Source organism: Vibrio sp. AK197, from assembly GCF_053903115.1.
The window spans coordinates 57,672-115,342 of the sequence record NZ_CP096429.1 but is presented as its reverse complement, the minus strand read 5'-3'; the positions used below and the strand labels follow the sequence as shown (position 1 = coordinate 115,342).

Genomic DNA, 57,671 nt, shown 5'->3' with positions numbered 1-57,671 from the left:
GCACCGCCTGAGCTAAAGAATATCCATCCACTTGGCAAATCCCCAGTGATTGAAGATGGTGAAAAAGTCATTGCGGAATCTGGCACGATTACCGAGTACCTTATCGAACGCTATGGGTCCGGCTCACTGGCGCCAGCGCGCGACAGTGATGCCTATGTTGACTACCTTCAATGGCTTCACTTCGCAGAAAGCTCGGCAATGCTCCCTCTGCTTCTTAAGATGTTTGTCTCCAAAGATGGGGCGAAAACCAATTTCTTAGGAGACTACGCAAACGCAGAATGTGTCAAAGTGCTAGGGTATTTTGATGCTTGCTTGGAAGGCAAAACCTATCTGGTTGAAGAGCGCTTAACCGGCGCAGATATCTTGATGTCTTTTGTCGTCGAGATTGTCGCACGCTTTGGGCTGATTGAACGTTTTCCAAATATTCAGCGCTATGCAAGCACGCTGGAAGGGCATGAAAAGCATCGTGCGGCTGAACAGCTGGAACGCCTTTACGGCTAAATAATAAAACACAGCCACTGAATATTCAGTGGCTTTTTCTTTCACTCATGAGCAATACAAGCGCTATCCATTGCTCTCGCTCGACTCAGCGATTCACCAGCACCACCTTTTGGGCATAGTGGCGCATAATGGGTTGAACACGCTCAAACGCTTCAAGCTGTCCTTGGCAGTCAATGGTAGTGAGCTCACCGTCTTGCTCTCGGCGATGTAAAGCCTCAATAAAAGGATGACCGGTCGTTAAGCAGGCTTGAGTTAGTTCTGCCACCACAGGTTTTGATGTCGCGCTATGGTCGACTAAAATCGCATCGGTTTTTAGCCCCCCTAATACACCATCCTCACCGTAAATGACTTGCTGTATCTCTGCATCACTGGCGGTCCACATAAATACCACATCACACTCTTGAGCAGCTTCTTCAGGAGTCTCAAATACTTGGCCAGGAAACTCACTTCCCCATTTTTTCGCTACCTGAAAGTCTGCGTCATAAACGGACGTATGAAACCCCGCATTCTGTAATTGCCCAGCCACAGCATAACCCATAGCTCCTAATCCGATAAAAGCGAGGCGCGTATGCTCCATGCAAGCTCCTAGACATTGCGATATGAGAAACCAGTTTTGCAATTTATATCCATAAAATCAATTAGTTTGGATTTTATCTAGCGAAAACCAATCACGGTTTTTATCATGCGATGCATTTCACCGCTTATCGACCGTTCCGTGGTGCGTGAACATATTCGCCGTCCAGACTGCAAAGACTTGAGCCATACATGATCTAAACTCAACATCATGAAATATGGCAGTGCCACCTCGCCAAGATGCGTAGGCCAACTGGCAACTGGCGCGGTTTCGAAGCCGGGAAATAAACCGGAAAAACGCAAATTGGTTGCTGAAATGCTCAAGTTCCCGACCACCAGCATTTCATTCTGGTCATCAAGATAAACTTGCGATTCCACGCCACGCAACAATGCGTTTCTTAAACTCCACTGCGCTTGATCAAATGGGTAAGGTAACAGCGCAGAAACCAATGTAATTTGCTTTTGCGGAACCGGATGCCACACCGCTCTCAGCGCATGGTGTCCGTAGCCAATCGAAAATTGTGAAATGTTACTGAGGACAAATCGACTCAATAGCCATTGTCCACGCGAGGTCGATGATGCAGGCATTTTGTATTGATGGGGAAAAACTGCATTTAAACGCTTTGCATTGTCCTTACTTAGTTCACCGTCGATGTTTTGAATCACGAGCATATCAACGCCAGTAGCGATCAATTGCTGCCATTGTTCATCACTAAGTGTCGATTCAGATAAGGTTAGTTGCCCCACTGAAACAGGTGTTGCACAGTGAGCAAGCACTTGCTGCTGTTCTGGCTCGGCCATCATTAAAAACACAACCGAACTGCATACACCCACCACAAAATGCGCCCAGTAACGTAACGCAAAAGTCGCAATCGACAGCAGAGAAAAGTAGCTCAGAAAGATACCGGGAATTGAAATGACATTTTCTACCCACCATATATCGTGGTAGAGATGAAAAATCCCCCATGCAGCGATCGGAACAGCGATCGCTCCCCATAACAGCCAACGCAGCAAAAGCGTCTCCAATACAAAAGTCATCTTTAAGTATTATATAGGCGACCAAAAGCTAACCTAACAGACTATTTTTTGTATCAGGAAGTAATTTCACAATTTATCGGCTCTGTATTTACCCCATTGCCGCGATAGCCCTTATGTTACAACAAGTACCTATAAGTGAAATCTATGATTACATTTTTAATTCTATTAACAATATTGATACAAATGGTAACTTAACTGTGGTCAAGCCGAAAAGAGTTACCTGACTCTGTAACTTTTAAGGCGCAATATGGATTATTTGACCATCTCCAAACATTTTTAGCATTGGTATTAGTGCCCTTTCAGGCCCACGTCCCCACGTGGGCCTTCTTTTATTGCAAACAGTGACACTAAGTTAACTCCAAACAACTCGATAACCTCTCGACCATAAGTTGCCCAACGCCATTTCTTTTACCAGCGTCAACGATAAACACTGACGACCGCTGTTTTGTTTAGTATGTTAACTCGAAGCAAGGGAAGATTAATCACAAGGAGAGGGAATGACATCAAAAAGCACGACGACTTATTTGTTTGATTGGGGTGATACGCTTATGGTCGACTTTAAGCATTTTGAAGGAAAAATGTGTGACTGGCCTGAAGTTCGTCTCGTTGAGCATGCAGAGACCGTATTAAGTACACTCAGCAGAAATCATCAAATTTACCTAGCCACCAATGCGCGAGATTCTAGCCTAACCGATATACAACGCTGCTTTGAGCGCGTAGGACTCGCGCAGTATCTCTCTGGCTACTTTTGCTATGACACGCTTGGCGTTGGCAAAGGTTCCGACCAATTTTTTACACGCATCATTGACCACCTAGACATTCCCCCCAACCAAATCGTGATGGTTGGCGATAACTATCAAACCGACGTAGAATCCGCAATAAAAGCAGGGATTTATGGTATATGGTTTAACCCATTAGGTCATGAAACCCAAGGCACGTTGCCATCAAATGTCCAACAGATACATCATTTAAGTGAACTGCTTAATCCAGTTCTTTGACGCGACTTTGATATGAATATGCAAACGTTTCATCCATATTTTTATGGTGAAGCATAATAATTACATTATAAATCTTAAGTTTATTACATCGACCTTCGGTAGACTCATATACTGAACCAGTTACATAACAATAAAATAATCCCCAACAATGCTAGGAAATCAAGGAAAGATAGGCTTCCTTATCGCGTTAACGGTTTCATTATTGGCCTTACATTTTTGTTCTCAGAGAAACATCAACCTCTTGAACTCTCCAGGCTCGATAACAACGAACAGCGATTATGGTGGCGGGAACTCAAAGGCGATAGCCCTTCCTTTTCAGGAGGGGGTGGGCTTTTTATGTCAGATCGCGGATCAGAGTCCACGCTCATTTTGTGAATACACATTTCAACTGGGAAAAGATGCGACTCATGGCCTCAACTTTTCTCAGTTTGGAAGCTTAGATCTCAACATAAGCATGACTCGCGATGGTTGGCCTCTGCAGGATTATCCGGTTCGAGTCTATCTTCATCAATATGACCCGAACCTGCCTAAGCACTGGCATCATAAAATCCATCAAATTAATTTTGATACCTATGAGCATACCAATGGGTTGTCTCTACCGACCGAGTATATCCAAGTGGCCGATTGGTGGCGTGAAGCAAGCCAAGCGGATATGTTGCGTAGCATGGTAGACCTAACGAATATCGTAAGCCTTTCCATACTCACCCCTGAGGGCGCTCCACAAGGCTTATATCAAATCAAGATCAACCAACTCTCGACACAAGGTAAGTTAATTCCTGATTTCACACTCTACGGTTTGCTCAGTTTTATCTGGTTATGGTTTCTTCTTCACCAACTGATGCGCTACCTAACGCGTATTCATCGCCAACAAAAGCGCCTTAAACGCCGAGTGATCCAACTTTCAGAACGCAGTCATAGCCTGCAAAAGCAAGCGACGGTTGATCCTTTAACCAAAGTGCTCAATCGCGGCGGCGGTCTCGAACTGGTGCATCGACTGAAGGTTCTTCACACTCCGTTTTGTCTGTTATATATCGACTTGGACCATTTTAAACACCTCAATGACCGTTATGGGCACCAAGTGGGCGATGATGTTCTCACTCAATTCGCTGACATTGCACAGAGCATCGTACGCAGCCAAGGAACGTTAATTCGTTGGGGAGGTGAAGAGTTTCTCGGCTTAATACGCTGTGATGATATCGAGTCAGCCTATTTTACTGCGCGCCAAATTCATAAACAGATGGCAGCGCATTCTTGGCCTCATCAACAGCAAGTCACGTGTTCAATTGGCATCGCGCTATGCAGCCTAGAAACGCCATTCCAGCAAGCGACGGAAAAAGCCGACAGCGCATTATATAAAGCAAAACATAATGGCCGTAATCGTATTGAAGTGTCTGCGAGTGACAAAAAACAGTGTGCGGAGCGGATTACTCGGCAAGCCATTTAATTCGATCAAGCGCGATAACAACTAATCGTTGGCGAAGATAGCAGAGTCGCTTATTATGCAAAAAACATAACGATTCTCATGCCATTTATGGAAGTTCTTACCCACTACCTGTCCGAATCCCTGATTCATAAACTGATCTGGCTTATTGCGTTACTCATTGGTTACCGTTTGGTAAAGCGAGGCGGACACGCAACGATTCGTAGCCTTGCGAGCAAAAAGCAAGTTAAGTCATTGCGGCTTAATTTTATTTTGCGCTGCTTTAATGTCATGTTGGCTGCAATCGTTCTATCGCTGTTACTGATCATCAGCGGTGTTGGCTACGGGGATATTGCGCTATTTCTGTCTTCCATTTTTGCGGTACTTGGCGTTGCGCTGGTTGCACAATGGTCAATTTTGAGCAACATTACCGCCAGTTTTCTCATATTCTTTGTCTTTCCTTATCGTATCGGCGATCGCATTAAAGTGATGGATAAAGATGAAGATGTACGTGGAGAAATTATCGATATTACGATGTTTCACGTTCTGATTAAGCACGAAAGCGGCAATATGATTACCTACCCCAATAATTTAATTCTGCAAAAGGGTGTCATCAAGCTCTATCCGGAACACAAAACCCAGAGCAAAATCAAAACTCGCCTTTATACACGTCACACTCGCAAGTAAGCGTAGCCCCCGGAAAAGGGGTTACCCTTTCTAAACCTATTTGGCGAGCCTTAAAACTAGACTGCCAATGCTTAGAAAAATAAACTATTCCCTTATGCGAAACCAGCACTTTAAAAGTTAATAACTTATAAATCAGATAGATAAACGCTTACCCTAATCATTAGCGTGTTCGAGATTCAACATCCTGCTGTTATTATGTCTTTGCATTATAAGAAAAGAGAGTGATATTCTTATAAGTACCAAAAAAAGACCATTCCATTACCAGTGATAAGTCATTTGCCATCGCCTTCGTTAGAATCATGCCCCTCGCGCTGACCACAGCGCTCGATGTGTTTGAAATGAAATAAGGAATTTACGATGAGTGTGATTATTGGTGCCTCCAACGTCGACGGTTCTGGCTCTTCTTTAGGTCTAAATAGCAGCAACGGTATCACCGTTAGCGGTAACTACCAGTTCGATGGTGTAAGAGCGTTTGATTACAACAGCAATGATGGCAGCCAATACTCGAGTCTGTATCTGTATACAGAAAGTTGGGGTGAAACGTATAAAGAGGCTTACGTTAACGGGCATTATGAAGAAGCCACCATTGATAACGTGACAGACGTCAGCTTGATTAATCAATCGGATTTAGGCTATTCAGCATTGGAAGTCCTTGGCGCAAAACGTGGCTATATTGATACCTCTGGTGTTGACTCTGACGACTCACTATTCATTGGCGTCGAAAGTAACAGTGCCAGTTGGAGCAATTTATTTACCATCAACACCGGCGAAGGCGATGATCAACTGGTGATGGGAAATTTTGGTGGCACGCAATGGACCGAGTTTGATATCGATATGGGCACCGGTGAAGACATCGTTGATATCTCAGAATTAAGTGATGCGCTCAGCTCTAGCCAAACACGTCAAATTGACGGTGGCGAAGGGTTTGATGTGCTGATCACCAACGGTGACGATGTGGTTGAATTTAGCGGCTTTGAAGTGATTCATGGTAGCCAAACCGACCAATCTTTAACAGTCGACTCAGCATTAATTGAGAGCAATGCGCAATCTGAAATGGGCTTAGTGATTGTCGACCTTGATGTCGAACTCGCCAGTAATTTGGACTATCACGTTGACGCCGTCGACCGCGCACATCATCAATACCTCGAAGAGCTTAACTACGATGCCGACAGCTTTAGCCAAATCACGGTTCACATCGATGACGATGATTACACGCTGCTCACCAACGATGCCGATTTTGCGCTAGCATAAATCAATCGAATAACAACAAGCCCAATGCTGGGTTTGTTGTTTTCTGGCCGACCCGTTATTGGCCAATTTGTGTCACATCTTTGATCAAGTGCTCAGCAATCAAGCTGACATCTCTTGGCTCGTCTTCTTGATCCCAATTGAAACTGGCGATTTTTAAATTGACCGCCAAGTCTTCAAGATACGAATACTTGGTGGTATAAGGCCCTTGTTCAAAAGACGCGAGTTTAGTGCCATTTTTGCTCAGCACGATAGCGTGCTCAACTTCTGGCTTGTTGAGCGCATGCCCACCATAATTAAACGTGCGCTTGTAATCGATGACGACATCAATTGTCGCATCAGCACTTGCACTGTCTTTTGCCGCGTGTCCACTTTGCTCTAGAAAGTGTTGCAAATACTGGGCAAATTCCTGCTGCAATTCTCGCTGAGAAGCAAATGTGCGATCGCCTTCAATCGCGCCGTGCCCGAGTGTTAGCTGGACATCGACATTACCCAATACATATTTCGATTGCTCCGCGACAAGCGGCGTGGGTTCGACATAATAGGTGTAGCGCTGGGAACCAGCACAGCCAGCCAGCCATACAACGGCTAGCAATAACATCAACTTGTTTTTCATGTTTCGTCCTGATGAATTGAGATTTTTATTGTTGTCAACGTTGTTAGCATGCGCCGTATGGTTGGTTAACTTTTCGTCTTTGAACATGAACACACAAAAAAAATTAACCACCACTGCCAGCAACCATACGGCGCATATATCTACTATGCGGCAACAAATTTGCGTTAAATAAAATACCCAACCGACTAAATTGTGGAGCAACCTCAAATCACCCATCAAAAGATTTGGAGCGTGTTAAAAAAAACCAGAGCACAAGCTCTGGTTTTCAGTGTCATCACGTCCTCATTGAAGGCGTTAAACTTTATCGACAACGGCCCACACTGCCGCCAAAACATCTTGTCCAAACGCCACACTACGTTCAGGCGACCAACCATAAAATTCATCAGGATGCGCAATGTGATCTTTAAACGGCATTTCGACGGTATACGATAGGCAGTGGAATTGGTGGTTCACCCAATTAGAACCTACCGTCAAATTGGCTTTTCCTGGCTTATCTTTTGGATAACCTACCTCATCTTGGAACTCCGGCGAGATGGTCAATAATGCATGCTTGAACGCTTGTTCTGTGCTTTGCATCTGGTCGTCATAGCCTGGAACGCCTTCGCTACCCGCGACAAAGTTATACGGAATCGCTTCATCTCCGTGGATATCAAGGAACATATCAACCCCAGTTTGCAACATACGCTCGCGCACATAGTAAACCTCCGGGCTTTTATCTAAACTTGGCTCTGCCCATTCACGGTTAAGGTTGACGCCAATCGCATTGGTGCGTAAGTGCCCACGAATGCTGCCATCGGGATTCATATTCGGTACGACGTAAAACACCGCTTTATCGAGTAAAGCGCGTCCAACCGTATCGGTGTCGTCCAACAAACGCTGCAACAACCCTTCAATGAACCACTCTGCCATCGTTTCTCCAGGGTGCTGACGGCCGATAACCCAGATGCGTTTTTTACCCTCTTCCGGTTCACCAATGGTGAGTAAGCTCATGTCGTTGTTATCTAGCGTATGACCGAGTGTTTCCAGCGTAACGTTATGATTCATCTGCGCTTGATGCAGTAAATCTTGATGACGATCGTAAGAGTATGGAGCAAAGTATGCGAAATACATCGAGCCATATTCTGGAATCACTTTAAAGGTTAAGGTATCACCATCAAACTGGGCCGGAATACGGAACCACTCTTCGCGATCATAAGACGCCACCACATCGTAATCTTTCCAACCTTCTGGATAGGCGGATTTGGCAAGATTAACTAACTTAAATTGATGAGAGACTTGCGGTTCACTTTCTAGGCGAAAGTGAAACCACTGAGCAAATTCAGACTGGTTATCACAAGGAATCGATAGCTGAATATCCTCCGGCGATTGGGCTTTTTCGACAAGGATATTTCCGCTTTCAAAATTACTGAATATTTTCATTGGGTTCACTCTGGTAAGGAGAATGATCCAAACTTAGCAGGAAGCGCCCTGAGATGAAAGTCAGTCACCAAGCGATTGACCTGATAACAAAGGCTGGCGATCAATTTCGGCCATTTCAGATACCAAGTATTCGACAAACATTTTTACCCGCGGCGCAAGATCTTGGCTGCGTAAATACACCAAGTTGATGGGGGCTTCGATGATGGCAAACTGTGGCAGCACTTGTACTAAACGCCCAGAATTGAGGTCATCGGCAACATCCCAGTACGATTTCATCACCACGCCAACCCCCTGCAGGGCGAGACGATGACACGCTTCACCATCATTACACGCCATGTAACCATGAATATGAACTTTGTGCTCCGCAAAGCGCCACTCGGTTTCAACATGATGCCCCATCACTATGCAGCGATGCTTTGCCAAATCATCAATACTGGTGGGATACCCAAACTGCTGCAAATAATCAGGGGAAGCACAGAGCACACGACGGTTGGTCAGTAACTTACGCGCCACCAGCCGAGAATCAGGCAGTTCGCCATAACGAATGGCAACATCAATCCCCTCTTCAATCAGATCCTTTAATTCATCACTAAAGAGTAGTTGCAGGCGGATTTGCGGGTAACGTTGGCTAAACTCACTTAAAGCGGGTAACAAATGGCGTTGACCAAAACTGGTCGGCACAGTGATTTTCAAGCTACCAGAAAGCTGAGATTTTTGGTTCCTCAACGACTCTTCTGCCTCATCCACTTCATCAAGAATGCGCCGAATATGCTGATAGAGCGATCGTCCCTCATCACTGACCGATAATTTACGCGTACTGCGATGAATGAGTTGAGTGCCAAGACGCTGTTCAAAGTTAGTTAATCGTTTAGATACAGCCCCCAGTGACAGCCCTAAGTCTTCGGCAGCGGCGGTTAAGCTTCCCAAACTCACTACCCGTTCGAAAACCCGCATTCCAAGTAAATCCGTCAGACCCTGCATTCTTTACCTTTTGGAAACAAGCTATTGAAATAGTCTCCATTTAATCAATCAAAACACCTGCTTACAATGGATTACTCCAATATTCATTGAATCATTGGCTGACAAAATTCTTTTTGAGACAAGGTAATAGGAGGCACAATGGAAATACGATTAGATGGAAAAAAAGCACTGGTTACCGCATCAACGGGCGGCATTGGTTATGCCATCGCTAAAGGGCTTGCCGCAAGCGGTGCGCAGGTTATTTTAAATGGTCGTTCAGCACAAAGCATTGAAAAGGCTAAAAACGCCCTCCAAACCGAGCTTCCAAACGCCTCCATCACGGCCGTCGCGGCAGATTTAAGTACCGCCCAAGGCTGCGATGACTTACTGGCCTCCGTGTCCGGTGTCGACATTTTGGTGAACAACGCTGGCATTTATGGCCCCGCCGATTTCTATGAAACCGATGACGATACTTGGCAAAACTATTGGCAGACCAATGTGATGTCCGGTGTACGTCTGGCTAAAGCCTTAACCCCTGATATGCAAGATAATGGCTGGGGTCGCGTCGTCTTTATTTCATCAGAATCAGCACGCAACATTCCTGCAGATATGATTCATTATGGCGTCACCAAAACTGCGCAGCTCTCTCTGGCCCGTGGTCTCGCCAAACGCTTGGCAGGCAGCGGCATTACCGTAAACAGCGTGCTCCCCGGACCGACGATTTCCGATGGTTTCTCTTCAATGGTCGAAGAGGAAGTACAACGCACGGGTAAAAGCGTTGAGCAAGTCGCAAAAGAATTTGTCATGGCGAATCGTCCAAGCTCGGTTATCCAACGAGCGGCGAGTGTCGAGGAAGTGGCCAACATGGTGGTTTATGTCTGCTCACAGCAAGCCTCTGCAACCAGTGGGGCGGCATTGAGAGTCGATGGCGGTGTGGTCGACGATATCGTGTAGTGCCGGAGCCACGACAGTGTGATAGACATAAATTGAGGAGATACCATGAACAAAACTTTACTTGGTAATACTGATATTAATCTCGTTCCCTTAGTGTTTGGCGGTAATGTGTTCGGCTGGACCATTGACGAAAAGACCAGCTTTGAGATCTTAGATGCGTTCGTCGATGCAGGGTTTAATGCCATTGATACCGCCGATGTGTATTCCGCGTGGGCACCAGGGAATCAAGGTGGGGAGTCCGAAACCATATTAGGCAATTGGTTTAAAGCGCGGCCGGGTATGCGCGAAAAAGTCTCGCTGTTTACCAAAGTCGGTTCAGAAATGGGCAGCCCTGATAAAAAAGGCTTATCGAAACGCTGGATCATGCAAGCCGTCGAAGATTCACTGCGACGCTTGCAGACCGATTATATTGACCTCTACTTTTCTCATTGGCCCGATGAGAATACCCCGTATGAGGAAACACTCTCTGCGTATGAAACCTTGATGCAACAAGGTAAAATTCGCGCCATTGGCGCCTCGAATCTTAACGCCACACAGCTTTATGAGTCACTCAAACAAGCCCGGGCTCACAAGCTACCAACCTATCAAGTGTTGCAACCGGAATATAATTTATATGACCGTGACGGCTTTAATCGTGACCTGCAAACTTTGTGTCTGAAAGAGAATATTGGTGTGGTCACATACTTCAGCCTTGCTTCTGGCTTTTTATCCGGTAAATATCGTAGCCATCAAGACTTGGGTCAAAGCCAGCGTGGGCAGGGCATTGAAAAATACCTCAACGCCAAAGGATTTCGAATTTTAAATGCACTTGATGATATTGCGGAAGCGCAAAATGCGCAGCCTGCTCATGTCGCATTGGCATGGTTGATTGCCCAGCAAAGCGTCACCGCGCCAATCGTCAGTGCAACAAAACGCGAGCATGTTGAAGGGTTTGTAAAAGCGATGGAGATTGAACTTAGCGATCAAGAAATTTCGGTGCTCACCGAAGCTGGGCTCTAACTCTTCACTGTCTATCACTGCCCCATCATCGTATTTTTGATGGGGCGTCTCTTCCACGCTTTTGCTTTTAGCTTTAAATACAGTGGCATAAAACCGCCATTCGAAGCAATTCGCTCGATATCCTGTTTCGACAAAAAAACCTGAATTCGCTCAGGTTTACACATTACAACAACGCCAACCCACCGAGATAGCACACGCGAAGCAGTCACAGCAGTTGATACACCCATCGCGCAAGTACACATTCATTTACAATTGTTACGGGATTCTCACTCATATGTTTGACATAAATCACTCATTAAACCACGATTAATAACGTTTAGAGCTACTTATACGGCCTTTCGCATCATTAACTAAGGAGAGCACATGAGACTGTTCGCGGTCATTTTGGCGCTGCTCGGGATTGTATTAACCGCTGGTGGTATTTGGTTAGTCTCCCTGAGTGGTAGCGGGTATTTTGCTTTAGCAGGACTGGCACTGCTGATTACCAGTTACTTTTTATTCACATCAAAACGTATTTTTGCCAATTACCTCTATGCCCTGTTTCTACTCGGCACGTCATTGTGGGCGTTGAGTGAGTCAGGTTTTGATTGGTGGCCTCTGTCATCAAGAATGGGAATCCCGCTCCTATTCGCTATTCCATTACTGCTCGGTTACCGAAAAGCGAACCCTTACTCCACTGGCTTTTTATTTGTCATTTGGGCGCTGAGTGCCGTAGTAACGTTAGGCTCGCTGTTCAATACTACTCACACTATTGAAGGAACGCTCCCTACTGAGCAAGTAAATGCCTCTCCAAACATGGGCGGGATTGGTGATGACGAGTGGACGAGCTATGGACGAAGTAATTACGGACAACGCTACTCACCTTTAAATCAAATCAATACTCAAAATATTAGCCAGTTGACCGAAGCTTGGCGCATGGAAACGGGTGACCAAAAAGGCCCACAAGATGTTACCGAAACCACCTATCAAGCCACGCCAATAAAACTGGGAAATACACTTTACTTGTGTACTCCGCATAACTGGCTGGTGGCACTTGATGCAGATACCGGTAAAAAGCGCTGGGTATACGACGCGAAAGTACCAGAGGAAAGTCAGCGCCAGCACCAAACTTGCCGCGGCGTCTCTTATCTTCCTGCACAAAACGGTGATTTACAGCTCAGCGAAGCGTCAACTCAAAACGCGAATCTGCATACTGAAAACTTGGCGCCTGTCACCTGTGACGCGAGGCTATTTATGCCAACCTCAGATGCCCGTTTACTGGCCATTGACCCAAGTACCGGCGCTTTGTGTCGTAATTTTGCGAAAGATGGTGTTCTCGATTTAATGCAGCATATGCCGTTTAAGCAATCCGGCTATTACTATTCCACTTCACCGCCGGTAGTCACCAATGGTGTGGTCGTGGTCGCAGGCGCGGTCAATGATAACTATGACATTAACTCACCATCAGGAGTCATTCGCGCATTCAATGCACAGACCGGTGAACTGGTTTGGAACTGGGATTCTGCGAACCCTGAAGATACCTCACCACTTCAAGAGGGTGAAACCTATACGGTAAGCTCGCCGAATAGTTGGTCTGTCGCCAGTGCGGATGAAGAGCTAGGGTTAATTTATTTCCCAATGGGCAACCGTACACCGGACCAACTCGGTATGTACCGTAATGAAGCCGAAGAGAAATACTCAAGCTCAGTGGTCGCTCTTGATGCAAAAACGGGGCAAGCGAAGTGGGTTCAGCAGTTTGTTCACCACGATCTGTGGGACATGGACACCCCTGCGCAGCCAGTATTACTCGATTTAACCATTGATGGTGAAACAGTGCCTGCATTGGTCGCACCGACCAAACAAGGGGATGTGTATGTACTGAACCGAGCCACAGGCGAACCTATCTTACCGATCACAGAGCAGCCTGCCCCACAAGGCACCATTGAAGGGGACTTTGCCGCTGAAACGCAACCAAGCTCTGCGCTGAGTTTCAACCCACCGGAACTTGAAGAGAGTGATATGTGGGGGGCTTCTCTGGTGGATCAACTGATCTGCCGAATCCAGTTTAAACAGTTACGCTATGAAGGCCGTTATACCCCTCCTTCTAAGCAGGGATCCATTGTCTACCCCGGTAACTTTGGTGTGTTTAACTGGGGCAGTGTTGCGGTCGATCCTAAACGTCAGGTCATGTTTGGTATGCCGCTGCGCTTTGCGTTTGTATCAACCATTGTTCCCAAAGACGACGAAGGCTATTCATTGGAGGAAGTCAATACTGGCGAACACGGGGTCAACGCCAATGAAGGGGCACCTTATGCTGTTGAATTGAAGCCATTTATGTCGCCACTGGGTGTGCCATGTCAGCAACCGCCTTGGGGCTTTGTCGCTGGTGCTGAACTCACTACCGGTCATATCGCTTGGCAACACAAAAATGGCACCATAGAAGACATGACCCCACTGCCATTACCGATTGAAATGGGCGTACCGGGAATTGGCGGCCCGATCATCACCGATGGTGGACTCGCCTTTATGGGCGCAGCGATGGATAACTACATTCGTGCATACGACTTGACCAGTGGTAAAGAATTGTGGAAATCACGTCTACCTGCGGGTGGTCAAGCGACGCCAATGACTTACTTAAACAGCCAAGGAGAACAAATGGTGGTCATCGTCGCCGGTGGACATGGCTCTATCGGTACCAAAACCGGAGACTCAGTTCTGGCCTACAAACTCAGCCAGTAACCCAAGGTTTTGTATTATGAAAACAGCAGCCAATTGGCTGCTGTTATTTTATCGAGAGCCTGTTTGTCATCGTGATAAAGAAGATTGGCTACGCAAATGGATATCGTCTTGAATCGGCCCCAGTAAACCAAACAATAAACCTAAAATCTTCAGAATGGTCGGCATAAATAGGAATGGCGCCAGTAAGACATCAAAGATGCCAGCAAACAGCGGGAAAAACAGCAGATAGCTGCGTCCGCTGTACCCTGCACGTTTTACCGAGCAAAACACCATTAGCCCATAGACGGCAATCAGTACTAACTCAGGCTTAGAGATAAAATACACACTGGTATAGGCTTGAGTGTAAGTCGACCCAAGCGTATTCACATCAGGGATAAACGCTGCGCGGATAATAAAAGTACCCACAAACAGAGCCAAGTAATAACAGGCAAAACGTTGTGTAGACATAACGCAAATAATCCTTCTCGCGATATTAATCAGTCATTTATTTCAGGCGACATTCAATGGTTATTGGTTTAATTTTTAGGCAAAAAAAACGCTCGGTGTTGAGCGCTTGCCAGTAATCTTACTCGATGAGTATTAATACGAAAGCGTACTTAACGTTTGCTCAACCTCATCAGGGACATCGCGTCCAAACGTCTTCGCAGCCGTTTGCGGGTCATTGGTAAAGAAGCCATCCACGCCGCGCTGACGATAGGTTTTGAGATCCGATACTTGGTCAACCGTATACGCATGCACTAACAGCCCTTTATCGTGGCTCATTTTCACCATCCAAGGTAAGGCTAAATCCATATAGCTAAATTGACTTGAGAACGGACCGGAACGCTCGGTTTGAACCGTTGAAGGGCCCACCCCTGCCGCACCATTTTGCTTAGCAAAATCGAGCCACTCTTCAAAAGCTTGCGGCGAGGCCACTTGCTTACGAGCATAATAATCGGCATAAGATTCATCGTCTGCTTTCGCTGCCGTTGGCTTCTCATCAATGTAGCCATCACCGGTCCACAACAAGAGAATTTTAGGGATGGTCGGCATCACCTTTTGTAGCTCGACTAAGCTTGGCTTTTCAAAAGTTTGCAAAATAACTTGGCCCGCTTTGTCGGCCTCTAACCACCCTTCAGATTGAAGATATTGCTTGAGATCGCGCTCAATGCCAGGGAATAACTTCGGCACCTTAGTTTCTATGTACAACCCCGGCTGAGAAGGACAAGCTTTGGCAATTTCACTCACTTGATCGAGCGTTACAATTTTTAAGCCTTTGTAGGATGGACGGGCTCTTTCAGGGTAACTTTGATTAAACCAACTCCCCGCATCTAGAGCTTGCAACTCTTCTAAGGTAAATGCACTCACGGGCTCAGCAGCACGCTGCGGATAGACATCTTCCACATTGGTCGTGCGCTTAAGATTATTATCATGAAGGGCAATCAATTGACCATCTTTGGTCCGCTGGAGATCGAGCTCTAAGTAATCTGCGCCCATTTTACATGCCAGTAGATAGGCAGGGACTGTTGACTCCGGCGCGTGAAACGAATCGCCACGATGCGCAATGATCGCCGGGTTTGCAATGTGTGTTTGCGCCAAAACCTCGTGCGTACTCATTAATACGCCGATACCACACACCAATGCCTGTTTAAAATAAGTTGAAATGTTCAAAACTGACTCCTGTCTAGTAAAACACTTGTAAACCTCATGCTTACCTATTTACCGTAACAATATTGACACATTTATAAAACAGCTATCGCCTAATAAATTTACTTAAGTGGTTGCTAAGACTAAACATTCGCGAATAAATACACCCGGCGATGTGCTAAAAAATGCCAACGAAAGCAAACCCAGCATTAACGACTACACTTTTCAGTGCCCCATTCGGTGTAGGCGAAATCGTCTCGCAACTCGATCTGTGAACCTGTTTGAAGCTTTATGATGAAATCTCTGCTTAAACAAGCAGTTGATAGTAGAATGGGCACAGTACTGACCACATAGGAAACGTTAATGAACTATCCATTGGATATAATTTTTTCCAACATCGTGCCGATTGTCGCACTTGTTCTGATCCTCGCAATTTTAAAAAGCGGCATTAAGTTCGTTCCGCAAAACCAAGCTTGGCTGGTTGAACGTTTTGGTAAATACCAATCAACTAAGTTAGCCGGTATTAACTTTATTATTCCCTTTATTGACCGTATCGCTGCAGAGCGTAGCCTAAAAGAGCAGGCGCAAGACGTGCCTTCACAATCGGCGATCACCAAAGACAATATCTCCTTGGTGGTTGATGGTGTGCTTTATTTTCGGGTTCTCGACCCGTATAAAGCGACTTACGGGGTTGATGATTATACGTTTGCCGTCACACAGCTAGCCCAAACCACAATGCGTTCTGAACTGGGTAAAATGGAGCTCGACAAAACGTTTGAAGAGCGCGATCTGCTGAATACCAACATTGTTGCCTCAATAAACCAAGCTTCTGAGCCATGGGGAATTCAGGTTCTCCGCTACGAAATTAAAGACATTGTGCCGCCAAATTCGATCATGGAATCCATGGAAGCACAAATGAAAGCCGAGCGAGTCAAACGTGCGCAGATTCTTGAATCAGAAGGGGATCGTCAAGCCGCGATCAACGTAGCTGAAGGAAAGAAGCAAGCCCAAGTATTGGCTGCTGAAGCAGACAAAGCCGAGCAAATCTTACGTGCAGAAGGCGAAGCAAAAGCGATCATCGCAGTCGCCGAAGCTCAAGCCGAAGCGCTAAAAACGGTCGGTGATGCTGCGAATACCGAAGAAGGTCAAAAAGCGATTCAGCTTGACCTGGCAACAAAAGCAATTGAAGCCAAACAGGCGATTGCCAAAGAGTCGTCGGTGGTGCTCTTGCCGGACAACGCGACCGATGCCAGTTCACTGGTGGCTCAGGGCATGTCGATCATTAACGCTCTGAACAAAAAACCAGGAGCGTAAGCGATGACTTCGCTACTGGATTACTTGCCAGAGCTGTTGATGAGCCTTGGGATCATCGCTCTGATCATCGAAGTTGCGGTACTTGGCTTTGCCACCTTCATTCTGTTTTTTGTTGGCTTGTCCTTGTTGGCAACGGGCATCGCGATGCAGATGGGTTGGTTAAGCGTCAACGTCACCACCGCGATTTGGGCGAATTTAGTCGTGACTTTTGTTTTGGCTCTCGTGCTTTGGAAGCCACTCAAAAAACTCCAAAATCGTTCGGGTTCAACGGCAGACAACGAACCCTCTGATTTTGCTCAGCAGACATTTGTGTTAACAGGTGATGTCAACGCGCACAGCGATGATGTGTTCTACGCTTATTCTGGTATTAACTGGAAAGTACGCAGCGACCAACCCCTTACTCAAGGAACAAAAGTAAAGGTGGTCAAAATCGAAGTGAGTGTCATGTGGGTAGAGCCTGTTAATGACTGTTAAGCTCGTTTGCGTATGTTTAACGTAAAAAAGGCGCTGCCTCAGGCAGCGCCTTTTTATATCCCTTCCCAAAACACGATGTATTCAATCGTTAGTTGACGTCTCGCAGATAGAAACGTTGGCAAATATTGTCTAAGTCATCATAGACACCAACACTGACGCCATCGTTAAGATCACAATAAGACAGGTCAAGTAAACGCTGGTTGGCTTTAGAAACGATGCGATAGCCGCCTTCATCGCGAGGATGTAAATACCATTTACTTGTCTCACTATCACAGCGCCCAAACACGGTGGTGTTACCACTGACATTAAGACAGCGGCTTTGGTCGCTATCAGCCACCATCGTCACGCTGCCATCTTGTTGTGGGCGTAACCACCATTTTTGACTGGCTTGGTTTGTCCAAGACTGTTGTACCGTTGAACTCTGTGTCGCCGTAACCACTTTACCGCTTTGCGCGCTGACGATAGCCACCGCTCCAAGTGGAGAAAGCCCCCACAAATTACAATATTCACCTGTGCAGGCCGAATATGGCTGCTGATTAACGCTATTGGTCACGGTCAGTAGCCCAGCTTGCGCCACATCAAATTGCCATGTCTGACACTCTTTATTTTGCCAAGGTAAGAAGGCAAGCTCTCCGCCACAGGCAGCGCCCGATAAAAATTGCCCCGTAAAGTCGGCCAATCGAACTTTGCCATCAGCAATGTGATCGACGATAACCGGTGTACTGCTTTGAATCATCAGCGCACCTTCATTCACTGGAACATATTGATTTAACAACATCATTGGCGCTTCTGGCTGAACCCACAGTGGTCCATTTTCCCCTGACGGTACATTGATTTGTTGGTCGCTTCCCGCAGGCTCGCCAAAGTTAGGCGTCCCATCGGCATTCCACGTAAATGGCTGAGCGCGTAGAGCACGAAGAGTGCTACATCCATCATCTTCACCCGCATTACCATGATAAACCAACCAATCTTCCGTTCCATCCGGAGATTTGAAGAAACCGTTATGACCAGGGCCGTAAACGCCATTCGCTTTGGTAAATACTGGCTCTTCAGATTTAGTCCATGCATTCGGATCAAGTGGGTCATCCCCAGTCAGTTCAAGTAGCGCTAACTTATAATCTGGGGTCGCACAATAGCTTGCTGAATAAACCACAAACACCCGCCCATTGTGAATAAGAGGCTCTGGGCCTTCATTGACATTCAGCCCAGTACGCTCCCAATCTTCACTTGGCCTCGAAAGTAACGTTGGCTGCCCTTCCACTGTCCATGGGTTTTGCATTTTAATGATGAAGTTACGTTGCTCATCACCCTGCCATTGGGAATACATCAAATACAACTGGTTATGAATCGTAATGTAACTACCATCAATATTGTAACTGTCTGCCATTGGTGACCCTTTGTATTCGTAAGGCCCCATTGGATCGTCCCCAACACTTTCCAGTACGGATTGATGTTGGTAATCATACGTACCGTCACGGCCACTGGTATACAGCACATACCACCGCCATCCATTGGGGCCTTTTAATCGATGAAATTCAAAGGCCCAAAAGTTACAGCAGCGATCTTCGTTGGTCTCTGACCAGATATTAACAGGCGTGGCATCAGCCAACCCAGCTAGCGTCGGCGATTTACGCATTTCGAGCTGCGAGCTCCACGTGGTTGTCGTCGAGTAGTAATTGCCTTTATAAAACACCACCCAAGGATCCGCGCCATTTTCAAAAACGGGATTGGTGAAGGTGGTTGTCGCCGCATGAACGGCGCCGGCAGCAAGCGTTATCACGAGCAAACACCAAAGCTTGACTAGCCCTGCATTCACCCATTTTATTTTGTGCAACATAGTTTATTCTCCGCTGGAGTAGGAGGTAAGAATATTATTGTTGCGGGCTAACCAATTCACAGCTCAAAGAGATAAGTGAGGAGGAAGGTCATTCATCGTACAGCATGCTAGCTCAATATCATTTGGCTAAACCGCGGTACAACTATATTTAAAGCTAATATTTGATCTAATATAACTAATATTATTAGTGATCATGATCGAGGTGGAAATTTATTTCTGTGCAGTACAATAAATAAACATGAAATGCTGATAAATAACACTGTTTCATCCCGGTTAATAACATATAGAATAGTTAGAAATAGTGATGAAATAAATATTCATATAAAAAACAAACCGTTGAAAAATTAAGATTAAAATTAATAAAAGAACCTAGTAAAAATCACGTAATAACGTTTATAACCATCATAAAAAAGCATGAACCCATACTGTTCATGCTTTTATTAATGACCACCACCTATTGGAGTTCAATACGCGATTAAGTCACGAGACCAAGTGGCGAGTGCATCCTCAACCACTTGACCCTATTTTACCCCATGACCGACTTTGCTAATCGTTTCGCAGCGCGGCGATGGCGGTCAATCAATGAAGCCAAATCAACACCTTGTACTTCACCGTCGTGAACACGCCACTGGCCAGCGATCATAACTCTATCCGCTTGCTGAGCACCACACAAAAGAAGCGCAGCCAATGGATCATGACTACCAGAGAAGCGAATATCATCGAGTTTGAACATCGCAATATCGGCTTGCTTGTCGACGGCTAACTCTCCGATATCATGCCGCCCCATCGCTAAGGCGGAACCTTTGGTGGCCCAGCGTAAGGCATCTGTGTGGGTTACCGCCGCAGAGCCATACTGTAAGCGCTGTAAATACATTGCCATGCGCACTTCTGCAATCATATTCGAGCCATCATTTGATGCTGAACCGTCAACCCCGAGCCCGACCTTGACCCCGGCTTTCTCCAACTCAAGGTTACGGCATATCCCAGATGCCAACATCATATTCGACGTGGGACAATGGCAAACACCAACCTTTGCGCGCCCCAAACGGGTGATTTCTTCTTGGTTGAAATGAATACCATGAGCCAGCCAGGTACGTTTATTTAGCCAACCAACATCTTCAAGATAGTCGACTGGACGCAGGCCAAAACGCTCGATACAGAACTGCTCTTCATCTTTGGTTTCACACAAATGCGTATGTACCATGACTTGCTCTTGCTCAGCGATGCGAGCCGTCTCTTTCATCAACTCAGTGGTCACTGAGAAAGGTGAGCAAGGTGCCAGAGCGATTTGAATCATCGCGCCATAATGATGCTGATGGTATTCACTAATAAGCCGCTTGCTATCATCGATAATGGTGTGTTCGTTTTGAATGGTTTGCCTTGGCGGTAAACCGCCTTGATCCTCACCCAAACTCATTGAACCACGAGTAAAAATAGCACGTACGCCCAATTGCTGCGCCGCATCGATCTGTAAATCGATGGCATTTTCAAGGCTGTCGGGGAAAAGATAATGATGATCAGAAGCGGTCGTACACCCTGAGCGCATTAACTCAACTAGGGCAAGTTCGCTGGCAACACTCATCATTTCAGCATCAAGGTGTGCCCAAACCGGGTATAAACTTTTCAACCAATGAAAAAGCTCTTTATTGAGCGCATCAGGGTAGGCGCGAGTCAGAGTTTGATAAAAATGATGGTGTGCATTAATCAACCCAGGAGTCATCACATGTTGTGATGCATCCACCACATAATCGACGTGGTTCGTTGGCGTGCCGTCCTTTGCCACCAACTCAATAATCCGATTACCACGCACCAGCAGCCCACCTCGAGCATCGTGCTGATTTGCAGTGTAAATCGCGAGTGGATTCTTAATCCAAACGGTATCCATCCATAATAATCCTTAGCCGTTTCAACCATTTCAGGGGAAGCGGTCTTTATTTCAACCACCCACGATGTCGGTAAGTGGCTGACTGTTTAAATGACTTTATTCGCCAATATAATTTGGCGCAAACCTCAGTGATGGTTAACACCACCTTAGTTACCTTATCATAGATTATTCTGCATGGTTGGCTTACCACTAATGAACCGTAGCTTTAGGACCGAGTGCCGGATCGTGACGCAAAATGTAAAGCATCACTTCAGTAGGTAAGACAAAACGATTTTCAACCATAAAATATTCACCCGATGCTTTTCTCGGAAAAGGCGCCGACTGAGGCCATACTTGAAGTCGAGTTTGATCATCGTGGCGTTCAGAAACCGTGAAATGTAAGTGAGGATATCGTGTCATAAATGCCTCCTATCGAACCTCATAAAAGACAAGCTAAATTACACTGCAAGGCCAACGAGCGACCTTACTAATTTTAAAAATGGGGGCAGACATGTTGAAATCCAAGTCAGTAATAAAAGATGTCTCTAAATCGTTTTTTTATGTTCTTGCCTTAACGGATTATCCTGACGATGTAAACGTAAGTCTGAGGGTTAACTTTACCGGTTCTTATTCCTGAGCCGAAAACAATTCACTTGTAAGTAATTATATTTACTAATGAATGAAGCTACTTTTCAACAAGTTTAGACCTGTACCACTGTTTCTTTACAACAAAATAAAAATAATCCATTAGAGATTCAAAAACCCAACAATGGATTATTTTAGGCTAAACTAAAGTTATCTATTATCCTCCGCTCTCGCTTTATTGCTCTAAGGAAATTCCAAGCTCAGTGCGTAAACTTAAAAATTTAACTCTAAGACAATTAACCCTGTTGATGTCGGTGTTGGTAGTACTGCTGTTCTTGATGTTCTACTTTACATTCAAAGCGTTCTGGAGCTTTGAGCAGCAAGTCACAGCCGTAACCGAAAGACAGAAAAATGAGATTGAACGTGTCGAGATTTTATTGTCGATGGCTGAACGAGAGTTACAAACCTCACTAGAAGATTACGCAGCCTGGGATTCAATGATCGAATTTACCCAAAATCCGACCAAGGAGTTCATTCGCGATAATATCGGGCCCCATGCGTTTGAATCGAAACTCATTGATGGCATTGTGATTTTAGATACTAACATGCGCCCCATATGGAGTGGTCAGTATCAAAATAATCATGTTTATGATGTGAATTTTTTAGACATGCCTAGGCGCTCTGAATCCAATGCGCTTTTGGGTCATTCTCTGTTGAGTAACGCCAAGGCTCTGCCCTCCAATCATATAACTTCTGCCGTAGAATATACGGTGTTTCAAAATCGTCCCTACCTTATCTCCTACGCTAAGCTTTGCAAAAGCACGGGGTATGATTGCCAATACGGCTATTTATTTTTTATCCGTCAGATTGAACCTCAATTTATCAGTAATGTAGAACAAGCCACGGGCGTGGGAATTACCATGCGTACTTTCTTTGATACTGACCTCCAGACTGCACCGCCAAACCATAGCTTTATTTACAAAAAGGATGCCCTCGACCAAGATATTCTGGCGATTGATATTTCTCACCCAGAAAAAATTCCCGAATTTCTAACGATTCCTGAAATCTATGCGCTCTCAAGCTTTGCGATGATTATGTTGATTTTTAACGTAGGTATCGTGACGTTTATGATTCGCCCAATCAACCGAGCGCAGCGAGCACTCACCGCTTTTGAACAGACAGGCGGCAAGCTCCCCAGCGAAAACAGTTTTTATTCCAAAGAGATGCGTAGCTTTGCCCGTTACATCAATAAACTTATTTCCGAACTTGAAGACAAAAGCGAAAAGTTAAAGTGGCAATCTTTTCATGACCCGCTAACAGGACTTGCAAACCGTCGTGGTCTTTACGAATCACTTGAAAACTATATCTCTCAACAACAATATCAATATGTCGCAATTGTGCTGCTCGATATTGACCACTTTAAACAATTCAATGATAACTATGGCCATATGTCGGGCGATGAAGCATTGAAAAAACTGTCGAAGGCGCTGGCTGACGACGACATCGCGATGGAAAAAATTGCATGTCGATACGGTGGTGAAGAGTTCTGCTTGGTCTTTTTCAATGATTTTCCAATCAATATTGAAAAGCAGTTACATATTATTCAAAGAAAAGTGTCTGAATTGAAAATCAGACACGGCTACTCGCCTGTCAGTGAACAACTAACGGTCAGTATCGGGGCGACAACCCAAATTGTGGAAGATTATCGTGATATCGCCCCGATGTTCCAACGCGCGGATGAAGGCCTGTACGAGGCCAAAAATTCAGGGAAGTCTCAATACCGAATTCGCTAATGGAGGACTCGATTCATGCCCTAACGTCTCATTATAGGGCCAGTTATTGAATTCGCTCTAAGCGAAACTTTTGATTCTGCGCATCAGCAAGACAAGTGTACTGCATTAGATTTGCCCCCTCTTCCGACGAACTATTTTCGATGTCTAAACACTTTTGGCTATGGAGGTTAATGATTCGCCATAGCCCTTGCCCAGCGCTCTGAAAACGAAACAGTTGACCAGTGCCTCCCCAATTTTCCCACAGCATGGCGTTTGCGGAGTTATCATTGCTCATACTGTCGATATCGACCGCACGACCAGGTGCCGCCAACGGAGAAATACGATGCCAAACACCGCTGACCGGTGAGATAGTAAATTGCTGACACGTGTTATCCAGCCAACTCCATTGGCGAAGATTGGCACCATCGCTATTGGCGCAGTTTTCGACATCAATCGCCATACCACTGTGTGCAGGTGTTAGGCGATAAACGCCAGAAATAATCGCATTATTACTGTTATCTGGCGTACTTCCTACTGCATCGCAGCCGTTCACATGGAGACTCGAGCTCGTGGTGCGTACTAACTGGCAATTCGGGCTGCTGTTTGCCACTCGTCCGGCTAAAACATGGGTATCTGCGGCATCTTCCAAGAAAATCCCTTGCTGAGTGGCTTGCTCAATATCCACGTAGTCAATGGTCGTTCCATGGCTGCCTGAAACACTAAAAAAACCGCGCCCTGAATGCCTCGAATAAACACTGTTAACGTGAATATTCGGCCCATTGTCGTTGGCAACTCGAAATGTCGCATAACCACCGTCAATATTATTGTACTCGCCCCACACATTGCCCACTTGTGCATTCGTTGAATCGTTCAAAATCAGCCCACATCCGCCATTATTCGTGACTCGAACATCACCAATATTGATGCCATCAATCCCGTAAGTTTCAATACCATGCCCCGTTGCGCCATCGATCACGGTATTTCCGGAGATGGTTAAATTGGTTGCATCTCGGGTCGATGAGTCGACTCGAATCCCCAACCCTACAGGGTTTTGGCCATTAAGACTCATGGTGATATTGTCTAAAGTGACAAATGAACAACCTCGAAACCATACGCCATACCTTGGGCTACCCTCGACATGTAAATTCCGCACCGTAACGTTATCACGCCGATCGCAATAGACTGGGACCACTAAATCACCACCATTCGCGGTCACTGTGTTGTCATGAAAATCGAGAGTTTGTCCCGCTTGCGGGCGTATCGCGTATACATTGCCACCGTCAGGCCCACTTGAGCCCGAATTACGAATATGAATGGTACCCTGACCCATACTATTTGCTGCAGCATTCACCGCATCAAACATCCGCGCACCGCTGTACACGGTTTGTCCATCAACCGCAGAGTGCCATGTGGTACCACTAAGCATCACCTCTGCATCTGCTCGGGCAAAATGGCTCATCAGTAAAACCACCGCGATGAAACCAATATTTATCAGTCGCCTCATTGTTTTATTCTTCACGTTATTCTCCTTATTATATTCCTAGCCAATGATTCCAACTGATTAACGCACATCTTTAAGTTGACAAAATTAATTAAAATATGCCACACACTCTCTTTAAGAAAATATGCATCAATCAGGAAAATCAATATAAATACAATATTTGGAAAAGTATCTAGCGTTATTCAGAACTGCATATTTAATAAGGTTTAATGTTCTACTGTGAAATAATAAAACCATCACTTTAACTAATTCTTTATCTTCGTAAACATGATTTAAAATTCTTTATTCCAGTGTGAAGATACAAAAAAAACCACAGAGTCGCTCTGTGGTCTTTTTGAGACTCGGCTCACGCCTATTGTATTGCGATTGAAGCGGCGATTGCGATGAACACAACACCAAACACCATATTGACATTTTTAATCGTCTGCTCATTACTCAATACCTGTCGAAATGAGCTCGCGCCTAAGCTGTACAGAAACATGACGAGGGTATCCACCAGTACCACAATACCGCCCAGCAACAGATATTGCGTTGCCTGATTAGAATCGATATCAATGAACTGAGGCAAAAACGCCGTAAGGAAAATAATTGATTTTGGGTTCGTCAAATTGACGGTAAAACCTTGGCGCATCAACGTCAGCCAACTTTTTTTATCACCTGCCTTAATAAAGTTGGCTTGGTTTCTTAGGCTGCTGAGTATTTTTTCTATTCCCAAGAAAGCCAAATAGGCAATGCCCAAGTACTTAATTAAGTTGTAAAGAATCGGGGATTGCGAAACAAGAAGACCGATGCCCAAATAGATTAAGACTAAGTGCATCGCTAAGGCCGCTTGCAAACCAAGAATGCCAAAACTCGCCCCTTTAAAGCCATTAACGATGACGTTATTCACCGAGACCGCCGCCCCAGAACCGGGCGATATGCTAAAAAAAATACAGGCAACTACAAATGCCACGATGTCCATTGATTAACCTTCGCTGTTTTAATGTGTTCAAGCTCATCCTGATTGAGCCCAAAACGTCGCTCAATCGCATGTAGCGAGTTGAGATTAGTGAATGACAAATGCAAAATATCGCGATGTCCGCCCTCCAACTGACTGTATAAATCACTGACCCCATGCAGCATTCGTGTATCATCCAATAGCATAATGTCGCCTGGATTTTGCAAAGTGGTGGTACAAGCCAGTTCCATATCTTGATCATAGATGGAGCTTACTCCTCCTTCGACATTGGTTTTCTCCACCAACATCAAAAGAAAATAGGAAGTGCCATCGCTATGCACTCCCTCCGGTGCGGGTTTTCCAACACGGGTGTTATCTGCCACAATTCGATATTGATCTACTTCAACAAACCATTGGGGCTGAGCACTGCCGAGTAAATTTTGGCAATGATTAAACGTCGTCAATGCCAGCGACAGTGCGCGTTTGAAATGAGGATTTTCAAACAAACCTGATTCGGTTTCATCAAAATAGCGAAACACATTTCCGGCAAAACTGTTGTATAAATTCGATTTATACAGTGGCATATAAGGCTTTCTTACCACGGTATTCGCTTGGGCAGCATAGTACATGGTTGAATATCGCCGCTTACGATAGGTCCCGTTGTCTTTCATGTACTCATCGGTCGTAAGCCGATCCCAGTACTGACGAAACTCCGACCAAGAGCGAGATTCAGATGGTGCAGCCGCCAGCATTTGCTGAGCGACATAAAACCCGTCTGATAGTAAAGCGGCAGCAAACTCTTCGGTTTTTGGAAGCCCCTTTGTATCAATGTCGACGTGTTGCCCATCTTGATGTTTATTTACCAGCCAGCCCATTTTTTCTAATTGTATTTTTATATTAGTAATTGGTTCAAAATACATCTTGAACTCCTAGTTGACGTTGTTAGCGGTGGCGTAAACATTTATCTATTAATATCATTATGTTATACAGGTGTTATATTTATAATTTCTTAATCGGCAATAAGGAAAAATTTAATGCTGTCCTCTCAGGATCTTCATTTCTTTTATGTCGTAGCCACCAGCAAAAGCTTATCGGCCGCCGCCAAAAAATTAAATGTCACGGCGCCTACCGTGACGCAGCGGCTTCAAAGCTTGGAAGCCAAGCTATCGCTTAAGTTGGTTGAGCGTGACTCACGACAATCGACATTGACCGCCAGTGGTAAGAAGCTCGCCAGTCGCTGCAAAGCGATTCTCGATGATATCGATTCCTTAACCGATGAACTCAAAGATCAGCAAAACTCCCTGAGTGGTACGCTGACCGTCCTAGCGCCAGTTGGCTTTGGCGAAAAGCACGTTGCGCCGGCTATTGGTGCGTTTTATCAGCGCTATCCTGAACTAAAAATCCGCTTGTTGCTTTCTGATCATCCCGATAAAGACGCGTCGCCCGAATCGGATGTGGTGATCTATATCGGTGAGCTGAAAAATTCTTCGATGCGCCGCATTGTGTTAGCCAAAAACCAGCGCCTGATTTGCGCGTCACCAACGTACCTTGCCAAGCATCCGCCCATCCTCTGTCCCGATGATCTGGCACAGCATCAATGCATTGGGCTGCTTGAGAACAATGAAGACACACTTCAGTGGTCATTTACTCATAAAGGCGATGGTCGCCATAGTAATATTCGAATTCATCCGCAACTGGTCTGCAACGTCGCGGACGCGGTTAAAATATGGGCTTTAGAAGGGCTCGGGATCATCCATCGCTCGGAGTGGGATGTCGCAACTGAACTCAAGCACGGGTTACTGGAGCAAGTGTTGCCGAACTATCAATTGCCTGATGCAGACATTGTTGCCCTGCTCAGTACGACAGAGCGCGATCGCCCGCGCAAAGTTAGTGTCTTTGTGGATTTTCTTAAACAGCGACTGAGCGACCTTAATAACCAAACAAGCTAACCGCGAAAAGACGCCGTATTGATGTTGATATCTCGATATTGCATCGGTGACAGTTTGTTGTTTTTCCTGAAAAATTTAGAAAAAGCGGATTGGGACGAAAAACGACACAACATGCTTATCTCGCTGATGCTTTTCTCTGTCGATACCAACAAGCTGCAGGCTTTTTCAAGACGTACCAGCTTTAGGAGATCGCTAAATGTGGTGTTTTCCTTGTTTAGTTTCCCATTAAGCGTCCAGCGACTAACGCCTAAGCTCTGGCAAACATCATCAAGCAGTGTATCCGTGGCGTCATCCTCTTTTCGCTCAATGGATTGTGCAATGCACTCTTTAACGTAGGCAGAGTAAGAGCTCATCATCAGTAAATCACTGCGCCGCTGCTCAGCAAGCTGCTTTTGCATCGCGTAGAGGTTCGGGTTGTACATCGGATTCTTTTGGTGCAGATTGGCACTGGTGACCACCATTCGATTACGGTTTTCTCCGTAGCGGCAAAAAGTGTTAAATCGCGCATCCACACTTTGCCCATTGAGAGGTATTGCATTATCAAAGCTCACGTTGATAGAAAAACGAGGTAGATAATGACTCAAAATCTCTTTGAAAAATAAGAAATGCCCTATCGAGCTATTAGAGCGCTCATCGCGGTCGTTGTTGGTGTATTCCAGCCACAATCGGTTCTCAGAGACCCGCATCTCGATATCGTCACAATCACCCATAATAAACCGATAACGAATAAAGTTTCTCATCGCCTCCACGGCGGATTCTGCATTCAAACAGAGCCCAAATAACTCGGGAAAAATACCATAAAGCTGATTCAAGCAGCTCATCCCCGTGACGATATGCTCATTATACTGAGTCGTTTCATGAATAAATTGTTTATGTTGACGATAAGGGATACGTCCGTTGGATTTGTTTAACGTAAATTGGCTGATACCTGATTTTCTCAAAACCTGGTTAACATCAACGCCAATGCCGGCAAGCAGATTTAATTTATGATTGGTTAATCTATTAGAAACTGATTTTGTCATCTTATTTTAATTCATGTTTCATACCACTTGCATCAATAGTATTTACTGAGTGATTAATTTCTTATTCGTCGCTCACAAGGCTATTTATAATTATCTCATTTTCATGATGTTTTTATTTTTAAGAATGTGTCGTTTGGTTTTTATTTCGAAGCGCGAAGTTAGTTCATAAATCAATAAAATCAATAATAAGGATGAGTCTGGTTTGATCACAAAAAAGCCCGCTTCATGCTTTTTAATGAACCTTATTACCGTTAATGTAAGGCATTAAACGAAAAGCAACAGTGCATTTTCTGACCGTGACAATGTGTCTGAATGCCTTAATAGGAGAGATCATGAAAATCATCGTAACGGGCGCCACCAGCGGTATTGGTTATGAACTGAGTAAAGCCCTAACCGCGAAAGGGCATCAAGTGTTTGCCACCGGGCGTAACCAGACAAAACTGCAGGCCCTCAAAGAGGAAACCGGGTGTTTGGTGGGTGACGCCGATTTGGCTGACGCGCAACAAACCGTGGATATCTTTCATACTGGCGTCAAAGCACTCGGAGGACTGGATGTTCTGATAAACAACGCAGGAATGAATTCAAGAAAATGTACGATCGAAGCGTTCACCAATGAAGAGTTCGACCTGCAATATGCCATTAACTTGCGAGCGCCTGCGATTCTTTGCCGTGAAGCCGTTAAAGTAATGAAGCCCGCCGGGCACGGACACATTTTCAATGTTGTCAGCACGGTCGCCAAACGCGCCAGTGAGACCATGGGCGTTTACACAGCAATGAAGCAAGGTTTATCGGGACTCAACGATGTGTTGATGAAAGAGGTTCAACCACACGGTATAAAAGTCACAGCCCTCTATCCTGGAGGCACAGACACCAATTTCCGCGAAGCCGAACGTCCACAATATATGCAGCCGCAAAGTGTCGCCGAGACCATCACAACATTATTAGAATTACCAAGCGATGTGATTATTCATGAATTGCTGTTTCGTCCACAGGTTGAATTGGAATGACCATCATTGGCTGATAATCCGATTCAGGCAGAAAAAAGGGGCTGGAAATACCAGCTCCTTTTGATATCAGGAGACTTAACGTAAATACGTACCATCTTGGCCAATTTTCCCAGGGCCGTTGAGTACGTAAATTCCCGCGCTGTAACCTTTCACCGTAAAGCTGAGTGTGCCATCAGCAACGCTCACTTGATGTCCCGTCACCGCATCAATATACAACCCATTACGAACACCGCTCACGCTGATCGTCTGTTGATTCGCATTGGCAAGCCCAACCACGGCGTAGCTTTCTCCTTGGTTATAGTCACGGACATAACTGATGCCTGAGCCCCATTCATTAACTTGTGTCGTCGGCGCTTTCTGCAGCGCAGGGACGGCTTGACGAATCGCGTTTAAACGTTGGATATGAGTAAACAGAGGATGGCTTTCGGTTGTCTGGAGATCATCCAAATAGGCGCCATAATAAGCACGGCCCGTTTGATCAATTGTGTCATTATTACCGGCGATGTCCTGCGGTAATCCAGCTTGGAACATCACTTCTTCCCCATAATACAGGGTGGGAATACCACGGTTGGTCCACATTAAGTTATAGGCCATTGCGGCATTACCCGCTTCACCGCCATAGCGATATTTGAAGTCGTTATCCGGGCCAACATCGTGGTTTTGGAAAAAGGTAACAAGCTTGGTCGCATCACCATACACCCAGTCCCAGCCGAGAACGCCGCCAATACCACCGAAGCTTCCTTTGGTGACGTTATCACGAAAGGTAGAGAACACCGAAAAATCCAACACCGAGAATCCAGAATCGCCACCTGCATTTGGGTTTGATGGGTCTTCGGTTGTTCGGGTGTACCACCAAGGACGAATCACCGCAGAAGCATTATCATTATCCAACTCGGAACCAAATCCTGTGCCTTTCACCAAGTTCTCGCCAAACACGAATAGCCCCGGTTTATAAGCTTTCCAATTGTTGACGTACTCCAGCAACTCATTACGCTCTACATGTTTAACCGTATCAAGACGAATGGCATCCACCCCCATGTCCAAATACTGATGGATCGCGCCGTTAATATAATCCTTAACGTTTTGGTTTTCTGTGGCTAAGTCAATCGTATCTCCTGCCATATGCTTATTTTGCAATGACTCAGGATTTTCCCAATCGCCACCCGACATAAAGCCATCAAGATGATACCAATTCGGATCCAGTGTATTGGCATCGATCCCAAAGAAACGATTAGGGTCATAACCGGCAAGCGGTACACTGACACCCGTTTTTGGATCAACGAGCGGTACGATACCTTCTGGGTCAGCATTGTGTCTTTGTTTAAACCACTCAGGCGCCACACTATTATCGTTATCATCACGATAGGTCGACTGGTAATCCCCTAAATTGCCAAAGTAAGGATCATTGTCCACATCGCCTTGGCTCGCTCCTTCAGGCACGTAATACTTGATAGGTAAATGGTCAATCCATACTTTGCCTCGCAATCCATATTGACTTGAGTGGTTAATCACCACATCTTGAATCACTTTAAGTCCCTTACTGTGGGCAGCGTCGATAAAATCTTGATAACTGGCATCGGGTGATTCTAAACGAGGGTCTACTGTATAAAAGTCATACGCATGGTAGCCGTGATAATCAAGCCCAGATCGATTTTCGACTGGCGGCGTGATCCAAATGGCACTGAATCCAAGGTCTTTAATGTAATCAAGCTTCTCAATCAAACCTTTAAAGTCACCACGCCATTGTGGATCGCCGATTTTTATACGGTCACGGTTGTAGTAGTTGTTACTGCTATCTCCATCGTAAAAACGTGCCGTTAACAAGAAATAGATGGTCTCCTCACGAAAGTCATTACTCGACGTTTGGGTGTCGCCAATGTAGTAACTAAAACTTTGAACCTGTTGATTACCAGATGCGTCAACCGCTAAAGTTTTAACCACCAAATCCGCCCCTTCACCGAGATCATTGGCCGCAAGCTGTTCACCCTGATAGTGAGCTGAGTTGATGCTAGGCTCGCTGCCATCGATGGTGTAATAAATACGAGGAGACGCATCCTGGTTATCCGACACGATAAGACTTATGGTTTGACTGTTTTGATAGCGGCCTGCAACCGGGGAAGCCGCGACTATGGGCGCCTGAGTATCTTCGGCGGAGACAAGCGTCACACTAATCTGTTTGCTGGTCGCATCGATACAAATTTGGTATTCGCTATTCTCTTCCACACGGTAATCCTCACTGGGATACGCTTCCGTCCAATCACCAAAGTGATCGACTTTAAACCGAGGGTCATCACGACCAAAGCTCTGTACCGTGCAGTAATTTACTGTGTCGGCCGTGGTCATTTCGGTCGTTGACCAATCGTTTGGCGTGCCACGGAAATACCACTTTTCATCGCCATTGCCTCCACCATCGCAACTCGCCACATCGGTGACACTGAGACTGTGACTATTGGTATTAAATATAATCTGGTAGCTCTGATTCGCCGCTACCGCATAATCGCTGGCAGGATAATTTTCACTCCAATCCCCGTAGCGATCGATCTTAAATCTCGGCCCACCCGAATCATCGCCTTCAGCGAACGTTTGGCAAGTTTGAAATTCGCTGGCGCTGATGGCTTCTAATTGTGTGGTCGACCATTGGTTCGACGTGCCTCTAAAAAACCACTCGGCCTGGGCCGATGCGGTAATGAGAGTCAGTCCTACCATTGTCAATGGAAGTACTTTCATCATTCATTGTCCTTAATTGTGTGATGACATTGATGCGAGACCACAAAACACGCGTCAAGTCGCGGTCGATGACTTGGTCACGGACACGCTGTGCTCAGAGTTCGACAACATTGAGCGAGGTCGAGCCGCTTAAAGTGCATCCAATATCGTGGGGAGCAATCATGATGGGGTAGTAAGACCAATCTAGATGGGAGAGTTTTATTGCTGTTCATGTTCATGTTCATGTTCATGTTCCGATTAGGAGTTTGTCTTGGCTTAATATTGTTATGACCAACCACATGTCAGTTCCTAAGGTGATTAATCTCAAGCAGGTGGTTGGTATTGCCAATTTCGGTTATGGCATGGCAGCGATAAATCGACAACCTAAGGTGTATAAAATAAATATAGCGCTCACAAAATGTACAAAGGCGGATTTAATTAACAATAAATTGCGCTACTAGCGTCTCGGTTTGTAGGTATTACTTGTCTTATTTTCGGTGCATACAATCTGTGATTGTTCTATATAAAATAGGACGGCTAATTGGAGCAATGACTAAATAAGTCCCTAATGATCATCCACGGCCCAATCAGGTTTCACTGCAAGTCATAAGATGCTTACTGACTGAAACTCTCCGTTTTTTTAGTTAGCTACCCGCATAAATCCTTTGTGCATGTGAATTTACATTCCCATTCATAAGAGTTGGACAAAAGTCCGCATTTTAATCCTGAATAATTATTTTACTCTAGTCATTACCCACCCATAAGATTAAGATACGCTGTCACTTAATTAATTTTATAAAACATAGCGTACGTTAATGCGTACCACGTCTTCCTTAACAAAAATAAAAAGATTGATGTCTTTAAGGTGAGCTCAGTGAAATTTATCTCGCAAAGTATTCGTTTAAAACTGTCTATTTCGATTGGCGTTGTCTTCTTATCATTAATATTAATCTACGCTTCATACAATTCACTGACCAATAAATTGAATGATGGCCTTGGCATATTTGGACGCCAATATCTCCCTTCCACCTCTCTGATTTTAAATGCTGACCGAGACCTGTATCAGGCCTACGTGGCGCAGTTGATGTACTTAGAAAGTAACGACAGCGCCTATCGCAAAGAATTTAATGACAATGCCCAGCAAGCATTGGATAAAGCCAAAGAGTTCGCTGACAACATGAGTGACCATGACGACGTTCTCGCCAAAATGCGTCAATTCGACACCGTATACAACACATGGTTTACGCTATCACAGCGCTTCTTCAGCATGGTCAATCAAGGACAAAAGTCTGAGGCGTTTACCCTGTTAAATGGTGAAGGTCAGCGCGCTTTTCAAAAGTTACGACTGTTTTATGATATCGCGAGTGAAGATTTAGAAAACGAAGCAAATCAGAAACGCGCGACCCTAGCAGAAGACAGTAAAGACTACCAATTTTGGTTACTGTTATTGGTTGGTACAGCCGTCATTATCGCGGGTCTACTGACGTATTACACGCCTAAACTATTGGTCGACAACATTAATCGCCTTAACGAGCGTATTCGTGAAATCAGCGAAGGTGATGGCGATTTAACCCAACGAATTCGCTCAACTCGGGTTGATGAACTGGGTACACTGGCCAGTGAATTTGATCGCTTTCTAGAAAAACTGCAAAGCCTAATCGGGAAAGTTTCCTCGGGCGCCGATTCGATCAACCAAGCATCCACACAACTTGATGAAGTGTATGCACATAGTCAACGTATCAGCAGCGAACAAATTAAAGGCATTGAACTGATAGCAACGGCCGTGCACGAATTTAGTATCTCGATCAGTGATGTCGCAGAGAGTGCCTTGAACACCTCAAATGAGGTGACGAACACCACCAGCCTCACCAAACAAGGCGTTGAAGTGATCGAGCACTCGGTGAGTGAAATCCACACCCTGTCACACTCCATTCAAAGCGCCAGTGATGTTGTCCAACAGTTGGCGGCGGAGTCCGAAAACATCATCTCGGTGGTGGATGTCATCAATAGTATTGCCGAACAAACTAACTTGCTTGCGCTTAATGCCGCCATTGAAGCAGCGCGGGCTGGCGAGCAAGGACGAGGCTTTGCGGTTGTTGCCGATGAAGTGCGAGCACTGGCGAGTAAAACGCAGAAATCAACCGAAGATATTCAACACATGCTTAACCAGCTTCAGGCTGGCGTTAAACAGGCGGTGTTGTCCATCGAAGATGGGACCCAGCGAGTTGAACAGAACGTTGAGCTTGCGGTTCAAACTCAACAGGTATTTGAAAACATTCTTAATTCGACCAGTGTGGTGAGTGATATGGCCACACAAATCGCCACCGCCACCGATCAACAAACCAGTGTTTCAACGGAGCTAAGTCAAAACTTAGAGAGCTTAAACGAGCAAAACGAACAGACCAAGGCGCTGTCAGTTGAAGTCAATACCGTTGCCAAGCGAGTGGGTGCCGCTTCCTGTGAACTGGTGAAAGATGTTGGACGTTTTAAAGTCTAAGGGAGTGCTTTTCCAGATACAAAAACCGGAGCCATATGGCTCCGGTTTTCTTTATACGGTGATTATTTCGCTGATACTTGGCGAGAGTAGCTGATTGAACCAAACATGAGCAGGCCATAACCAAATAACTCTAGCCCTTCTTCGACAACATTCTTGACGATTCGTACGTAATTATCTCCTAACGCACCTTGCCAAAAATCGCCCATCCCCATCAAGCGGCTAAACACCAGTACTACCGCCATGCCGTAACAGAGCGTATTAAACTGAGCGGTGCGCGAGAAGTCGTTGAGCGCGTTTAAGGTCGAGCCTGGCGCTTTCACACGGGCAAAGACAATGGCGCCCAACGCAATCAGCCACGCTGGATATTTCCAGAAACCATGTTGAATTTCGTCGAAAAATGCATCAAGTTCACGAATCAGCATACATAGGAAGAAACTGGCAATCAGTACATACGCACCACGTGATGACGCATGCTTTGCCGCCAATCGGAAGAAGCACAACGAGCTAATCAGCAGGAACAACTCTTGAGAAATTTCCGTCGCCGACTGCTCTGGAATGTCGTTACCTAGGACGAGAATATCGAACATTACAATGCCAGCAATCAGCGAGAATCCAGCGCAGATCAGAAAGAAGCGGGCACCAGCGCCGAAAATGGCTTGCCAAGCGTTAGTATTTTTATTCATATTGATAACTCAAACGAGTGACTTAGATCACATAAATGGATGAGGTAAATGTATCAATACTGAATTTAGTTTCAATCAAAAAAAGATAAAAAGATATCAATCTTAAATTAAGCTTATGATTAATAAATATTTATTTTTTGTACACTGTTCGATACAAACGCTGAGGTCGCCCTCCGGTCTGATAGTTTAGGACTAGCTGTACTTGCCCTTCACCTTCTAAAAACTCCAAATAGCGACGTGCTGTCACGCGGCTAATGTTCATTTTCTGGCCAATATCGTCGGCTGAGAATTCTTGCAAATCTTGCCCTTTGATCAAATTCTTTAAACTTTCCAATGTGGTGGCATCAATCCCTTTAGGCGTTTCTCGTTGTGATTTCTGCGCACGCTTACCCAGCAAAGCATCAATGTCATGCTGATTGACTTCGCTATGAGCCAGTAGCTGCTGCTTATAGTGTTTGTAGTCGTTCAAAGCTTGGTTGACCCGCGATATACGAATCGGTTTGACCAAATAATCAGAGACGCCAAGATGAACCGCTTGTTCGACCGTTGTCGATTCTCGCTCCGCCGTTGTCATAATGAAATCGCACTGCACGCCTTGTTTTCGCAAACGGCGCATAAACTCAATGCCCGAGCCATCCGGCAGCGTAATATCAACAAAAATCAGGTTGGGCTGATAAATCGCGTATTGCAACATCGCATCGGCCACGCTTTCACTTAACGCGACAACTTGAAAATCTGAGTTTTGGGTTATGGTTGATTCAAGCAGATAACTGGCTCGTAGGTCATCTTCGAGAATCATCACGCTGTATTTAGTCATATTGGTTGAGCACTTGTTTATCGATATAAATACTAAACACCGTAGTGTCGTTATCACTGCGGTCCCATTCAAGGCTGGCAGAAAAGTAGGTCACCAATTGATGAACCAGATACAGCCCCACTCCATGCTGCTCCTCACCCTGTTTTGTGGATACGCCAAATTCAAAGATCTGCTCCGCCACGGCGTGGTCAATACCTGCTCCAGAATCTTCGACTTCTATTTTGAGCAGTTGACCCCGATCGCTAATCGATACATTAACTTGAGCAGAACGTTGTTTTCGATTTTGCCACGCGGCTAACAATGCGTTATCAATCAAATTACCAAGCATTGTTAGCAACTTATCAGACACCGGCTTAGGGTATTGTTCAATATGGCTGTGGTCATCAAGTTGAAAATCCACGCCCATATCATTGGCTTTATTGAACTTTCCCAACAGTAGTCCAGCTAATGCGCTGTCGTGTACTGAGTGGACAATGCCATTCACCACCCTCTGATAATCATCGCTTTCTTGCTGAATGAAACTGACCGCTTGCTGATAGTTTTCCATCTGTAAAAAGCCCGATAAGGTATTCAGTTTGTTGGAATACTCATGGGTTTTACTGCGCAGTAACTGTGTATAATGCTTTAGATAGGTCAGCTCTTTTTCTACCTCACTGGCGGACTGATTGGCGAAAAACACCACCACGTGCCCAGTGAGTGTTTTTCCTCGATGAATGGGGTACAAGTGCACTCGGTAATCGGTTTTGCCAAACGCCACCGTAGCTTGGTGATAGCCGCCACTATGTTCAAGGACAAAATGAGCCAACGCCGGAGCAAGATCGCTCAGCTTTGTACCAATGGTGACCGAAGTCCCACTGGGAAGGGCGAGTGATGCACTGCGGTTTAACGTGGTGATTGACAAGTTACTGTCTAAAGCAATGATGCCATCTCGAATGCTATCGAGGATCAATTCATGTTGATGAAATTTCGCGACGATCTCTTCGGGCTGATAATCCAAGAATGTGCGGCGCATTTTGTAGAGAAACAACAGCGTCATGGTGATGGCCATCACGTAAACCAGCACAATCATAAAGCCGATTTGTTGATATTGTGCCATCACAATACGGGTGGTTTTTTCTGACAAATAACCGACGCAAATCGCGCCAATGACTTCCCCACCATGAATGAGCGGCACAAAGTTGCGGATGGCAAGCCCGAGCGATCCTTTCGCTTCACTACTGTGTGTGATGCCTTGATTTAGGGTGGGCAACATGTCATCACCGATAAAATGCTGGCCGATACGCTCACGGTTGGGATGACTTAAGCGATAGCCGTTTTTATCAACAACCACGATATAAGACGCATCCGTTTGAGCGCGAATTCCCTCAATATAATCGTAAAGATCAGCGGGCTGTTGCTGGTTTACGGCCTGCACTGCGTCGACAATCTTGCCATCGTGAGCCAGTACTTTTGCCAATTCAATGCCACGCGCTTGTAGTCCTTGCTGATATTGAGTCTGCAATAGAAAAAAGATCGCCGTCAGCACCGTGGCGACAATCACAGTCGACGTGGTAATCGCGCTGAGCGCCAAATGGTTCTTCAATTTCATGAGTCATCAATCGCAAAGATGAAAAAAGTGGCGGGTATTCTCCGTACTTATTCGCAATGAGTCAAAAGTTATCCAACTTTTGGTCTGAAAATCATCGCCTCAGCATGAACAAAAGTTACAAAAGGTGTTCTTAGTTACATTACACCGAATCTCAATCTTCCTTTTCACAACAATTGTTAAACTTCGCAAAATTTTAAAAACAACCCTACAAGAGAGCGAAATATGTTTAACAATGATGTCATATCTTCACGTGACAAACGCATGATCAACTTTGTGTTTGCCGCTTCCGCTATCGTCATCATGGTTGCCACCATAGGTAACAAAATGCCAACGGGCCTCATTGGCGCATTAGGCGTAATGGCTGTGGTGGGTTACATCCTCAACACACTTGGAAACAAAACCCCCATCATCAACCAATACTTCGGTGGCGGCGCGATTGTGGTGATTTTTGGTTCTTCGTATATTTTTCACTCTGGATTGATTCCAACAGAAGCCGTCAATACCGTGACCACCTTTGTCAAAGGCGGTGGTTTTCTCGCATTTTTTATTGCGAGCCTGGTCACCGGGTCGATTCTCGGCATGGAAACAGAAGTGCTAAAAAAAGCGGCGCTAAAGTACATTCCCGTCATTTTTGGCGGCGTTGCGTGTGCCTTTTTGATGGCAGGCTTCGTCGGCGCCATGCTTGGCGAAGGCTTTTTTGATTCCATCATGTTAATTGCTTTACCGATTATGGGCGGAGGCATGGGAGCTGGCGCAGTGCCACTGGTCGAGATCATGAAAGGCAGCACGGATCTATCAACCGAAGCACTAATGTCAAAAATGGTCCCTGCATTAGCGATTGGTAATGCGGTTGCGATCGTAATGGCGGGCCTGCTCGACAAACTGGGCAACCTGTTCCCATCTTTAACCGGCAATGGCAAGTTAATGCATGGTCAACAAGAGACCGCAGCGCCAGAGGAGCAAGAATCCTCGCTAAGCGTGCAAGCACTTGGTGTGGGCGCGTTACTGGCGATCACCATGTACTTAGTGGGCTCGTTGCTAAGTTCAGTGATTAGCATGCACCCGTATGCGCTGATGATTTTATCCGTGGCGTTTATCAAAGTCTCAGGCGTGATGCCTCGTGAACTTGAACGTGCAGCGCATGCTTGGAGCACTTTCGTTGTAAACAATCTTACTCCTGCCCTTCTGGTCGGCATTGGTGTGGTTTACACCAACCTTGACCAAATCGCGATGGCCTTAACTTGGACCAACCTGATGATGGTGGTCGCAACGGTGTTTGGCGCCATCCTTGGTAGTGCCCTGATTGGGCGTCTTATTGGCTTCTATCCAATTGAAGCAGCCATCACTGGCGGCTTATGTATGGCGAATATGGGTGGCACCGGTGATGTTGCCGTGCTTGCGTCATGTAAGCGTATGAGTCTGATGCCATTTGCCCAGATCTCTTCTCGTCTTGGTGGTGCCTTCATGCTGATTCTGGCCACTTTTATTCTAGAAATTTTCTTATAAGGCCTTGTAATGTCACAGATAAACGAATTGGACATTCATTCTGATGCGGGGATATCCCCGCTTTCTTCCGTGGGTATGTCACAGCAAAATCTCCACAAGAAAACGGCGCAAATCCGCTTTTCACTGGATTTGGCAAACAATAACCTGTCGAAGTACTTAACCCTTCGTCATGTTCAGGATCAGAACGAACGTCTTTTCTATCACTACATTCGCGAAAATATCCGCGATAGCCTGCCCTACATCTATACCCCTTCGGTAGGCGATGCATGCCAAAACTACAGCTATCTAAACTTTTCACCTCGCGGCTTATATCTCACCTACCGTGACGGCAAGTCAGTAGCTGAGCAAGTGCAAGCCATCGATCAAGAGATCGATATTATTGTGGTCACCGATGGCTCTCGCGTACTGGGTCTTGGTGATCTCGGTATCGGTGGCATGGGCATCTCGATTGGTAAGCTCTCTCTGTATACCGCGGTGGGAGGCATTCCACCAGAGCGTACTTTGCCAGTTTGCATTGACGTAGGCACCAATAACCCGAGCCTCAAATCGGATGACCAATACTTAGGTGATAAGCAAGACCGCGTCAACGACGAGGCATTCTATCGCTATCTCGATGAAGTCATGACGGCTCTTGCTGAGCGCTGGCCAAACGCGATTATTCAGTTTGAAGATTTCAGCAACAACCACGCATACCCACTATTGAAAAAATATCAGCATCAATACCGCTGTTTTAATGATGATATTCAAGGTACAGCAACCGTCGCCGTCGCGTCGATCAAACGTGCACTACTCAAAGCGAAGAAAGCGCCAAGTGATGCCAGAATTTTCGTCGTCGGTGGCGGCTCAGCTGGTTGTGGTATTGCGGATTTGATACAGCGCAGCTTTGGGTTTGATAACGGCGCAGTTTACATAGTCGACCGTGATGGTGTGTTATTTGACGATGACACATTAAGTGACATGCAAGTACCGCTGGCGCGTCCCGCCGGTGAGCGTAAGTCAGCCCGCGCCCCACTGCCTCTTTTAGATGCGGTTGAGCACATCAAACCGGACGTGATTGTTGGCGTTACTGGCGTTACAGGCCTATTTAACGAGCAAGTCATTCGAACCATGGCAAGTCACACAGAGATGCCCGTGATTATGCCACTGTCTAACCCGGTAAGTGCCTGTGAAGTCACACCACAGCAAGTGTTTGACTGGATTGGCGATAACGCCATTGTGATGACCGGAAGCCCGTTTGCTCCAGTTGAGTTTGCGGGTCGCAGCCACGTAATTTCACAATGTAACAATGTTTACGTGTTCCCAGGGATTGGTCTTGGCGCGCATGTGGTTAATGCAAGCACCATTACCGACACGATGCTGAAAAAAGCCATGGATGCACTGGCAAACTTTGAATGTTCACGCAATAGTGATTATGAAGTGCTGCCAGCGATTGAATCGACTCTCGACATCTCAAAAGCCATCGCTCAAGCCGTTGCCATTCAGGCAATGGAAGAAGGCGTTGCCAATGAGCAGGACCTTTGCTTAGAAACATTATCTCTGCGCATTGAGCAGGCGTTCTGGAACCCAAACCTTGAGACGTTTCACGCCTAATCGGGCATAGCGCCGTATTGACCGGTGAGAAAACGGATGTTTTCACCGGCCAGCGATTTCAGTCAAAATCACCCCATAAACTGCGCCATTAAGCGCTTTAAAGCCTCAATGCTGTCCACCAACTGTTTCGTGCGCTGCACGGAACTTTGCGAATGTGTCGACGTGTCATTCGCAAGTGCTTGAATATTGGCGACGTTGCTATTGATTTCACGAGTCACGCTTGCCTGCTGCTCTACCGCAGTCGCGATTTGATGGCTGTTATCAGAAACTTGATTGAGCTTTACTTCGATGTCCGCCAGGACTTTTGCGGTATTATCGGCACGCAGCTGACACTGCTGAGATAACTCAATCCCTTGTTGCATCGAGTTCGAAGCAAGGCTAACGGTCTGTTGAAATTGACTGAGCATAGTTTGAATTTCATCGGCAGAATGGTGCGTTTTTTCGGCAAGCTGGCGAACTTCATCAGCCACCACAGCAAACCCTCGACCTTGTTCTCCGGCGCGCGCCGCTTCGATCGCCGCATTGAGTGCAAGCAAATTGGTCTGTTCTGAAATTTGGCTTATCACGGTAAGCACCTGACGAACATGTTGAGTTTCCGCTTCCAAAGACTCAACAATCTGTTGCGATTGGGCCAATGATGCCACCAAGTGTGTGATTGCTTGATGCGTTTGCGCCAGGCTTTGGCTGCCTTGCGCTGATTTATCCGTCGCTTGTTGCGTTAATTGATGGGCATCCGCAGCCGAACTCGCGACATCTTGAATCGAGTGAGTAAGCTCTTCTACTGCCGTCGCCACACTTTGAGTCGCGAGACATTGCCGATCAATACTGCTGCCAATGGTTTGGATATTGGAAAACTCCTGCTCTGCTGACGATAAAATTTGTCCTGAAGTTTCCGTGGCTCTTGCCGTGATTGCCCGAAGCTCGGCGTTTCGCATGATCAATGCTAGCTGCAAGGGAGAATAATCATCAAAATGATCGGTATACGGTTTTTCCATCAACGGATTTGAATACGCTTGTTCAGCAAGTTGACGAATCGATTGGTATCGTCGCCCTTGGTAGTAGGCAACGGCGAGTAAGCAAGCACTGGCTACCGTCAGCGTTGTACTTAATATGGTCGGTGCAAGCACCCACTCGACACCACTGCCCATCAGCAATATTGCACTCAGACCCGCAACACTTTTATGCAACGACAAACGCCAATGACGCAGCGTCTTTCCTGACTGCAATTTTTGATATAAGGCCAATGCGCGCTCAGTTTGCTGCTCGGTTGGCTTTGAGCGCACTGACTGATACTCAATCACCTTACCCGACGCATCACGAATCGGAGTCACAAACGCTGAGACCCAATAATGCCGACCACGATCTTTGCACTGGTTTTTGACTAACCCCATCCAGCTCTTGCCCTGCCCAAGATACTGCCATAATTGGGCAAAAGCTGCCTTTGGCATATCTTGATGACGAACGATATTGTGAAGCTCCCCTTGTAATTCCTCCGGCGTGTATTCAGCAATATCACAAAAATCCTGATTGGCATAAGTGATACGACTTTGTGGATCGGTGGTCGAGATTAAATTGGCATCCGGTTGATAAGTTTTATTGCGAGTCGTTTGGCGAGTCATTAAAACGGTCCATTCATCCATAAGGGCTAAGTCAGTGTGCCGGACTATTTTATAGAACCCATAACCCTTGGTTATATGATACGTATCAATGATGATATAAATATATTTTTATCAGTAAACAGCCAAGCCAACCATTCAGTTTAACTGCGCTTCTAGTTCACTAAAATAAAAACTGCCCTACATCGCATCTGTAAGGCAGTTTATCCGTGTTGACGATTATCAGAAGTGAATAAGGTTTCAATAGTGACATTGACCCCAAGCGAAAAGTACTAACCTTTCTTTGAGATAGGTAACATAAAATCGGCATGTAACAGTTTCAGCGCAACCACACTCTTAGCTCGGCTAGAAGAGGTCACCTTAATACCTTGAATCACTTTACCATTGTGATTTTCTGGTTCGCAAACCACCTCAAATCCACTGCCGCCACTGTGCGGAGCATGCATCGAAAACACCTCGGGCTCCAAAGCCGGAACGGATTGATTAAATTTGTCTTTGACGGGGGAAATCAACTGATAAAACGCCACGAGTCGGTTCAGATTATTATCCTTTTCTCGAAGTCCGATCCCTGTCATCGCGCAGCCTTCCGGCACTTCAACCAGCCGTTCATAATCACCTGGGTTAAAGCTGGTTTTATCACCGTCTACTCGCCATTCACGAACTCCAGTTGCAGAGTTTTCAAACTGCACTGCGCAGCGCGTAAAATGACATCCACTGTTAATCCTTGCGCCAAACCCAGTCACAAATTCAAGTGGGTCAACCGTAAAACACCCGACTTGGATAGGATGCGTACCTCGAGAGTAATCTTTCCACTCTGGCTGATAACAGCAAGGAGTAAATAGACGGGTAAACTCCATTTCTAATGTATCGCGGCGAGTGGTGTCTTTACAGAGTTCCCAAACGGGCAATAATCCTTGCTCGGTAAAGGCAACCCAATCTGGATTATCTGCTACGGTTTCAACCCAAGCATCCCACTGCTGATGACTGAGTAAACTTGGGTCTCCGCCGACAATCTGAAGGCCGCTTTGTGACTGAACATGGGTTGAATCGACAGACGTGCTGGTTTCAAACTCGCTATAACCAGACACCGTCGCGTACTTGGCTTTAGCTTCCAGCTCAAATGTTTGCAGACTTTGGTAATGCTCACTACTGCCCGAACACATATAGGTTGACTTCCCTCCAATGCGAACCCCAACCACCACATGTGTTCCCCACTCATTAAATAAGGTTTTGGCATCAACGCTTTGCGAATTTAATGCGTCATCAAACTCTGGAATGAGGCTTTTACTCAGGTAATTATCGATGCTTAACGTCGCATATTGGCACATCACGTTAATCGATAAAAAGTGGGTCGTTTTCTCAGTGCGCTCTTTCTGAGAAAACTCGCTAGAGATTGATCCGGAGAACGCACCATATCGCCCTCTCACTCCAGCACGCAACGAAAATGCCTTCTCAAAACTTCGATAAGACGTTTCTCTGATCGTATCTTTTTCACCCACACTCTGACTGTTATTTAGCATACAGATTGTCGGATAAACATAATGTTTATTACCGACTTTTTTTGCATCCTGACTCATATTATGAATATCTTTAAAGATCGCAGGACGTGCTAAATTACAAGATTCTGAATTGGCTATCTCACCTTGGAAATTATACAACCGCCCAATCGAATCGGCCCCAGAAATAATTTCAGACTGAGCTTTAATCTCTAATTCTTCTGGCGTTAATTCTAAAATTCCATTTTCACTCATCGTGATTGATTCCTTATAACATGAAGTTAATTGATATTGCATTACACGTGTTTCAATGAAACGGCCTCCAAATAAGAAACTCGTCTCATTTGCACTCAATAACCTTGGAACAAAAACACCAGAGCAACAAACAAAATTAAGTTATTGATATAAAAATTAAGTCAACATAAAACAGCAACTTATCCATTTTAGTCTTTTCTCTATCGTGAAATAATATCACTCGCAATCATTGATGAGAAAAAACTCAACATACAGACAAGGTTTGATAAGTGAGGTAAAGTTATTAGAGTTAATGACCTACCACTGCATTTGTATCAAACCGTGTATCGGCTTAACCACGAAGGATAAAGGTTTGAATTTCTATCGTTTCGATAGAAACTGGCCGCGCACACAGGCGCTCCACACAAAGAGACGTCAAGATCAAAGTCAAAATGACAATTCAATCAATACTCCATTTTGGTATAGAAATTTCCTCGAACGACACACTTTGATGCCTCTCCAACAGCTGCAGCTTCTCGCTCACCTCCACAACATGCCCCTTAAAAAAGGCCACGTATAATACTAAGTTCGGTATAAATAAAACTCGAGATATTTAAGCATAAAACATACTATTAATAATTTTATATATTCACATCAGAGTTAATATCATAAAAATGTTTAACTCGTAGGATAAAATACAAAATTAACAATAAAATTAAACGATTAAAATCATTAAGATATAAAGTTAAATTAATAAATAATATTTAAAGATTTATTATTAAGACTCGGATCACTTTTTATTTAAAATGATTAACTATACCCTTTAAACGCTTATTTATTTCAGATCTATTTTTAATACAACGATGTCTAGGTTAATAAGGGAATATCATGAATAAACAGTACTCTGTTTTATTATTATCTTCTGCCGTGTTCGCAAGCCCATTCGCACTCGCATTAGATAATGGCGTTTATACCATCACTTCCAAACACAGCGGGAAATTACTTGAAGTCGCAAGCTGCCTAACCGGTGACGGCGAGAATGTCGCCGTTTGGGCAGAGAATGGCAATGACTGTCAAAAGTGGCTGATCACCAATCAAGGTAACGATCAGTACTCACTCATCAACCTCAATAGTGGCAAAGCACTCGAAGTGTATGAGTTTTCAACCGCAGATGGGGCGAATATCAGCCAGTGGGAGTTTAACCAACAAAGCGGGCAACTATGGACGATTGAGCAGCATGGCGGTGACTACAGCTTTGTCAACGTTAACAGTGGTAAAGCACTCGATCTCTATGGTTTCGACACCGCAGATGGGGCCAATGTGGCTCAATGGACCTACACCGCCAACGATGCCCAATTATGGACGTTAACCAAAACCGCGAATGTTGAGTCTGAGCCTTATGATCCTTCAACTACGGGTAGTAGCCCTGACCATTGGGATCTCGCTGGGAACCTCGTTACTCACGATCCAACGCTTACCTATGAAGACGGTATTTGGTGGGAATTTCAAACCAGTGATGATGGTATTGCCGGTAAATACTCGACAGATGGCTTAACATGGTTTGGCGCCAGCAACATTTTTGCCAACGGTTTATCTTGGTGGACAGACTATGTACCAGGAAATGACGGGCGTAACGTTTGGGCGCCTGATGTAAAATTCTATAACGGCCGCGCATGGATGTATTACACCGTGTCTACCTTTGGCTCGAACACGTCAGCGATAGGCTTAACCTCAACCGACAGTATTATCGGTGGCGGCTGGGTCGATAATGGCTTAGTGATCAATAGCGTTGCAGGGCAAGATGATTACAATGCCCTCGATCCTGATTTGGTCATAGCGGAAGATGGCGCGCCCTGGCTGGTGTTTGGCTCTTGGTTCTCTGGTATTAAACTAACCAGAATTAATCCAGAAACCATGAAGCCGTTTGGTTCAATCTATAGCCTTGCCAGCCGCTCAGGTGGGATTGAAGCGCCAAGCATTATTTACCGCGATGGCTACTACTATTTGTTTGTTTCTGTCGGCAGTTGCTGCCAAGGCACTAATAGTACCTATCGCATCGCTTATGGCCGTTCACAAAACATCACTGGCCCATACGTAAACAAGGCGGGTCAATCGATGCTCAATGGCAATATTGAGATTTTTGATGCGGGCAACGAACGTTGGGTTGGCCCTGGCGGCCAAGATATCCTCAATACCGATGTGATTATCCGCCACGCCTATGATGCAGAAGATAACGGTACCCCTAAAATGCTGATCAGCGATCTCAACTGGGACGCACAGGGCTGGCCAACTTATTAATTCCGCCAAACGACAAAGAGCTAAGCATAGGCTTAGCTCTCTTCATCTCTGATAAAATAAAGTCAAAGAAAATGCAAATTCGTTATTCTGACCAACCATCATGAATAATAATTTTCTCACATTCATCTGCTAAATTCGAAAATCCTGTAGACATATCCAACAACGATGCTCTAATTAGAATTAAAGAATTTAGTAGTGCGACCTCTTCATTTTCGCTGAGCCTCTCTTGAAGCTCATCTATTCTCTGTTTAAAACTCTTTATATCCTCAGATAAGTCATCGATTTCTTGATTAATACTCCTAACGTCAACAGCAGGTTCTAATGGTAAACGTTCAAGATACTTGGATAAGTTGTTTAAGTTTTCAATCATTTTGGTAAAATTCTCCCCTGTTTTAAAGCTACCTTAGTTTTTTCTCATTAACAGTACCATCAAGGTTTAAAACAACTTTTATTTTGTTTATTGAAGACTTCAAGATGGTCTTTATGCTTACCATCCAAATAGACTTAATCTCCTATTTTTAATATATTTCCTTTTTTTCAGTAACTTCATAAACTCGCTGACCTTGATATTTTTTGGGACTCTTTTTCGTACTATTTGCTACAATTTCTCCAAATCCCCGCTGATTTAGGAAATCCTCCATTTTATCGACGGCTCCTTGGTTGGGCTCATAGTCAGTAGAGCTAGAGGTCATAACCAATAATGGATTAACACCTGAATCTGATGGGCTTTCTGTTGTACCCAACCCTTGTTCATCGGTAGCCGTCGTCTCTGTTGACGGGTCTATCGGCTCTGCTGGCTCAGTTACCATAATCGGCTCAAGACCGTCTTGAACGGATAATGAAGTCGAAGGATCAATTGAGTCGGCAATCGTACTACTATCATTGCGTAGCGCTTCAGCTCTTGTAACAACCTCATTTGGCATGCTGTAATATTTAACGTTGTGATTTTAAATCTGCTGACCTGTACTCCCTAAAATGCTGATCAGCGATCTTAACTGGGACGCACAAGGCTGGCCGACTTATTAATCTCACCAAACGACAAAGAGCTAAGCATAGGCTTAGCTCTTTTACAATAATTATAAAAATTGAATATTTAAGTATATGTTAATTTTAACAAAACCGCTTAATAATTTAAATTTCATATAATCTATCATTGTATAAGCCTGCTTTTTTATTGTAGAGAACCACATCAAAAAAAACATTAAAAATAGTAATAATTATATAGATAAAAAATAAAGTAACCCCACCATATAAAATAGAAACAGTGATTAACCATTGACATAAATGTCTAATTATAAATGAATGGCAACCTCTTATTTTCTTTATATTGCTTTGAACGTAGTAAATAGGAGAAAAAACAAGAATAATCAAGGAATAAATAGAACTATCTTCACTGTAGAATTGATGGAAAAATTCTACACCTATTAGCATATTAATCTGTTCCAATTTCCCTAAGGACTCTATCTCAGACCACGTCAACTTTTTATTTATCTGTGTTTTCTTTTTTATTTTCAAATTCTTTATCTCTATCAGATAAGGGATTGAAGATAATTACCGTTTTAAATATTGATTCAATATAGAATCATGCTATCAAAAAGAGCTAAGAATCGATGACTTAGCTCTCCAGAATTAGCACAGACTATTAGTCAACAATACTTGCGTACTTAAAGTTCAATCGGTATTGTACCGCAGCTTCATCACCATATTGTCCTCCAGATACAAAATAAGGATGAAGTGGTACCAATTCCTCTATTGTCTTTTCTTTTGAATAGTAACGGAATGTCACAACACCGCTATCACTAACTTGAAAATAAGGTCTTGTAAAGACGCCCTCTTCTCCCAACTCTAAATCTTTAATAACTCTATTATTGTCGAATGTACCAAATAGCACAGGCTTTTCTTTTCCTGCTAAAGGTAGAAACTTCACATACAAGCTTGTATCAAGTTTTGGGTTACTAAACTTGTATAATTTTCCAACCTCTACACCGGCTTGCTGATGAGGTGGAATTATCGCAGCACAACCCACGACTAGGGCCAAAACAAAGAGAGAAAAGTAGACTTGAACGGTCTTTTTCATGTAATACCTATTTTCTTGCGTTATTCATCCATTATCTATAGGCGACAAAGACCGCAAAAATATAAAGGTATCATCAACACCGATGTGATCATCCGCCACGCCTATGATGCCGAAGATGACGGAACCCCAAAAATGCTAATTAGCGATCTCAACTGGGACGCACAGGGCTGGCCGACTTATTAATCTCACCAAACGACAAAGAGCTAAGCATAGGCTTAGCTCTTTGGATTACAGCTCTATCGTTATCTTCGAATCTAGAGACTGTGGCAATTGTAGAAACTGTTTCCATGCAATAATCACGGATTTAAATTCAGCCAGTGAAAATCTATCGGCTGGTTGTCCGTCCAATCATCATTTACGGTAATATAAACTTACCCAATAATAGGATGATTTCTCGCACTAACATAAAATAATGTCAACTCCATCTACTACCTATAATTAGGTGGCAAAATTCACTATGCCGCTACACTACGCCTAACCTAAGCTCTTAAGTGCCTCTACAAAATCTTTTGCTCTAGGCTTATCGACAGGTCCATCAATAACAGGGTTGGCAAGAATCTGCAATATTTCCCACATAGGTTCATACTTATCCGAGGTGGCATCGTCTTCCCAACCTTGCGTTACGTAAATATCATTATTCGTTAAGAATTTAGCCCATTCAAAAAGATGCTTAGAGTCAATCTCATCACAAATAAACTTGCCGAGCACAAGTATAATTATTTCCGGAGTAACGAAAACTTCTTTTCCATCGAAATCTGGTTGAGAACCAAGAATCTTCTTCCCATCGTCAACAGACACTATACCTTCCAAAATATCTTTATATACTTGCATCATGCTAATAACCCTATTTGACATCATAGAGATTATTCTTTGCTGCTCCGGCCCGCTGTCTCATTAGTGTTCCCGCATCATCAAAAGCGGTTTGCACGGTTCGTAAAGTCTTACCATCAGTTCCGATTTCAAATGAAAACCTTTGGAAACCGCTTTGTGCCCCAGCCGCGCAGGCTTAGCTCTTTGGGTTACAGCTCTAGTTTGACAACATTAGTCTAAAAATTGTCATTCTTTTTTAATCTATCAAATAAACCGCTTTATCAAAAAAGGCTGATAGCGCGAAGGACAGTTAGAAATAAATGACTCACCATCTGAATATTTTACTGTCACTTCATCTATCAAAGATTCAAAAAAGTAATAAAATTCATCAGGCCTCACAGAGAACTTATCATTACAGTTCAATAGGAAATTATAAAGCTGAGTCCGGTTAAGAGAATTGACAATATAACGGCTAATCTCTTCAAGAGCGGAGATATATAACTCATCTTCTCTAACACCATCTAGCCCACCCAAATCGTCTAATACTGCAGCAAGTCGCTCAGAAGGTAACACACCGAACTCATCTAACCATTCAATAAAATCATCAAAAAAACTACATATCGATTGTATCATCGCGATTCCGACTAACCATCATGAATAATAATTTTCTCACATTCTTCAGCTAAGTTCGAAAATATTATCTTCATTCATGAGTGTTCCAACTTTTTAAAAATTATAATATTTCTTAGAAGTCTCAAACTCCTTCAGATGAATAGAAGCTTTTGAAACAAATTCAATAAGGTCTTCTGATGGGATAGTAAAATTACAATCCCAAATCGTAACCATAGGATCACCTGAATTACTATCCAATAAAATTTCACCCCATTGAACGTTATCAAACATCAATTCAACATAGAAAATATCCCTATCGTCACAATGAAGAAGTCCATAATCCAATTTATCTATCATCTGTTGGGCTCCCTAAACCCAGAAAGGTTATTTCTGCTGGAATCAAATCTGAAAGTCCGTCCATCCGGAGCAACCCCATCAATGACAGATACCGGTTGCCCATTCTTTCAAGCGGTCTTATTTATAAATTGCGTACCAGGTGTCGTAAGTATATCGTCGACGATATCTTGAGCTTCTTGGTTTTGGACACCTGCTTCACGACTAGAGGACGAATAAACGCTTCCTTCTCGTTGTGAGTGCTTGTCTAAACTGAAACCAGCCCTAGTTCGCCCTCCTTTATACGGCTCAGCGGCCAACTTGCTTAAGTCATCAACATCTACTTTGTTTGTAACATTACTGCATTACAAAAAACGATATTTCCCTTACTTGGTCTGCTTGTAATGGACATAGAGCTCGCAAGTCGACTCGCTTACAGCCTCCTTTAGCTTGCTAAGTAAAGCTGGGGCGCCGTAAACATAATCCAACTCCTCATGTTCCGAACCGTACCAGAAGACTAGCTCATCAACAGATGGGGCTACTTTTTCCATTATTTTGAAAAGTTCTGTCTGCTCAAACCTTGAAGACTCAACAACCAACTTCTGGGCATCTAGCATCAGAGCGTCAATATCCTTCTCATTTACATCAATAACATAGACATCCTCAAGAGGAAGATCAGGAAATAACTTACTAGCGATTTCAAGGAGAAAGTCATTTCTGCTTCTTGAAATCGGTATCAAGCTAGTATTGTGAGTTTTCGATACTGCTAACACAAACTGAGTCATTCTCAACCTCCTTTATCACCCCGGTTTTTCCGCTCTCTCATAGTTCCGTTTCTTAGCGCATTGTCAGCATAATCAAGATCAGAACCATCTGTAGTTTTTATCTCGCGTGTACGACTGCGGCCATGTTGTTCTGGATAGTGGGTATGCGGAGACCCATTGACCTTAGCATCAGTGTGCTTATTGTGGATCTGGAACCAGTCGCCACCCTTCTTATTTGAATCAACCAGGTTAAAGTCTTTATTCGTGGGCATCGTCGTACCGTTAGGTGACACGATGAAGTCAGGCTTGCCTGTACTCTTTGTAACATCACTTCCACCTGGGACCTTATCAAAATCACTATCTGAAGAACCATCATTTTTTACGTTCTTAGAATTTACAATAACAAGCGGGTCAACACCTGAATAGGATGGGCTTTCTGTTGTACCTAGACCTTGCTCGTTAGTCGAAACGGTTTGTGTTGAGGCATCTATACTTGACGCTATTTCGCTCGTAGTTGATGGATCATCACCTTCTTGAATCGGTAATAACGTAGAAGGATTAATAGAACCAGAGATTGTTCTTTTACTACGTAACACTTCCGCTCGAGCGATAACCTCCGGTGAAAACTGGGACTGTTGCATGTATTCATAGGAAGCAATCCGATCTTGCCCAGTATCGCCTGATTTATAATCAATCAATAGTTGATTATATTGCTGGGCTAAGAAATCACGCTCTTCATCTGAATATTCAGGTTCAAATTCAATACCACCGAAAATCAACTCTTTGATATTACTATAAATATTACCCGTATTTTCTTTTACATCATCAATAACACGATTTGTAATAAGTGGCTTGGTGGTATTATTTTGTCCTGCATTCGATATAGCACTCGCACCTGTAACTTGTGCAGAAAGAGCAGCTTGAGTTTGAGCGGTGACAGCAGCCTGACCAGTTTCAAACATCGCGGCAGCACCTAAAAAGTGGTTACCCTTATTTTTATCTAAACCATCATATTCCTTGTTATTTTCAATAACTTCACTACTTTCATTGTCCACATGATTATTGCTGCTAGCGAGTGAGCCTCCCCCATTGATACCCAATCCAACTTCCAGATAATCCCCGACATTACTGCCTATATGGTCGGCATAGGTTTCTTTATCCGCTTTGGAGTATTGCTTACCTCCATTGGCAATATCCTGCTCGTCCATTTCATGACTGGTTTCATGCCCAGCGATTTGTGTGAGTTTTTTAGTATCATCAGCCTTTTCGTCATTGATATAGGCATCACCGGTTTCATCGGAATGAAAACCTGGGTTTTTATCGTCTTTCTTGGCAATGATTTTATTTTCATAACCTTCTGTTTTATAACCAAGTTCGGTCATTACCACATGGCTTACTTTATCGAGCATGATTTTTTTATCATCCGCCGATAAATTCGGATCTTTTAACGCAGCAGCAAGTTCTGGATCGCTGGCTATCTTGGCTTTTAATCCATTGTAAACTTTGAGTTGCTTGCCAGTTTCTGAAGCAATATCCGAAAAACCAACACGGTCTGTCATCATGGCAAGCGCAATACTTTCACGAATCATGTCAGTGACCATGACATCTTCTGAAATTTCATTACGCCCCATTTCAGAAAAGAACCGATGATCAACCTCAAAATCAAAATCGCCTTGCTGACGCGTGACATCGTAAAGATCCTTATCTACTTGACTAATGTCACGATTTAAACTCGCTAACTGTTCATTTTCGGTGCCTGTTGCTTGAATATCACCTGCGCCAATAGTCGCCAGTGACTTGGTCTTTTTATAGTTCGATTCATTGTTGTATTGAAGGTGTGAAGAACCGCCTAATAGGTCAAAATGTCCTTCCTTATCTTTTCCGATATTTCTACTGACATTGGCGCTTTGATCACTTTGATAACGGGTATTACTCAGATCAGAATACGTCAATGTGTTAGTGACAAGAGACAACGCCCCTAAGTCATCGCCTTGCTCGTTGATCGTTGCAATCGTCGCGCCCTGAACGTCCGTACTCCCGCCAACATTGATATCAGCAGAGCCTTTGGAGATAAGAGATGTAGTGACCGTTTCTCGGCTCGTAGAGGTACCATTGGCTAAGTTAAAACCGCCATTGAGTCCGTTAACGCTGGTTTGATCCGAAATACTTGTTGAGGCACCGCCACTGACCCCTTCGCTATGGTGGGTACTGGTATTCTGATTTTGTTGCGACACAACATTAAGGTTGCCACCGACATCTGCGGTTAACTGAGAATCGGCTTTCAGGTTTGCACCCAATATGCTTGTATCCTGCTGCGATGCAAGCTGTATGGTGTTACTGGATAGAGAGCTATTGCTGTAGGTTGTTGAGCTAGATTGACTGCCAGAACGATTTAAACTCGCGTTGATGTCCGCCCCAGTTGCAGCACCATGAGCCGAAAGGGAAATCGAGGCAGAGCCTGATAGCCCCGTATTTTGGGTCTGCGCTTTATCTTGGGAAGCAAGCAGATTGATGTTGTTACTCGAAAGCGCAATGGTATCAGTGGCAGAAACCTTCGAACCTTGAACCGTAATTTCGTCGCCAGTTTCGTTTCCTGAATTGATCGAAACATTTTGTCCTGAAAGATTCGAGGCAACAGACGTTGTACCACTACTCGAGGTACTGTTTTTGGAGACGCTCATATCAATATCGAGCGATGCGTTAAACCCTTGAGTGACGGTACTGTCCATCGACGTATGCACTTGTTTTGCCAGCAATACTCCTTTGGTCGTCACATCTTCCGTTGCCATCGCAATGCCTGCGATGTACCAAGACTCATCGGCTTTTGATGCCGCAATTAGATTACTGAGTTCATCTAAATCTTCAGCCGCAACACCCGGCACTTGATTGTTATAATCTTGCTCGAGTTGCGCGTAGGTCTTTTCAAGGTCCTTCAACTGATCTTTGTATTCTTGATACGAATCTTTCGCTTCTTTAAGAGCCTTAACTGAATCTTTTAACGCAACTGAAGCGTTATATGTTTCAACGGCTTGATGTTTAACCGTAAAATTAACCGACGCATTGCCATGCGTTTCATCGGTTTTAGTTTGATAAGTGTCTTTAGCTTCTTTAATTGACACATCGCCAACAGAGGTCAGAGATAAGTCGCCTTGATTATCGTTGTCACGATCAGCAGCTAACTGAGAACCTTCAACAGTAATATCACCATGGCTATTTAGGCTAACGTTATTGTTGGCGGAAATAGACGCGCCCGTATGCGACGTCGATTGAGTTTGAGTATCGACTTTGTCGTATGTCGCCTCCGCAATTTGCATTGATAAACGACCATCCTTTAAGTCGTCTAAACTGCCTAATAGCCCTGTAAAGTTCCCCATGGCCAAGGAAGCAAAATTTGCCGCATTTGCCACGTCACCAAAACCAATCGACATTTGTTCGTCGTTAGAATAGGAGCTGGTATGGTTTGTGGCCGCAAGGACTTTGATATCACCGGCTTCACTGCTTAGCTCTGCGCTACCATTAGCAGCTAATTCCGAGCCTACTACCGAGACTTCAGCACCGTTGACGGCTAAGTGTCCCCCCGATTGAATTTGGCTACCCTGGGCGGTTGATGAAGTCACGCCTTCGCGATGGGAGTTCATTGAATAGATATCGCCACCACTAAACAGACTGCTCTCTTCACTCCATTGCTGACTGCTTTGCTGCGCGTAATCCGCGCCGACCACAACTTGGTTTTCAGCTTCGAGGTCAACTTGACCACCAGCACTGATATTACTGGCGATCACCCCAATATCATTACCCGACTGGATAGAGACATCAGCACCAGTAATCACATTAGCGCTGTCTAGCAATGTGGCATCATCGATACTGCCCGTTGTTTTGCCAGTTAACCCACCAAAACCTTTTTTGATGGTCTCTTTGCGCTGGTAATCACGATAGCCCTGAGCGGCCAGTACGACATCACCATCGGCGCTGAGATTCACGCTGTCATTCGCGCTAAGATCGGCGCCAACCAGAGTTAAATCACCTTGGCTTTGTTGATTTCCACCTGCTGCAATATTGATATTACCCGCATTGATTTGCGTGCCTTGTGCCGTCTCTTTAATGCTCTCTTTAATGGTGGTTTTCTTGCGACCAAACGATTTCTTTTTGGTTTTCTTGTCGTAGTGGTAAATACTGTCGTTGGCAGCCAATAGACTGACGTCACCTCCTGCATTAATGCTCGCCTCGTTGGTTGCTTGCAGGTCAGCCGAGGTTATCGCAACATTATTGCCAGCTTCGATTGCAATCGAATCACCGCGAAGCGAAGCTCCCTGATGCGTTTTGGTTTGGGAGATGCTGTCGTGTCTGTGCTCGTTGACGGACTGATATTGCTCATCGACTGCTGTATCTAAAGTGATATCCCCTTGTGCTTTAAGGGCAAGGTTTCCTAACGCTGCAAAATTTGACCCCGTAACATCAATATTTTCAGCAGCATTGACCATAAGATTGCCGCCAGAGCTTAAGCTCGATGCCAGATTGCTGACTGAATGCGTATCAATCTGAGAGCGGCCCTCAATGGTATGGTTGGTGATTTGCTGGCGAGCGGAGCTTACCGTCACACTGCCGCCAGCGTTAAGGTTCGCATCACCGAGTGATTCAACATTCGCTGCAACAAGCTCGATGTTCTCACCGGCCGTCAAATCAAGTTCACCCCGCGATGAAATGGAAGCCGTGTTACCCACGCCCGTCATAACATCGGCGCTGCGACTTGGGTTAGCTTTTGTGCTTAACTGGCCATTACCCGATACACTTAACGTCTCAACTTGAGTACGATTGATGATGCTGCCGTTTTGCGCAGTAAGAGACACATCCTCACCAGAGATTTGACCACTGATATTTTTAATATCGTTGCCTGCGGTTAGCGAAAGGTCACCTCCCGCCTCAATCGCCCCCTTTTTATTGAGGATTGAATCGCTTGCTTGCAGGTTCATACTTTGAGCGGCGAAAAGAGTACCGTCTTGATTGGTAATGGTATTAGCGGCAATCGCCACATTGTTACCCGCAATAAGAGCGCCGCCTTGTGCAATACTCTGCTGGGTTGCGGACGAGAGGTACAGCTTTGGCGCAAGCACTTCTTGACCATTTACGGTGACACGTTCATACCAAATAATGTCGTTTTCTAAATTGGCAATTTGTTCTGGTGTTAGCGCCACACCTGCTTGTAAATCTAACTCGGTTTGTGCGCTCGCTGCCGCATCCATCAGGCTTTGCATTTGCGCTAAATCGCTACCTATGTTGGCTTCGAGGTAACGTTGCCCCGTTTGTTCGAAGATTGCCTGGGTGATGGTACGAGTATCATAGTAAGAGTCGCCAAGAAACTTCACGTCATTGTCAGGATGATATTCGATCTTGCTAAGGAAATAATCTGATCCCACAAACTCGCCCATGTCGGTTAATAAAGGATTGGTTTCAATCACATACTGACTTTGTGGGTCACGACTTGGTACAAACAAGCCATTGGGCGACTCTGGAATGGTGTAATTGGGAAACGCAATATCGTTATCACTGATAAACGGGGTATCACTTTGTTCAGCAGGTAAAGAAACTTGCGGTGCGCCAGGCAGCTCTATACCACTACCTGCAGCGTTCGCTTGAGTGGTACCGTTATCGACCGAATCCGTTGCATTAATACTGATATCACCATTAGCAATGATTGATGCGTTGTAGAGTTCGCCTTGTTCAGACTCGGTTTTGATAACACGCTTCACTTTGACAGTTTTTATTCTTGACTCACCGGAAGAATAATTAGCATAAACGGTATTTTTGGCTGTTTGAAATGCCTTATTACTTACCTCGTCAGCGTTAATTGCTATATCACCATTACTAGTCATCAGTGAAGCGTTATTTCGCAACACTCCAGCCTCAATATCTAGATGACCTCCAGACTTCAACTGTGATGCGTCCCCTTCAATAGTCACAATCGTTGAGTCTTGTGACATTATTCTCTTTTCTGAAAAACCGTAGTATGTTGATGTACAATACTCGT

The 57,671-nt window shown here is 44.8% G+C and carries 45 protein-coding genes (2 of these 45 cut by a window edge); 17 read left to right on the top strand and 28 right to left on the bottom strand.

What is annotated here, in order from left to right; translation table 11 throughout:
* Nucleotides 1-501 carry the 3' portion of a glutathione S-transferase family protein gene (locus M1D72_RS00480; RefSeq protein WP_456295137.1) on the top strand. It extends 117 nt beyond the left edge of the window, so 501 of the gene's 618 nt are visible here — the last part of the coding sequence; the start codon falls outside the window, past its left edge; it ends in the stop codon at nucleotides 499-501.
* Between the two features lie 85 nt (nucleotides 502-586).
* Here the strand turns inward: M1D72_RS00480 and M1D72_RS00475 are convergent, their stop codons facing one another.
* Together M1D72_RS00475 and M1D72_RS00470 are read right to left on the bottom strand one after the other, a co-directional pair.
* Nucleotides 587-1,078, bottom strand: coding sequence for an NAD(P)-binding domain-containing protein (locus M1D72_RS00475; protein WP_456295136.1), 492 nt, complete (start codon nucleotides 1,076-1,078; stop codon nucleotides 587-589).
* A gap of 77 nt (nucleotides 1,079-1,155) precedes the next feature.
* The gene (locus M1D72_RS00470) at nucleotides 1,156-2,088 is read right to left on the bottom strand and encodes a hypothetical protein (protein WP_456295135.1); all 933 of its coding nucleotides are present in this window, start codon (nucleotides 2,086-2,088) and stop codon (nucleotides 1,156-1,158) included.
* 521 nt (nucleotides 2,089-2,609) lie between these two features.
* Here M1D72_RS00470 and M1D72_RS00465 point away from each other — a divergent pair.
* The 4 genes from M1D72_RS00465 to M1D72_RS00450 all read left to right on the top strand — a co-directional run bounded on the left by M1D72_RS00465 (nucleotide 2,610) and on the right by M1D72_RS00450 (nucleotide 6,468).
* Entirely contained in the window at nucleotides 2,610-3,110 is a 501-nt protein-coding gene (locus tag M1D72_RS00465) for an HAD family hydrolase (protein ID WP_456295134.1), read from the top strand.
* 325 nt (nucleotides 3,111-3,435) lie between these two features.
* Nucleotides 3,436-4,554 carry a GGDEF domain-containing protein gene (locus tag M1D72_RS00460; RefSeq protein ID WP_456295133.1) on the top strand — a complete coding sequence of 373 codons (1,119 nt, stop codon included), beginning with the start codon at nucleotides 3,436-3,438 and terminating at the stop codon, nucleotides 4,552-4,554.
* Between the two features lie 78 nt (nucleotides 4,555-4,632).
* On the top strand, nucleotides 4,633-5,217 hold the full coding sequence (locus M1D72_RS00455) for a mechanosensitive ion channel domain-containing protein (RefSeq protein ID WP_390192776.1): 585 nt from the start codon (nucleotides 4,633-4,635) through the stop codon (nucleotides 5,215-5,217).
* Between the two features lie 357 nt (nucleotides 5,218-5,574).
* Nucleotides 5,575-6,468, top strand: a complete 894-nt coding sequence (locus tag M1D72_RS00450; RefSeq protein WP_456295132.1) for a hypothetical protein — start codon at nucleotides 5,575-5,577, stop codon at nucleotides 6,466-6,468.
* A gap of 55 nt (nucleotides 6,469-6,523) precedes the next feature.
* Here M1D72_RS00450 and M1D72_RS00445 read toward each other — a convergent pair whose 3' ends face one another.
* The 3 genes from M1D72_RS00445 to M1D72_RS00435 all read right to left on the bottom strand — a co-directional run bounded on the left by M1D72_RS00445 (nucleotide 6,524) and on the right by M1D72_RS00435 (nucleotide 9,481).
* Nucleotides 6,524-7,081: a hypothetical protein gene (locus tag M1D72_RS00445; protein WP_456295131.1), complete on the bottom strand. Its 558-nt coding sequence runs from the start codon at nucleotides 7,079-7,081 to the stop codon at nucleotides 6,524-6,526.
* A gap of 294 nt (nucleotides 7,082-7,375) precedes the next feature.
* Nucleotides 7,376-8,500 carry a M14 family metallopeptidase gene (locus M1D72_RS00440; protein ID WP_390192768.1) on the bottom strand — a complete coding sequence of 375 codons (1,125 nt, stop codon included), beginning with the start codon at nucleotides 8,498-8,500 and terminating at the stop codon, nucleotides 7,376-7,378.
* Between the two features lie 60 nt (nucleotides 8,501-8,560).
* A complete protein-coding gene (locus tag M1D72_RS00435; RefSeq protein ID WP_456295130.1) occupies nucleotides 8,561-9,481 on the bottom strand; it encodes a LysR substrate-binding domain-containing protein in 921 nt (306 codons plus the stop codon).
* Nucleotides 9,482-9,619: 138 nt separating this feature from the next.
* On the opposite strand from M1D72_RS00435, the gene M1D72_RS00430 reads away from it, so the two are divergent.
* The 3 genes from M1D72_RS00430 (at nucleotide 9,620) to M1D72_RS00420 (ending at nucleotide 14,131) form a co-directional block, all read left to right on the top strand.
* Nucleotides 9,620-10,414 carry an SDR family NAD(P)-dependent oxidoreductase gene (locus M1D72_RS00430; protein ID WP_456295129.1) on the top strand — a complete coding sequence of 265 codons (795 nt, stop codon included), beginning with the start codon at nucleotides 9,620-9,622 and terminating at the stop codon, nucleotides 10,412-10,414.
* Between the two features lie 45 nt (nucleotides 10,415-10,459).
* Nucleotides 10,460-11,413, top strand: coding sequence for an aldo/keto reductase (locus M1D72_RS00425; protein ID WP_456295128.1), 954 nt, complete (start codon nucleotides 10,460-10,462; stop codon nucleotides 11,411-11,413).
* 363 nt (nucleotides 11,414-11,776) lie between these two features.
* On the top strand, nucleotides 11,777-14,131 hold the full coding sequence (locus M1D72_RS00420; protein ID WP_456295127.1) for a glucose/quinate/shikimate family membrane-bound PQQ-dependent dehydrogenase: 2,355 nt from the start codon (nucleotides 11,777-11,779) through the stop codon (nucleotides 14,129-14,131).
* Nucleotides 14,132-14,197: 66 nt separating this feature from the next.
* On the opposite strand, the gene M1D72_RS00415 is transcribed toward M1D72_RS00420, so the two are convergent.
* The gene (locus M1D72_RS00415) at nucleotides 14,198-14,578 is read right to left on the bottom strand and encodes a hypothetical protein (protein WP_456295126.1); all 381 of its coding nucleotides are present in this window, start codon (nucleotides 14,576-14,578) and stop codon (nucleotides 14,198-14,200) included.
* Between the two features lie 132 nt (nucleotides 14,579-14,710).
* A complete protein-coding gene (locus M1D72_RS00410; RefSeq protein WP_456295125.1) occupies nucleotides 14,711-15,781 on the bottom strand; it encodes a glycerophosphodiester phosphodiesterase in 1,071 nt (356 codons plus the stop codon).
* Between the two features lie 339 nt (nucleotides 15,782-16,120).
* Between M1D72_RS00410 and M1D72_RS00405 the strand changes: the two genes are divergently transcribed.
* Nucleotides 16,121-17,071, top strand: coding sequence for an SPFH domain-containing protein (locus tag M1D72_RS00405; RefSeq protein WP_456295124.1), 951 nt, complete (start codon nucleotides 16,121-16,123; stop codon nucleotides 17,069-17,071).
* Between the two features lie 3 nt (nucleotides 17,072-17,074).
* Entirely contained in the window at nucleotides 17,075-17,545 is a 471-nt protein-coding gene (locus tag M1D72_RS00400; RefSeq protein ID WP_456295123.1) for an NfeD family protein, read from the top strand.
* 88 nt (nucleotides 17,546-17,633) lie between these two features.
* Here M1D72_RS00400 and M1D72_RS00395 read toward each other — a convergent pair whose 3' ends face one another.
* From M1D72_RS00395 to M1D72_RS00385, 3 genes are all read right to left on the bottom strand, one after another.
* Nucleotides 17,634-19,382 carry a family 43 glycosylhydrolase gene (locus tag M1D72_RS00395; RefSeq protein WP_456295122.1) on the bottom strand — a complete coding sequence of 583 codons (1,749 nt, stop codon included), beginning with the start codon at nucleotides 19,380-19,382 and terminating at the stop codon, nucleotides 17,634-17,636.
* Nucleotides 19,383-19,908: 526 nt separating this feature from the next.
* Nucleotides 19,909-21,267: an 8-oxoguanine deaminase gene (locus M1D72_RS00390; protein ID WP_456295121.1), complete on the bottom strand. Its 1,359-nt coding sequence runs from the start codon at nucleotides 21,265-21,267 to the stop codon at nucleotides 19,909-19,911.
* Nucleotides 21,268-21,456: 189 nt separating this feature from the next.
* On the bottom strand, nucleotides 21,457-21,666 hold the full coding sequence (locus M1D72_RS00385; RefSeq protein WP_456295120.1) for a hypothetical protein: 210 nt from the start codon (nucleotides 21,664-21,666) through the stop codon (nucleotides 21,457-21,459).
* 428 nt (nucleotides 21,667-22,094) lie between these two features.
* Here M1D72_RS00385 and M1D72_RS00380 point away from each other — a divergent pair, with 428 nt between their 5' ends.
* Nucleotides 22,095-23,624 (top strand): sensor domain-containing diguanylate cyclase, encoded by a 1,530-nt coding sequence (locus tag M1D72_RS00380; protein ID WP_456295119.1) that lies wholly within the window; start codon nucleotides 22,095-22,097, stop codon nucleotides 23,622-23,624.
* Between the two features lie 43 nt (nucleotides 23,625-23,667).
* On the opposite strand, the gene M1D72_RS00375 is transcribed toward M1D72_RS00380, so the two are convergent.
* The 3 genes from M1D72_RS00375 to M1D72_RS00365 form a co-directional block, all read right to left on the bottom strand.
* Nucleotides 23,668-25,122 carry an RICIN domain-containing protein gene (locus M1D72_RS00375; protein WP_456295118.1) on the bottom strand — a complete coding sequence of 485 codons (1,455 nt, stop codon included), beginning with the start codon at nucleotides 25,120-25,122 and terminating at the stop codon, nucleotides 23,668-23,670.
* Between the two features lie 334 nt (nucleotides 25,123-25,456).
* The gene (locus M1D72_RS00370) at nucleotides 25,457-26,065 is read right to left on the bottom strand and encodes a LysE family transporter (protein WP_456295117.1); all 609 of its coding nucleotides are present in this window, start codon (nucleotides 26,063-26,065) and stop codon (nucleotides 25,457-25,459) included.
* Complete coding sequence (locus tag M1D72_RS00365; RefSeq protein ID WP_456295116.1) at nucleotides 26,044-26,961, bottom strand: 2OG-Fe dioxygenase family protein; 918 nt, start codon at nucleotides 26,959-26,961, stop codon at nucleotides 26,044-26,046. Before M1D72_RS00365 ends, M1D72_RS00370 begins: the two co-directional genes overlap by 22 nt.
* Nucleotides 26,962-27,075: 114 nt before the next feature.
* On the opposite strand from M1D72_RS00365, the gene M1D72_RS00360 reads away from it, so the two are divergent.
* Nucleotides 27,076-27,990 carry a LysR family transcriptional regulator gene (locus M1D72_RS00360; protein ID WP_456295115.1) on the top strand — a complete coding sequence of 305 codons (915 nt, stop codon included), beginning with the start codon at nucleotides 27,076-27,078 and terminating at the stop codon, nucleotides 27,988-27,990.
* Here M1D72_RS00360 and M1D72_RS00355 read toward each other — a convergent pair.
* Complete coding sequence (locus M1D72_RS00355) at nucleotides 27,987-29,012, bottom strand: helix-turn-helix domain-containing protein (RefSeq protein WP_456295114.1); 1,026 nt, start codon at nucleotides 29,010-29,012, stop codon at nucleotides 27,987-27,989. The genes M1D72_RS00360 and M1D72_RS00355 overlap by 4 nt on opposite strands.
* A gap of 332 nt (nucleotides 29,013-29,344) precedes the next feature.
* Between M1D72_RS00355 and M1D72_RS00350 the strand changes: the two genes are divergently transcribed.
* Nucleotides 29,345-30,019 carry an SDR family oxidoreductase gene (locus tag M1D72_RS00350; protein WP_390192722.1) on the top strand — a complete coding sequence of 225 codons (675 nt, stop codon included), beginning with the start codon at nucleotides 29,345-29,347 and terminating at the stop codon, nucleotides 30,017-30,019.
* A 75-nt stretch (nucleotides 30,020-30,094) separates the two neighbouring features.
* Here M1D72_RS00350 and M1D72_RS00345 read toward each other — a convergent pair whose 3' ends face one another.
* Nucleotides 30,095-32,749: an alpha-amylase family glycosyl hydrolase gene (locus tag M1D72_RS00345; protein WP_456295113.1), complete on the bottom strand. Its 2,655-nt coding sequence runs from the start codon at nucleotides 32,747-32,749 to the stop codon at nucleotides 30,095-30,097.
* Between the two features lie 850 nt (nucleotides 32,750-33,599).
* Between M1D72_RS00345 and M1D72_RS00340 the strand changes: the two genes are divergently transcribed.
* A complete protein-coding gene (locus M1D72_RS00340; RefSeq protein WP_456295112.1) occupies nucleotides 33,600-35,222 on the top strand; it encodes a methyl-accepting chemotaxis protein in 1,623 nt (540 codons plus the stop codon).
* Nucleotides 35,223-35,284: 62 nt separating this feature from the next.
* Here the strand turns inward: M1D72_RS00340 and M1D72_RS00335 are convergent, their stop codons facing one another.
* The 3 genes from M1D72_RS00335 to M1D72_RS00325 all read right to left on the bottom strand — a co-directional run bounded on the left by M1D72_RS00335 (nucleotide 35,285) and on the right by M1D72_RS00325 (nucleotide 38,310).
* Nucleotides 35,285-35,905, bottom strand: a complete 621-nt coding sequence (locus M1D72_RS00335) for a hypothetical protein (RefSeq protein WP_390192718.1) — start codon at nucleotides 35,903-35,905, stop codon at nucleotides 35,285-35,287.
* A 130-nt stretch (nucleotides 35,906-36,035) separates the two neighbouring features.
* Nucleotides 36,036-36,722 (bottom strand): response regulator, encoded by a 687-nt coding sequence (locus M1D72_RS00330; protein WP_456295111.1) that lies wholly within the window; start codon nucleotides 36,720-36,722, stop codon nucleotides 36,036-36,038.
* Complete coding sequence (locus M1D72_RS00325) at nucleotides 36,715-38,310, bottom strand: ATP-binding protein (RefSeq protein ID WP_456295110.1); 1,596 nt, start codon at nucleotides 38,308-38,310, stop codon at nucleotides 36,715-36,717. Before M1D72_RS00325 ends, M1D72_RS00330 begins: the two co-directional genes overlap by 8 nt.
* Before the next feature lie 222 nt (nucleotides 38,311-38,532).
* Here M1D72_RS00325 and M1D72_RS00320 point away from each other — a divergent pair, with 222 nt between their 5' ends.
* Complete coding sequence (locus M1D72_RS00320) at nucleotides 38,533-39,816, top strand: 2-hydroxycarboxylate transporter family protein (protein ID WP_390192712.1); 1,284 nt, start codon at nucleotides 38,533-38,535, stop codon at nucleotides 39,814-39,816.
* Between the two features lie 9 nt (nucleotides 39,817-39,825).
* Nucleotides 39,826-41,406 (top strand): oxaloacetate-decarboxylating malate dehydrogenase, encoded by a 1,581-nt coding sequence (gene maeA, locus M1D72_RS00315; protein ID WP_456295109.1) that lies wholly within the window; start codon nucleotides 39,826-39,828, stop codon nucleotides 41,404-41,406.
* A 68-nt stretch (nucleotides 41,407-41,474) separates the two neighbouring features.
* On the opposite strand, the gene M1D72_RS00310 is transcribed toward maeA, so the two are convergent.
* Nucleotides 41,475-43,025, bottom strand: coding sequence for a methyl-accepting chemotaxis protein (locus M1D72_RS00310; protein WP_456295108.1), 1,551 nt, complete (start codon nucleotides 43,023-43,025; stop codon nucleotides 41,475-41,477).
* Nucleotides 43,026-43,294: 269 nt separating this feature from the next.
* Nucleotides 43,295-44,773, bottom strand: coding sequence for an MAC/perforin domain-containing protein (locus tag M1D72_RS00305; RefSeq protein WP_456295107.1), 1,479 nt, complete (start codon nucleotides 44,771-44,773; stop codon nucleotides 43,295-43,297).
* Between the two features lie 867 nt (nucleotides 44,774-45,640).
* Here M1D72_RS00305 and M1D72_RS00300 point away from each other — a divergent pair.
* A complete protein-coding gene (locus M1D72_RS00300; RefSeq protein ID WP_456295106.1) occupies nucleotides 45,641-47,050 on the top strand; it encodes a family 43 glycosylhydrolase in 1,410 nt (469 codons plus the stop codon).
* An 82-nt stretch (nucleotides 47,051-47,132) separates the two neighbouring features.
* Here the strand turns inward: M1D72_RS00300 and M1D72_RS00295 are convergent, their stop codons facing one another.
* The 8 genes from M1D72_RS00295 to M1D72_RS00260 form a co-directional block, all read right to left on the bottom strand.
* Nucleotides 47,133-47,420, bottom strand: coding sequence for a hypothetical protein (locus tag M1D72_RS00295; RefSeq protein WP_093269774.1), 288 nt, complete (start codon nucleotides 47,418-47,420; stop codon nucleotides 47,133-47,135).
* A gap of 148 nt (nucleotides 47,421-47,568) precedes the next feature.
* On the bottom strand, nucleotides 47,569-47,973 hold the full coding sequence (locus M1D72_RS00290) for a hypothetical protein (protein ID WP_456295105.1): 405 nt from the start codon (nucleotides 47,971-47,973) through the stop codon (nucleotides 47,569-47,571).
* Between the two features lie 719 nt (nucleotides 47,974-48,692).
* On the bottom strand, nucleotides 48,693-49,127 hold the full coding sequence (locus tag M1D72_RS00285) for a hypothetical protein (protein WP_456295104.1): 435 nt from the start codon (nucleotides 49,125-49,127) through the stop codon (nucleotides 48,693-48,695).
* Nucleotides 49,128-49,601: 474 nt separating this feature from the next.
* Nucleotides 49,602-49,961 (bottom strand): hypothetical protein, encoded by a 360-nt coding sequence (locus M1D72_RS00280; RefSeq protein WP_456295103.1) that lies wholly within the window; start codon nucleotides 49,959-49,961, stop codon nucleotides 49,602-49,604.
* A 240-nt stretch (nucleotides 49,962-50,201) separates the two neighbouring features.
* A complete protein-coding gene (locus M1D72_RS00275; RefSeq protein WP_456295102.1) occupies nucleotides 50,202-50,570 on the bottom strand; it encodes a hypothetical protein in 369 nt (122 codons plus the stop codon).
* Nucleotides 50,571-50,663: 93 nt separating this feature from the next.
* Nucleotides 50,664-50,906, bottom strand: a complete 243-nt coding sequence (locus M1D72_RS00270; RefSeq protein WP_456295101.1) for a hypothetical protein — start codon at nucleotides 50,904-50,906, stop codon at nucleotides 50,664-50,666.
* A 362-nt stretch (nucleotides 50,907-51,268) separates the two neighbouring features.
* Nucleotides 51,269-51,667, bottom strand: coding sequence for a hypothetical protein (locus M1D72_RS00265; RefSeq protein ID WP_456295100.1), 399 nt, complete (start codon nucleotides 51,665-51,667; stop codon nucleotides 51,269-51,271).
* Nucleotides 51,668-51,669: 2 nt separating this feature from the next.
* Nucleotides 51,670-57,671: the 3' portion of a two-partner secretion domain-containing protein gene (locus M1D72_RS00260; protein ID WP_456295099.1), read on the bottom strand. 1,915 nt of this gene lie beyond the right edge of the window; the window shows 6,002 of its 7,917 coding nt (coding positions 1,916-7,917); its start codon lies off the right edge, out of view — the gene reads right to left on this strand; its stop codon occupies nucleotides 51,670-51,672.

Bases quoted from the DNA above. Each gene is read 5' to 3' on its own strand.
- M1D72_RS00475 (WP_456295136.1), bottom strand. From the start codon at position 1,078: ATGGAGCATACGCGCCTCGCTTTTATCGGATTAGGAGCTATGGGTTAT.
- M1D72_RS00465 (WP_456295134.1), top strand. From the start codon at position 2,610: ATGACATCAAAAAGCACGACGACTTATTTGTTTGATTGGGGTGATACG.
- M1D72_RS00455 (WP_390192776.1), top strand. From the start codon at position 4,633: ATGCCATTTATGGAAGTTCTTACCCACTACCTGTCCGAATCCCTGATT.
- M1D72_RS00450 (WP_456295132.1), top strand. From the start codon at position 5,575: ATGAGTGTGATTATTGGTGCCTCCAACGTCGACGGTTCTGGCTCTTCT.
- M1D72_RS00445 (WP_456295131.1), bottom strand. From the start codon at position 7,081: ATGAAAAACAAGTTGATGTTATTGCTAGCCGTTGTATGGCTGGCTGGC.
- M1D72_RS00440 (WP_390192768.1), bottom strand. From the start codon at position 8,500: ATGAAAATATTCAGTAATTTTGAAAGCGGAAATATCCTTGTCGAAAAA.
- M1D72_RS00435 (WP_456295130.1), bottom strand. From the start codon at position 9,481: ATGCAGGGTCTGACGGATTTACTTGGAATGCGGGTTTTCGAACGGGTA.
- M1D72_RS00430 (WP_456295129.1), top strand. From the start codon at position 9,620: ATGGAAATACGATTAGATGGAAAAAAAGCACTGGTTACCGCATCAACG.
- M1D72_RS00425 (WP_456295128.1), top strand. From the start codon at position 10,460: ATGAACAAAACTTTACTTGGTAATACTGATATTAATCTCGTTCCCTTA.
- M1D72_RS00420 (WP_456295127.1), top strand. From the start codon at position 11,777: ATGAGACTGTTCGCGGTCATTTTGGCGCTGCTCGGGATTGTATTAACC.
- M1D72_RS00415 (WP_456295126.1), bottom strand. From the start codon at position 14,578: ATGTCTACACAACGTTTTGCCTGTTATTACTTGGCTCTGTTTGTGGGT.
- M1D72_RS00405 (WP_456295124.1), top strand. From the start codon at position 16,121: ATGAACTATCCATTGGATATAATTTTTTCCAACATCGTGCCGATTGTC.
- M1D72_RS00400 (WP_456295123.1), top strand. From the start codon at position 17,075: ATGACTTCGCTACTGGATTACTTGCCAGAGCTGTTGATGAGCCTTGGG.
- M1D72_RS00395 (WP_456295122.1), bottom strand. From the start codon at position 19,382: ATGTTGCACAAAATAAAATGGGTGAATGCAGGGCTAGTCAAGCTTTGG.
- M1D72_RS00390 (WP_456295121.1), bottom strand. From the start codon at position 21,267: ATGGATACCGTTTGGATTAAGAATCCACTCGCGATTTACACTGCAAAT.
- M1D72_RS00385 (WP_456295120.1), bottom strand. From the start codon at position 21,666: ATGACACGATATCCTCACTTACATTTCACGGTTTCTGAACGCCACGAT.
- M1D72_RS00370 (WP_456295117.1), bottom strand. From the start codon at position 26,065: ATGGACATCGTGGCATTTGTAGTTGCCTGTATTTTTTTTAGCATATCG.
- M1D72_RS00365 (WP_456295116.1), bottom strand. From the start codon at position 26,961: ATGTATTTTGAACCAATTACTAATATAAAAATACAATTAGAAAAAATG.
- M1D72_RS00360 (WP_456295115.1), top strand. From the start codon at position 27,076: ATGCTGTCCTCTCAGGATCTTCATTTCTTTTATGTCGTAGCCACCAGC.
- M1D72_RS00355 (WP_456295114.1), bottom strand. From the start codon at position 29,012: ATGACAAAATCAGTTTCTAATAGATTAACCAATCATAAATTAAATCTG.
- M1D72_RS00350 (WP_390192722.1), top strand. From the start codon at position 29,345: ATGAAAATCATCGTAACGGGCGCCACCAGCGGTATTGGTTATGAACTG.
- M1D72_RS00345 (WP_456295113.1), bottom strand. From the start codon at position 32,749: ATGATGAAAGTACTTCCATTGACAATGGTAGGACTGACTCTCATTACC.
- M1D72_RS00335 (WP_390192718.1), bottom strand. From the start codon at position 35,905: ATGAATAAAAATACTAACGCTTGGCAAGCCATTTTCGGCGCTGGTGCC.
- M1D72_RS00330 (WP_456295111.1), bottom strand. From the start codon at position 36,722: ATGACTAAATACAGCGTGATGATTCTCGAAGATGACCTACGAGCCAGT.
- M1D72_RS00325 (WP_456295110.1), bottom strand. From the start codon at position 38,310: ATGAAATTGAAGAACCATTTGGCGCTCAGCGCGATTACCACGTCGACT.
- M1D72_RS00320 (WP_390192712.1), top strand. From the start codon at position 38,533: ATGTTTAACAATGATGTCATATCTTCACGTGACAAACGCATGATCAAC.
- maeA (WP_456295109.1), top strand. From the start codon at position 39,826: ATGTCACAGATAAACGAATTGGACATTCATTCTGATGCGGGGATATCC.
- M1D72_RS00310 (WP_456295108.1), bottom strand. From the start codon at position 43,025: ATGACTCGCCAAACGACTCGCAATAAAACTTATCAACCGGATGCCAAT.
- M1D72_RS00305 (WP_456295107.1), bottom strand. From the start codon at position 44,773: ATGAGTGAAAATGGAATTTTAGAATTAACGCCAGAAGAATTAGAGATT.
- M1D72_RS00300 (WP_456295106.1), top strand. From the start codon at position 45,641: ATGAATAAACAGTACTCTGTTTTATTATTATCTTCTGCCGTGTTCGCA.
- M1D72_RS00295 (WP_093269774.1), bottom strand. From the start codon at position 47,420: ATGATTGAAAACTTAAACAACTTATCCAAGTATCTTGAACGTTTACCA.
- M1D72_RS00290 (WP_456295105.1), bottom strand. From the start codon at position 47,973: ATGCCAAATGAGGTTGTTACAAGAGCTGAAGCGCTACGCAATGATAGT.
- M1D72_RS00285 (WP_456295104.1), bottom strand. From the start codon at position 49,127: ATGAAAAAGACCGTTCAAGTCTACTTTTCTCTCTTTGTTTTGGCCCTA.
- M1D72_RS00280 (WP_456295103.1), bottom strand. From the start codon at position 49,961: ATGATGCAAGTATATAAAGATATTTTGGAAGGTATAGTGTCTGTTGAC.
- M1D72_RS00275 (WP_456295102.1), bottom strand. From the start codon at position 50,570: ATGATACAATCGATATGTAGTTTTTTTGATGATTTTATTGAATGGTTA.
- M1D72_RS00270 (WP_456295101.1), bottom strand. From the start codon at position 50,906: ATGATAGATAAATTGGATTATGGACTTCTTCATTGTGACGATAGGGAT.
- M1D72_RS00265 (WP_456295100.1), bottom strand. From the start codon at position 51,667: ATGACTCAGTTTGTGTTAGCAGTATCGAAAACTCACAATACTAGCTTG.